At 39.2% G+C, this 57,671-nt stretch carries 49 protein-coding genes, 4 tRNA genes, 2 pseudogenes and 1 other annotated feature (1 of these 56 running past the window's edge); of the genes and pseudogenes, 14 read left to right on the plus strand and 41 right to left on the minus strand.

Annotation, left to right across the window (positions count from 1 at the left end; translation table 11 throughout):
- Positions 1–355: 355 nt before the first annotated feature.
- The 3 genes from clpB to rluD form a co-directional block, all read right to left on the minus strand.
- Positions 356–2,932 carry an ATP-dependent chaperone ClpB gene (clpB, locus tag ACYUCW_RS08410; RefSeq protein WP_004244758.1) on the minus strand — a complete coding sequence of 859 codons (2,577 nt, stop codon included), beginning with the start codon at positions 2,930–2,932 and terminating at the stop codon, positions 356–358.
- A 145-nt stretch (positions 2,933–3,077) separates the two neighbouring features.
- A complete protein-coding gene (gene yfiH, locus ACYUCW_RS08415; RefSeq protein ID WP_017628349.1) occupies positions 3,078–3,809 on the minus strand; it encodes a purine nucleoside phosphorylase YfiH in 732 nt (243 codons plus the stop codon).
- Positions 3,810–4,787, minus strand: coding sequence for a 23S rRNA pseudouridine(1911/1915/1917) synthase RluD (gene rluD, locus ACYUCW_RS08420; RefSeq protein ID WP_004244761.1), 978 nt, complete (start codon positions 4,785–4,787; stop codon positions 3,810–3,812).
- A 130-nt stretch (positions 4,788–4,917) separates the two neighbouring features.
- Between rluD and bamD the strand changes: the two genes are divergently transcribed.
- The 3 genes from bamD (at position 4,918) to pheA (ending at position 7,724) form a co-directional block, all read left to right on the plus strand.
- Entirely contained in the window at positions 4,918–5,652 is a 735-nt protein-coding gene (gene bamD, locus ACYUCW_RS08425) for an outer membrane protein assembly factor BamD (protein WP_012367573.1), read from the plus strand.
- 269 nt (positions 5,653–5,921) lie between these two features.
- On the plus strand, positions 5,922–6,257 hold the full coding sequence (gene raiA, locus ACYUCW_RS08430; RefSeq protein ID WP_163748701.1) for a ribosome-associated translation inhibitor RaiA: 336 nt from the start codon (positions 5,922–5,924) through the stop codon (positions 6,255–6,257).
- Between the two features lie 155 nt (positions 6,258–6,412).
- Positions 6,413–6,531, plus strand: a sequence feature (Phe leader region).
- A gap of 35 nt (positions 6,532–6,566) precedes the next feature.
- Complete coding sequence (pheA, locus tag ACYUCW_RS08435; RefSeq protein WP_161779173.1) at positions 6,567–7,724, plus strand: bifunctional chorismate mutase/prephenate dehydratase; 1,158 nt, start codon at positions 6,567–6,569, stop codon at positions 7,722–7,724.
- A gap of 93 nt (positions 7,725–7,817) precedes the next feature.
- On the opposite strand, the gene ACYUCW_RS08440 is transcribed toward pheA, so the two are convergent.
- Complete coding sequence (locus tag ACYUCW_RS08440) at positions 7,818–9,158, minus strand: anaerobic C4-dicarboxylate transporter (RefSeq protein WP_026090474.1); 1,341 nt, start codon at positions 9,156–9,158, stop codon at positions 7,818–7,820.
- 388 nt (positions 9,159–9,546) lie between these two features.
- On the opposite strand from ACYUCW_RS08440, the gene ACYUCW_RS08445 reads away from it, so the two are divergent.
- Entirely contained in the window at positions 9,547–9,702 is a 156-nt protein-coding gene (locus ACYUCW_RS08445) for a hypothetical protein (RefSeq protein WP_004247407.1), read from the plus strand.
- Between the two features lie 29 nt (positions 9,703–9,731).
- Positions 9,732–9,905, plus strand: coding sequence for a hypothetical protein (locus ACYUCW_RS08450; RefSeq protein WP_004244766.1), 174 nt, complete (start codon positions 9,732–9,734; stop codon positions 9,903–9,905).
- A gap of 104 nt (positions 9,906–10,009) precedes the next feature.
- On the opposite strand, the gene tyrA is transcribed toward ACYUCW_RS08450, so the two are convergent.
- The 7 genes from tyrA to ffh all read right to left on the minus strand — a co-directional run bounded on the left by tyrA (position 10,010) and on the right by ffh (position 16,224).
- Positions 10,010–11,134 carry a bifunctional chorismate mutase/prephenate dehydrogenase gene (gene tyrA, locus ACYUCW_RS08455; protein ID WP_460408381.1) on the minus strand — a complete coding sequence of 375 codons (1,125 nt, stop codon included), beginning with the start codon at positions 11,132–11,134 and terminating at the stop codon, positions 10,010–10,012.
- A gap of 35 nt (positions 11,135–11,169) precedes the next feature.
- Positions 11,170–12,264 carry a 3-deoxy-7-phosphoheptulonate synthase gene (locus ACYUCW_RS08460; RefSeq protein ID WP_004247405.1) on the minus strand — a complete coding sequence of 365 codons (1,095 nt, stop codon included), beginning with the start codon at positions 12,262–12,264 and terminating at the stop codon, positions 11,170–11,172.
- Positions 12,265–12,714: 450 nt separating this feature from the next.
- Complete coding sequence (gene rplS, locus ACYUCW_RS08465; RefSeq protein ID WP_004244769.1) at positions 12,715–13,068, minus strand: 50S ribosomal protein L19; 354 nt, start codon at positions 13,066–13,068, stop codon at positions 12,715–12,717.
- A 52-nt stretch (positions 13,069–13,120) separates the two neighbouring features.
- Entirely contained in the window at positions 13,121–13,873 is a 753-nt protein-coding gene (trmD, locus tag ACYUCW_RS08470) for a tRNA (guanosine(37)-N1)-methyltransferase TrmD (RefSeq protein WP_004244770.1), read from the minus strand.
- Positions 13,874–13,912: 39 nt separating this feature from the next.
- Complete coding sequence (gene rimM / locus ACYUCW_RS08475) at positions 13,913–14,458, minus strand: ribosome maturation factor RimM (RefSeq protein WP_004244771.1); 546 nt, start codon at positions 14,456–14,458, stop codon at positions 13,913–13,915.
- Positions 14,459–14,476: 18 nt separating this feature from the next.
- Positions 14,477–14,725 carry a 30S ribosomal protein S16 gene (rpsP, locus tag ACYUCW_RS08480; protein WP_004244772.1) on the minus strand — a complete coding sequence of 83 codons (249 nt, stop codon included), beginning with the start codon at positions 14,723–14,725 and terminating at the stop codon, positions 14,477–14,479.
- A 137-nt stretch (positions 14,726–14,862) separates the two neighbouring features.
- On the minus strand, positions 14,863–16,224 hold the full coding sequence (gene ffh, locus ACYUCW_RS08485; RefSeq protein WP_017827485.1) for a signal recognition particle protein: 1,362 nt from the start codon (positions 16,222–16,224) through the stop codon (positions 14,863–14,865).
- A gap of 172 nt (positions 16,225–16,396) precedes the next feature.
- On the opposite strand from ffh, the gene ACYUCW_RS08490 reads away from it, so the two are divergent.
- Together ACYUCW_RS08490 and ACYUCW_RS08495 are read left to right on the plus strand one after the other, a co-directional pair.
- Entirely contained in the window at positions 16,397–17,197 is an 801-nt protein-coding gene (locus ACYUCW_RS08490) for a cytochrome C assembly family protein (RefSeq protein WP_004244774.1), read from the plus strand.
- Positions 17,198–17,232: 35 nt separating this feature from the next.
- Positions 17,233–18,507, plus strand: a complete 1,275-nt coding sequence (locus ACYUCW_RS08495) for an HlyC/CorC family transporter (RefSeq protein WP_004247404.1) — start codon at positions 17,233–17,235, stop codon at positions 18,505–18,507.
- A 130-nt stretch (positions 18,508–18,637) separates the two neighbouring features.
- On the opposite strand, the gene luxS is transcribed toward ACYUCW_RS08495, so the two are convergent.
- The 18 genes from luxS to gpt form a co-directional block, all read right to left on the minus strand.
- Positions 18,638–19,153, minus strand: coding sequence for an S-ribosylhomocysteine lyase (gene luxS, locus ACYUCW_RS08500; protein ID WP_004244776.1), 516 nt, complete (start codon positions 19,151–19,153; stop codon positions 18,638–18,640).
- A gap of 165 nt (positions 19,154–19,318) precedes the next feature.
- Complete coding sequence (gene gshA, locus ACYUCW_RS08505) at positions 19,319–20,899, minus strand: glutamate--cysteine ligase (RefSeq protein ID WP_004252262.1); 1,581 nt, start codon at positions 20,897–20,899, stop codon at positions 19,319–19,321.
- Positions 20,900–21,083: 184 nt separating this feature from the next.
- A tRNA-Arg gene (locus ACYUCW_RS08510) sits at positions 21,084–21,160 on the minus strand.
- 43 nt (positions 21,161–21,203) lie between these two features.
- Positions 21,204–21,280, minus strand: a tRNA-Arg gene (locus ACYUCW_RS08515).
- A gap of 89 nt (positions 21,281–21,369) precedes the next feature.
- Positions 21,370–21,446, minus strand: a tRNA-Arg gene (locus ACYUCW_RS08520).
- A gap of 9 nt (positions 21,447–21,455) precedes the next feature.
- A tRNA-Ser gene (locus ACYUCW_RS08525) sits at positions 21,456–21,548 on the minus strand.
- Between the two features lie 465 nt (positions 21,549–22,013).
- Positions 22,014–22,202, minus strand: coding sequence for a carbon storage regulator CsrA (gene csrA / locus ACYUCW_RS08530; protein WP_004244778.1), 189 nt, complete (start codon positions 22,200–22,202; stop codon positions 22,014–22,016).
- A gap of 217 nt (positions 22,203–22,419) precedes the next feature.
- Positions 22,420–25,047 carry an alanine--tRNA ligase gene (alaS, locus tag ACYUCW_RS08535; protein ID WP_460408384.1) on the minus strand — a complete coding sequence of 876 codons (2,628 nt, stop codon included), beginning with the start codon at positions 25,045–25,047 and terminating at the stop codon, positions 22,420–22,422.
- Between the two features lie 900 nt (positions 25,048–25,947).
- Positions 25,948–27,015 (minus strand): recombinase RecA, encoded by a 1,068-nt coding sequence (gene recA, locus ACYUCW_RS08540; RefSeq protein WP_004247401.1) that lies wholly within the window; start codon positions 27,013–27,015, stop codon positions 25,948–25,950.
- A gap of 107 nt (positions 27,016–27,122) precedes the next feature.
- On the minus strand, positions 27,123–27,629 hold the full coding sequence (gene pncC / locus ACYUCW_RS08545; protein ID WP_004244782.1) for a nicotinamide-nucleotide amidase: 507 nt from the start codon (positions 27,627–27,629) through the stop codon (positions 27,123–27,125).
- A gap of 32 nt (positions 27,630–27,661) precedes the next feature.
- On the minus strand, positions 27,662–28,864 hold the full coding sequence (gene lplT, locus ACYUCW_RS08550) for a lysophospholipid transporter LplT (protein WP_049199673.1): 1,203 nt from the start codon (positions 28,862–28,864) through the stop codon (positions 27,662–27,664).
- Entirely contained in the window at positions 28,864–31,023 is a 2,160-nt protein-coding gene (gene aas / locus ACYUCW_RS08555; protein WP_017628345.1) for a bifunctional acyl-ACP--phospholipid O-acyltransferase/long-chain-fatty-acid--ACP ligase, read from the minus strand. The genes lplT and aas overlap by 1 nt, the downstream gene beginning before the upstream one ends.
- A gap of 103 nt (positions 31,024–31,126) precedes the next feature.
- Positions 31,127–31,639, minus strand: a complete 513-nt coding sequence (gene aroL / locus ACYUCW_RS08560) for a shikimate kinase AroL (RefSeq protein WP_460408387.1) — start codon at positions 31,637–31,639, stop codon at positions 31,127–31,129.
- Positions 31,640–31,783: 144 nt separating this feature from the next.
- Complete coding sequence (gene proA, locus ACYUCW_RS08565) at positions 31,784–33,037, minus strand: glutamate-5-semialdehyde dehydrogenase (RefSeq protein ID WP_460408389.1); 1,254 nt, start codon at positions 33,035–33,037, stop codon at positions 31,784–31,786.
- Between the two features lie 11 nt (positions 33,038–33,048).
- Positions 33,049–34,152 carry a glutamate 5-kinase gene (gene proB / locus ACYUCW_RS08570; protein ID WP_004247396.1) on the minus strand — a complete coding sequence of 368 codons (1,104 nt, stop codon included), beginning with the start codon at positions 34,150–34,152 and terminating at the stop codon, positions 33,049–33,051.
- 112 nt (positions 34,153–34,264) lie between these two features.
- The gene (gene crl, locus ACYUCW_RS08575) at positions 34,265–34,666 is read right to left on the minus strand and encodes a sigma factor-binding protein Crl (RefSeq protein WP_004244788.1); all 402 of its coding nucleotides are present in this window, start codon (positions 34,664–34,666) and stop codon (positions 34,265–34,267) included.
- 71 nt (positions 34,667–34,737) lie between these two features.
- Entirely contained in the window at positions 34,738–35,988 is a 1,251-nt protein-coding gene (frsA, locus tag ACYUCW_RS08580) for an esterase FrsA (RefSeq protein WP_004247395.1), read from the minus strand.
- 232 nt (positions 35,989–36,220) lie between these two features.
- Positions 36,221–36,682, minus strand: coding sequence for a xanthine phosphoribosyltransferase (gene gpt / locus ACYUCW_RS08585; protein WP_004244790.1), 462 nt, complete (start codon positions 36,680–36,682; stop codon positions 36,221–36,223).
- Positions 36,683–37,035: 353 nt separating this feature from the next.
- Here gpt and ACYUCW_RS08590 point away from each other — a divergent pair, with 353 nt between their 5' ends.
- Complete coding sequence (locus ACYUCW_RS08590) at positions 37,036–38,493, plus strand: aminoacyl-histidine dipeptidase (RefSeq protein ID WP_004252266.1); 1,458 nt, start codon at positions 37,036–37,038, stop codon at positions 38,491–38,493.
- A gap of 249 nt (positions 38,494–38,742) precedes the next feature.
- Positions 38,743–40,906, plus strand: a pseudogene (locus ACYUCW_RS08595) (TonB-dependent siderophore receptor).
- Positions 40,907–40,982: 76 nt separating this feature from the next.
- Here the strand turns inward: ACYUCW_RS08595 and dinB are convergent.
- Positions 40,983–42,038, minus strand: a complete 1,056-nt coding sequence (dinB, locus tag ACYUCW_RS08600) for a DNA polymerase IV (protein WP_004244794.1) — start codon at positions 42,036–42,038, stop codon at positions 40,983–40,985.
- A 235-nt stretch (positions 42,039–42,273) separates the two neighbouring features.
- On the opposite strand from dinB, the gene ACYUCW_RS08605 reads away from it, so the two are divergent.
- Positions 42,274–43,146, plus strand: coding sequence for a glycerophosphodiester phosphodiesterase family protein (locus ACYUCW_RS08605; RefSeq protein ID WP_004244795.1), 873 nt, complete (start codon positions 42,274–42,276; stop codon positions 43,144–43,146).
- A 93-nt stretch (positions 43,147–43,239) separates the two neighbouring features.
- Positions 43,240–43,452 carry a CsbD family protein gene (locus ACYUCW_RS08610; protein WP_004244796.1) on the plus strand — a complete coding sequence of 71 codons (213 nt, stop codon included), beginning with the start codon at positions 43,240–43,242 and terminating at the stop codon, positions 43,450–43,452.
- 156 nt (positions 43,453–43,608) lie between these two features.
- Here the strand turns inward: ACYUCW_RS08610 and nqrM are convergent, their stop codons facing one another.
- The 8 genes from nqrM to ACYUCW_RS08650 form a co-directional block, all read right to left on the minus strand.
- On the minus strand, positions 43,609–43,836 hold the full coding sequence (gene nqrM / locus ACYUCW_RS08615; RefSeq protein WP_004244797.1) for a (Na+)-NQR maturation NqrM: 228 nt from the start codon (positions 43,834–43,836) through the stop codon (positions 43,609–43,611).
- Between the two features lie 19 nt (positions 43,837–43,855).
- On the minus strand, positions 43,856–44,878 hold the full coding sequence (locus tag ACYUCW_RS08620) for an FAD:protein FMN transferase (RefSeq protein ID WP_004244798.1): 1,023 nt from the start codon (positions 44,876–44,878) through the stop codon (positions 43,856–43,858).
- An 85-nt stretch (positions 44,879–44,963) separates the two neighbouring features.
- The gene (gene nqrF / locus ACYUCW_RS08625) at positions 44,964–46,190 is read right to left on the minus strand and encodes an NADH:ubiquinone reductase (Na(+)-transporting) subunit F (RefSeq protein WP_004244799.1); all 1,227 of its coding nucleotides are present in this window, start codon (positions 46,188–46,190) and stop codon (positions 44,964–44,966) included.
- A 16-nt stretch (positions 46,191–46,206) separates the two neighbouring features.
- The gene (gene nqrE, locus ACYUCW_RS08630; protein WP_004244800.1) at positions 46,207–46,803 is read right to left on the minus strand and encodes an NADH:ubiquinone reductase (Na(+)-transporting) subunit E; all 597 of its coding nucleotides are present in this window, start codon (positions 46,801–46,803) and stop codon (positions 46,207–46,209) included.
- Positions 46,804–46,808: 5 nt separating this feature from the next.
- Positions 46,809–47,438, minus strand: coding sequence for an NADH:ubiquinone reductase (Na(+)-transporting) subunit D (locus tag ACYUCW_RS08635; RefSeq protein WP_004244801.1), 630 nt, complete (start codon positions 47,436–47,438; stop codon positions 46,809–46,811).
- Complete coding sequence (locus ACYUCW_RS08640) at positions 47,431–48,216, minus strand: Na(+)-translocating NADH-quinone reductase subunit C (RefSeq protein ID WP_460408393.1); 786 nt, start codon at positions 48,214–48,216, stop codon at positions 47,431–47,433. Before ACYUCW_RS08640 ends, ACYUCW_RS08635 begins: the two co-directional genes overlap by 8 nt.
- Positions 48,209–49,447, minus strand: coding sequence for an NADH:ubiquinone reductase (Na(+)-transporting) subunit B (locus tag ACYUCW_RS08645; protein WP_004244803.1), 1,239 nt, complete (start codon positions 49,445–49,447; stop codon positions 48,209–48,211). Before ACYUCW_RS08645 ends, ACYUCW_RS08640 begins: the two co-directional genes overlap by 8 nt.
- Before the next feature lie 3 nt (positions 49,448–49,450).
- The gene (locus ACYUCW_RS08650) at positions 49,451–50,791 is read right to left on the minus strand and encodes a Na(+)-translocating NADH-quinone reductase subunit A (protein ID WP_163748404.1); all 1,341 of its coding nucleotides are present in this window, start codon (positions 50,789–50,791) and stop codon (positions 49,451–49,453) included.
- A gap of 415 nt (positions 50,792–51,206) precedes the next feature.
- On the opposite strand from ACYUCW_RS08650, the pseudogene ACYUCW_RS08655 reads away from it, so the two are divergent.
- Positions 51,207–51,958, plus strand: a pseudogene (locus tag ACYUCW_RS08655) (L,D-transpeptidase family protein).
- Here the strand turns inward: ACYUCW_RS08655 and ACYUCW_RS08660 are convergent.
- Positions 51,929–52,696, minus strand: coding sequence for a class II glutamine amidotransferase (locus ACYUCW_RS08660; RefSeq protein ID WP_004247388.1), 768 nt, complete (start codon positions 52,694–52,696; stop codon positions 51,929–51,931). The pseudogene ACYUCW_RS08655 and the gene ACYUCW_RS08660 overlap by 30 nt on opposite strands.
- 58 nt (positions 52,697–52,754) lie before the next feature.
- Positions 52,755–53,333 carry a D-sedoheptulose 7-phosphate isomerase gene (lpcA, locus tag ACYUCW_RS08665; protein ID WP_004244807.1) on the minus strand — a complete coding sequence of 193 codons (579 nt, stop codon included), beginning with the start codon at positions 53,331–53,333 and terminating at the stop codon, positions 52,755–52,757.
- Positions 53,334–53,571: 238 nt separating this feature from the next.
- On the opposite strand from lpcA, the gene fadE reads away from it, so the two are divergent.
- Entirely contained in the window at positions 53,572–56,019 is a 2,448-nt protein-coding gene (fadE, locus tag ACYUCW_RS08670; RefSeq protein ID WP_004244809.1) for an acyl-CoA dehydrogenase FadE, read from the plus strand.
- 133 nt (positions 56,020–56,152) lie between these two features.
- Here the strand turns inward: fadE and lysA are convergent, their stop codons facing one another.
- Positions 56,153–57,397, minus strand: coding sequence for a diaminopimelate decarboxylase (gene lysA, locus ACYUCW_RS08675; protein WP_004247386.1), 1,245 nt, complete (start codon positions 57,395–57,397; stop codon positions 56,153–56,155).
- Positions 57,398–57,506: 109 nt separating this feature from the next.
- Here lysA and ACYUCW_RS08680 point away from each other — a divergent pair, with 109 nt between their 5' ends.
- On the plus strand, positions 57,507–57,671 hold the beginning of the coding sequence (locus tag ACYUCW_RS08680; RefSeq protein WP_004244812.1) for a LysR family transcriptional regulator. Its footprint extends 762 nt past the window's final position; 165 of the gene's 927 nt are visible here — the first part of the coding sequence; its start codon is at positions 57,507–57,509; the stop codon falls past the right edge of the window.

Here is a 57,671-nt window from a genome sequence, read left to right on the forward strand (position 1 = left end):
TTCAGTGTCAAGCGCTAATTTATCAGGCTTTTCACTTTTTATTTTGTTCTCTCAGCCGGTTCGCTTAGCGCCCTGTGCCGTGACAACGAGGACGCATTATAGGGAGTTTTCTGAGGCTGGCAATAGTTTTTTGAAAAAAAATGTTCAACAGCATATTTAATAATCAGAGCATCTATTTTAGCGCTATTTATAAACATTTATTGCTCAAAAAACAGATCAAATAGGTACTCTTCTCTTTGTTCTGTTCATTTACCTTTAAAAACACAAAACTGCAGGCATAAAAAAGAGGCCTATTCAGGCCTCTTTTTCAATTTAATGACATCTTCTATATATCATTACTATATATAAAGATACTTTATGACTGTTTTGCAATGATCTGATTGTCATCTAAGTCCAAGATAATTTCTTTACCCGGAACTAATTTACCCGACAAGATATCTTGCGCTAATGGGTTTTCAACCTCTTGCTGGATAGCACGTTTCAATGGACGAGCACCATAGATTGGGTCGAATCCAACTTCACCCAGTTTTTCTAATGCTGCTCCCGTAATAGTCACGTGATAACCACGCTCTTCTAAACGCTGATACAAACGACGTAATTGAATTTGAGCAATAGCGGCAATATTCTCTTTACCTAATGGATGGAATACCACTACCTCATCAATACGGTTAATAAATTCAGGTCTAAAGTGGTGACCAACAACATCCATAACAATAGTTTTCATTGCCGGATAATCAAGAGTACCGAAGCGCTCTTGAATTAAATCCGAGCCTAAGTTTGATGTCATAATGACTACGGTATTACGGAAATCAACGGTTCTACCTTGTCCATCTGTTAAGCGGCCATCGTCTAATACCTGTAATAAAATATTAAACACATCAGGATGCGCTTTTTCTACCTCATCTAATAAGATGACAGAATAAGGACGGCGACGAACAGCTTCTGTTAGGTAACCACCCTCTTCATAGCCCACATATCCTGGAGGCGCCCCCACTAAACGTGAAACAGAGTGTTTCTCCATAAACTCAGACATATCGATACGCACCATCGCATCATCACTATCAAACAAGAAATCAGCGAGCGCTTTACACAATTCAGTTTTACCAACCCCGGTTGGCCCTAAGAATAAGAACGAACCAATTGGGCGATTTGGATCTGATAATCCAGCACGGCTACGACGAATTGCGTTAGAGACTGCATTTACCGCCTCATCTTGGCCGATAACGCGTCTATGTAATTCCTGTTCCATTCTTAACAGTTTTTCACGCTCCCCTTCTAACATTCTAGACACAGGGATACCTGTCCAACGTGCTAAGATTTCAGCGATTTCAGCATCTGTTACTTTGTTACGTAACAGTTTCATATGCTTATCTTCAGTTTTATTGGCTTCAGCAAGTTGTTTTTCTAAAGTAGGAATTTGACCATATTGGATCTCTGACATTTTTGCCAAATCACCACTACGGCGAGCCTGCTCTAGTGCAATACGCGCTTGCTCTAATTCTGCTTTTATATGCTGAGTACCAGTAAGCTCTGCTTTTTCTGCTTTCCACTCTTCTTCTAAGCTAGAATACTCTTTCTCTTTTTCTGCAAGTTCTTCATTTAACATAGCTAAACGTTTTTTACTTGCATCATCAGATTCTTTTTGCAGTGCTTGCTGTTCAAGTTTTAGCTGAATAATTCTTCTATCCAGTCTATCTAATGCTTCTGGTTTTGAATCCATCTGCATACGCAGACTTGCACCAGCCTCATCGATTAAGTCAATTGCTTTATCTGGCAACATACGATCAGAAATATAACGATGAGACAAAGTAGCTGCTGCTACAATCGCCGGATCCGTAATTTGTACATGGTGATGCAATTCATAACGCTCTTTTAAACCACGCAAAATGGCGATGGTATCTTCTACCGTAGGCTCCGCCACATAAACTTTTTGGAAACGACGCTCTAAAGCCGCATCTTTTTCAATGTATTGGCGATACTCATCTAATGTAGTGGCGCCGACACAGTGTAATTCGCCACGTGCCAAAGCAGGTTTCAACATGTTCCCTGCATCCATCGCACCATCAGCTTTACCGGCACCAACCATAGTATGTAATTCATCAATAAACAGAATGACACTACCTTCCTGTTTAGATAAATCATTTAATACCGCTTTTAAACGCTCTTCAAATTCACCACGATATTTAGCCCCTGCTAATAAAGATCCCATATCAAGTGAAAGCACACGTTTATTTTTTAAACCTTCAGGAACTTCTCCATTAACGATCCGTTGAGCTAAACCTTCAACAATCGCGGTTTTACCTACACCAGGCTCACCAATTAATACTGGGTTATTTTTAGTACGACGTTGTAATACCTGGATTGTTCTTCTTATTTCTTCATCACGTCCAATAACGGGGTCAAGCTTGCCTTGTTCTGCTCGTTCTGTTAAATCAACAGTATATTTTTTCAATGCTTGACGTTGGTCTTCTGCATTTTGATCGTTCACTGTTTCTCCACCACGTATTTTTTCAATGGCTAATTCTAAACTGGCTTTGTTAGCTCCGGCGGCTTTTAGCATGTCAGCAACCTGACCACCACTTTCCATGGCAGCTAAAAGAAAAAGTTCTGATGAAATAAATTCATCACCTTTTTTCTGAGCTAACTTATCGCATAAATTAAGATGTTTAATTAAATCGTTTGAAGGGTGAACTTCTCCACCAGCACCTTCCACTTTTGGTAATCGAGATAATGCATCATTAATTCTTTCATTAAATTGTGAGGCATTAACACCTGTGGATGTTAATAGTGGGCGAATAGAGCCACCTTGTTGATTAAATAACGCACTCAGTAAATGTATGGGTTCTATAAATTGATTATCGTTCCCAAGTGCCAATGACTGGGCGTCTGCGAGAGCTTGCTGGAATTTATTGGTTAATTTATCCAGACGCATAACACCTCCAAGTAAAATTCGATTTAAAATTTATCACTGGAGAATAGATGAGGTCATTTAGACAATATTCAAGCTCAAAATGACAATTTTGAGCAAAAATATTTGCCTATATTTGGGATAAGGAAGAATAAACGTTGGAGAGCGTCTATTTGATCCAGATTAATGAGGCCATACGTCCGGTAGTATGTTCACGTCGATAGGAGAAAAAGCGTGATTTATCGCTAACAGTACAAAAGTCCCCACCATAAATCTGATTTACCCCACTTTCCTGCAGAATTATTCTCGCTAACATATAAATATTAGCTAAGTATTTGCCATTGTGGGGAATAAATGCGCTATCAAAGGCAATATTTTTTTCAACAAAAGCGAGGCGGACCTCTGCCCCTACTTCAAAAGCATTAGGGCCTATTGCTGGCCCTAACCACGCCATAATCTTCTCATTAGAGGCTTTAAATTGAGCGAGTGTCTGTTGTAATACACCTTGGCAAAGCCCGCGCCATCCACCATGGGCAGCGCCAACTTCCGTTCCATCAAGGGTACTAAATAGCACAGGTAAACAATCTGCGGTCATGATAGCGCACACCTTATTAGCACTAGAGGTGTAAAGGGCATCGCCTTCAACGGAATTATTGTCTTGATTATCCAAATTGACCACCTCAATACCATGAACCTGTGTTAACCATAATGGCATTTCAGGTAATTGAGCTTGTTGACAAATGATACGCCTATTTTGTTCTACCAATAGCGCATCATCGCCCACATGCGCTCCTAAATTAAGGCTGTCATAAGGTGGCAAACTGACACCGCCAGTTCTTAATGTGCTACATGCGCCAATATTGTCAGGCTGTGGCCAATCAGGATAAATCAATGAGGTCATTTACCAGTCCATTTCATCTTTAAACTGTTCTGCGTCCACTTTTAGTACGCGAATAAGTTCTACCATATCATCAGGCAACGGTGCATGCCATTCCATTTCAATTCCGGTAATAGGATGATAAAGGCGTAACATTGTGGCATGTAGTGCTTGTCGGTCAAAGCGACGTAACGTCTCACGAAATTCTTCACTAGCCCCTTTCAAAGGACGCGGTCTACCACCATACAGTTGATCACCAATTAATGGATGATGAATATGAGCCATATGGACACGAATTTGGTGAGTTCGACCGGTTTCTAGACGCAAACGTAAGCGGGTATGGGCACGGAAATGTTCCATAACACGATAATGCGTCACCGCAGGTTTTCCCATTGGGTGCACTGCCATATGGGTACGTTTGGTGGGATGTCGAGAAATTGGCTCATTAACCAGCCCTCCTGCTGTCATCCTTCCTGTTGCAACCGCTTCATATTCACGGGTGATTTCGCGACGCTGTAATGCTTCTACCAAGTGAGTTTGAGCGGGAACTGTTTTTGCAACAACCATCAAACCTGTTGTATCTTTATCTAAACGATGAACAATACCAGCACGGGGAACATTAACAATCTCTGGATAACGATAAAGAAGTGCATTTAATACGGTGCCATCAGGATTACCTGCACCGGGATGAACAACAAGATCTCTTGGTTTATTAATCACCAAAATATCATCATCTTCATAGACGATATTTAACGGAATATTCTGAGGCTCCCAACGAACATCCTCTTCGATTAAGGCATCGACTTCAATTTTTTCACCGCCAAGCATTTTTTCTTTTGGCTTATTGATGATTTTATCGTTAACCTGCACTCTATTGTCTAAGATCCACTCTTTTATGCGTGATCTTGAATAATCAGGGAACAATTCGGCCAAAGCCTGATCTAAGCGTTGACCCAGCTGTGAATCTGCGACTGTAGCATTAAGTCGTATTTGTTGAGACATAAATAGTTTCTATATTAAGTTAGTATTTTGACGGCACAGCCGTTTCATTTAAAATGAGTTATAGTATAACCGATTTCAGGGAGCTTCACGGAGAGACTCCCAAACCTATTCAGAGGATAATCAATACGTGATGAGACGCATGAAATACCTAGTGGCAGCGGCCACTGTAAGCCTGTTACTTTCTGGCTGTTCTAGTTCAGACAAAGACGCAACTGCTGATATGTCTCCTTCTGAGCTTTATGCAACAAGCCAAGAAAAATTGCTAGATGGCAATTATGGAGCGGCTATCAAACAACTGGAGTCTCTCGATAATCGCTATCCTTTTGGTCCTTACTCACAACAAGTTCAGCTTGATCTGATTTATGCTTATTATAAATCAGCTGAGTTACCAATGGCGATTTCCGCTATTGACCGCTTTATGCGATTAAACCCAACCCATCCGAATATTGACTATGTTCTATATATGCGTGGGTTAACCGCTCAGGCATTAGATGATAGTGCATTACAAGGATTCTTTGGTATTGATCGCTCAGACCGTGATCCTCAGCATGCAAGAGTGGCTTTCAAAGACTTTAGCCAGTTAGTTCGCTACTATCCTGATAGCCTCTACACAGCAGATGCCACAAAGCGTCTTGTTTTTCTTAAAAACCGTTTAGCGAAATATGAACTCTCTGTTGCGAAATTCTATACCAAACGAGGGGCTTATGTCGCGGTTATTAATCGAGTTGAACAAATGATGCGTGATTATCCAGATACCGAAGCTACACGTGAAGCGCTTGTGTATATGGAAAATGCCTACAAAAAACTAGGCTTAACTCAAGAAGCAGATAAAGTTGCCTCACTGATTGCAGCCAACCCTGCTTAAACATTTTTACTATCAAAAACAGCAGCCTAGCGCTGCTGTTTTTTTATGCTAATTCAAAGGCTAAAAACTTACTTTTCATCAGACCAACCCTCTTAATATGAACGAATAAACACGACTCTACAAGCACTCTTTTTCAGCTATTTATCATTTGTCACGTTTCTATTACTTGTTATATAAACTTCTAACAAAAAGTGATCTTGATCATGTTTTAAATTGTGTATCACGATATTCTGAACCTATCCAAGATGGAGTAATAAAGAGGTAACTATATGATTATAAATATCACTAGCAAACAAATGGACATTACCCCAGCACTACGTGAACACATTGAAAGCCGTTTAACTAAACTTAACAAATGGCAGGTAAATTTAATCAACCCTCATATTATTCTCACTAAGGATCCAAAAGGTTTTAGTATTGATGCAAGTATTCATACTCCGAATGGACAACTTGTAGCAAACGCACAACATGTTGATATGTATGCGGCAATTAATGATCTCTTGGCAAAATTGGAACGTCAATTAAATAAAGTTCAGCATAAAAATGAGTCTCGACGTGCGGCCAATAGCCTAAAAGAAGAAAATTTACTCGTAAATGAAATATAAGTAGTGAAGCTTGATTAAAAATTAGAATAATTCACTGACTCAAAACGCCTCTGCGCATCCTCGTGATGCGCTTTTTATTGTATTTTTCTTGACTCCTCACCCATCATCATGTTTGATAGCTATATGTTAAATAGTTAATCAATCCATATAATGATGACTCACTCTTTTTTGCCATTCTTCTTTTTCTTTTTACTCTATTCTTAAAGAGGCTTTGTTTATTTCAGAAAGAAAAGTAAGAACGACAATAGCCTCCAAAAATGGAGGCTTTTTTATTTAAAATGGTACGATACAAAAGTATAGGGCACTAACATGGAAAAACTCGATTTATTAGCAATCAGAGATAAAATCACTGCGCTAGATTCTGAACTACTTTCACTATTAGCTCAAAGACGCCAATTATCGACTGAAGTTGCTCAATTTAAATTAAATACCCACCGCCCTATTCGAGATAAAAACCGTGAGCGTGAACTGCTTGAGCTATTAATCGAAAAAGGGAAAAACGTTGGATTAGATGGCTTTTATATCAGCCGTATTTTTCAAATGATCATCGAAGATTCGGTGCTCACGCAGCAAGCCATTTTACAGCAACACCTTAATGCGACTGCAAATGAATCTGCAAGAATTGCTTATTTAGGCCCTAAAGGTTCTTATTCTCATATTGCCGCTCGCCAATATGCAGCCCGCCATTTTGATACTTTTGTTGATTGCACTTGCCATAAATTTGAAGATATTTTTACACTGGTAGAAACAGGACAAGCAGATTACGGTTTACTACCTATTGAAAACACCAGTTCTGGTGCAATTAATGATGTTTATGATTTACTACAAACGACCTCGTTGTCGATTGTTGGCGAAATTCGTATTCCGATAAACCATGCTTTATTAACAGCAGTTAAGAGTAGCCTAGAAGAATTACACACTATTTATAGCCATCCACAACCATTCCAACAGTGCAGTCACTATTTAAATCAATACCCTCACTGGAAAATTGAATATTGTGAAAGCACAGCTGCGGCAATGGAAAAAGTTGCATTAGCACAATCTCCCCATGTAGCCGCTATTGGCAGTGAAGCTGGCGGATCGCTTTATAATTTAACACCACTTGCTAGTAATTTAGCTAATCAACAAATTAATGTTACTCGTTTTATTGTGATTGCCCGTAAACCTATTGATGTATCAGAACAAGTACCTGCAAAAACCACCTTTTTAATGGCAACGGGGCAACAAGCAGGGGCATTAGTTGATGCTTTAATTACCTTAAAACAATACAGCATTATTATGACTAAATTAGAGTCTCGCCCAATACATGGTACACCTTGGGAAGAGATGTTTTATATTGATGTACAAGCTAATTTACGGGATATCAATATGCAAAAAGCATTACATGACTTATCAAAAACATCTCGTTCACTCAAAGTATTAGGATGCTATCCTTCAGAAAATATTGTACCCGTTGAAATACAATAGCTTATTACCCTACTTTATAACCAAAAGCCAGATAGCTTATTGTTATCTGGCTTTTCTACTTTTATGACTCTATTCCCAGGATAATTTAGCTAATTATAAAAAACCATACATAGCAGCAAATACCCAGCCAAAAATACAAGAAACAGTAACACCAATTAATCCCGGTAAAATAAAGCTATGATTAATAACAAAACGACCTATACGTGTTGTTCCTGAACGGTCAAATTGGATAGCGGCTAAATCACTGGGGTAAGTAGGAAGAATATAATAGCCATAACACGCCGGTGCTGAAGCAACAATATAGGCAGGATCAATACCAATACCTAAAGCCAAGGGAACTATTGCGGCTAATGCGGCGGCTTGTGAATTAACAAACTTAGAAACAAGTAATAAGACAACGGCATAAGCCCAAGGATACTCACGAACTAATTGTCCTAATGCAGCTTCTATTTCTTTCATATGTGCAGAAAACATGGTTTCTGCCATCCAAGCAATACCATAGACCGCAACAATGGCTATCATACCGGAGCGAAAAACTTCATTTTTAGAAATAAGTGAGGGATTAGTTTTACAAATAATAATAATAGAAGCGCCCGCTAATAACATAAACATTTGAATAACTAATACCATAGATAATGGTTTATTATTAAATACGGGACGTAATTCAGAAAATGCACCTAATACAGCAACAACCGCAATCGCACCTAAGAATATCCACATTGCTACCCAATTTTTCATTGGTAATTTCTTATCTAACAATGTTGCAGTATCACCATAAACGTAATCATGATTCTCTGGTATGGAAATAAAATCTTGGAAGCGCTGATCTTTATCTAACTCTTTACCTCTAAACCAGCTAAAAATCCCAATGGCTAAAATACCAATAAAGGTTGATGGAATGGTAATCGCTAATAAATCTAAAAATTCAAGATGCTTACCATTAAAAGTGACATTACCTAACATTGCTACTAAGGTGACGACCGCAACAGATACGGGACTTGCGATAATTCCCATTTGTGAACCAATGGTACTGGCTGCCATCGGTCTTTCTGGACGAATATTATTTTTAATCGATACATCATAGATAATAGGCAAAATGGTATAAACCACATGTCCAGTACCACATAATATAGTCAGGGTACAGGTAACGAGAGGTGCAACAATAGAAATATACTTCGGATTTTTTCTTAATAATTTTTCAGCTATTTGCAACATAACATCTAAACCACCCGATGCTTGTAACGTTGCAGATGCAGAGACGACAGCAATAATCACTAACATCACATCGACAGGCGGTTTACCCGGAGGTAAATTAAAAATAAAGACTAAAATAACCAGCCCCACTCCGCCTAATAGACCTAATGCAATTCCCCCTTTCCTTGCTCCATAAAATAAACAAACTAATATAATGGCTAGTTGTATTATAAAATCCATCATTAACCCCTTAAAAAACGCATCGGAATAGAAATAAAAAATAATACAATTAAATCGTTAGCACTTTTTGCAAAAAAACAACGTCGACCAATATAATTTACGGCATCTGTTATAGGTATTTTTTTGATCGTTGTTATAGTTTTAATATCCGTTAATTATTTTATGCAAATTTAAGATCTCACCGACAAATAGCTTAAAAAGAAAAGACATTCTTGAACATTTATCATTAACTAATTAAACCCATAGACAACAATTACATAACAAATAAATTAAAAATAATATAATGTTGTCATTATTAGGTGATTACTAAAAATAGAAATTTCACTCATTTTTTCTAAATGTATATTGGTTTTATTCATTGTGAATATTGAATAAGTAAGGAATAGATATGCATACAATTATCATGTTACTGCTAGGTTTGAGCTATTTGAATTTCGTTGATAGTGCTCATAAAGGAAAAGGCTATTACTCCTATTCATTAGATCACCATATAAGTTCAACTCGCTGTACCGTAAGCCCATGCCCCGATCCGAAAGATTATTAAGTTATAACTATCAACGTTAGGAGAAGAAAATGAAGAAATTAATTATTTTTATACTATCAAGTTTATTCGCTTTTTATGCTAGCGCTTATACTTGGGATAATAAAATCAAAGATACCAGCACTGTTAATCAGTATTGTCAACATAATAGCAATACCCAACAATCTACTCGCTGTGTTTGGCCCCCTTGTGATGATGAGTGGTAATATTTATCGCAAGATATAACATATAAAATAAAAAACGAATAACATAACCTGTCATTCGTTTTTCTTACTATAAGTATTAGGTATAGCGTTTATGTATATTTATACTAAATCCGGCTATCATTGGCTTTTTGTAATAACGCACCACTCTCTTTCATAAATTGTGAAGCATAATCACCGAACCAATCACTTATATTATTAAATGAGCCAATAAAATCATCTTTTGTGTTTATATCTAATAAGGCTATAGCTTCACCTAATGAATGATGATATCTACGGATCAAGTTAATGTTTTCTTGTGAAGATAAAATAATATCGGCATATAATTGTGGATCTTGAGCAAAGAGCCTACCAATCATCGCTAGCTCTAAACGATAGATGGGAGAAGATAATCTTAATAAACTGGCTAAATCGACATTCTCTTTCACCAAATGTTGCCCATATGCAAAAGTAGTAAAATGTCGCAATGCTTGGATAAAACTCATATTTTTATCGTGCTCTTGTGCAGTAATAGCCTCTACTCTTGCTCCCCACACCATAAGTTGCTCAAGCAACCACTCAAAATGTGATAAATCTCGCCCTTCACAATAAGCAATTACTTGTTTTGCTAAACTTGGCACATCTGGACCAAACATTGGATGTAGTCCTAAAACAGGACCATTATGTGCTTTTAACATCGCCTCTAAAGGCGCTTGCTTGATTGAGGCTAAATCTACCAATAAACAATTTTCTGGCAAGGGCGGTAATTGCTCAATAACATCAACCGTTAAATGGATTGGGACACTGATTATCACCATACCAGCATCCGCAAAAATAGCCGGAGATTTACTTTGCCACTCATCCGCTTCAAGACTTTCCACTTGATAGCCAGAAAGTGTAAAGAGACGAGAAAAAAGTCTCCCCATTTTTCCGTCCCCCCCCACAATGACAATTTTGCCTAATTGGGGATTAAGTGTTTTAAAGCCTTTATCATTTTCTTTGCTATATGACTCTCTCATTACTCGACGTAAAACATCTTCAATTAAATCAGCAGAAATACCCATTTTTTCTGCTTCATTACGTCGAGAAGCAAGCATTGCGGCTTCTCTATCTGGTGCATAGATAGGTAACCCGTGGCGATTTTTAACTTCTCCCACTTCTGCTACCAATTGCATTCTTTTGGCGAGTAAAGAAAGCAATGTTTTATCCACCTGATCAATTTGCTCTCGCAAATTTTGTAATTCTTCAGCCATCTATGCTTGCCTCTTCTTATTAAAGTGTTATTGGGTTAGCTAACTTTTCTTAGTTGCGCTGCACGCTGTGCTAAAACTGGCGAAATTTGCTGATGCAGATTTCTTAACACCGATTCAGTGGTTTCCCAGCTAATACATGCATCAGTAACAGAAACACCGTACTTCATCTCACTACGAGGCTGCTCTGATGACTGATTGCCTTCATTAATATGGCTTTCTAACATAATTCCTGTTATTGATTGATTACCTTTTTTAATTTGCTCAATCACTGAATCAACCACGACAGATTGACGACGAAAATCTTTATTTGAATTACCATGACTACAATCAATCATCAATGATGGTGTTAATCCCGCTTTTATCATATGAGCTTCACATAACGCGACATCTTCTTCATGGTAATTAGGTTTCTTACCCCCACGCAAAATAACATGTCCATCAGGATTGCCTTGTGTTTGTAATAAACAGACTTGTCCTGATTGATTAATGCCCATAAAACGATGTGGCATAGAAGCCGCTTTCATCGCATTAATAGCCGTATCTAAATTACCATCTGTACCATTTTTAAAACCGACAGGCATTGATAAACCTGATGCCATTTCACGATGGGTCTGAGATTCGGTCGTTCTTGCCCCAATAGCTGACCAACTAAATAAATCACCTAAGTATTGAGGATTGTTAGGATCTAAGGCTTCCGTAGCTAAAGGTAAACCTAACTGAACCAACTCTGTTAATAGTTTACGGGCAATATGTAAGCCTTTTTCCATCTCAAAACTGCCATCCATAAACGGATCACTAATTAAACCTTTCCAACCAACTGTTGTACGAGGTTTTTCAAAATAGACACGCATCACAATATACAGACTATCACTTAACTCAGACGCTAAGACTTTTAGACGTTTTGCGTAATCTAACGCAACATCGACATCATGAATAGAACAAGGGCCACATACCACTAATAAACGCGGATCACGACGTTGAACAATTTCAGAAATAGTTTGACGTGATTGAGTAATGGCATGCAGATCATTACGACTCAACGGGTATTTTTGTTTTAACTCTTCCGGCGTAATTAACACCAGCTCTTCGCTGATGTTGACATTATTGAGTGCGTCTTTTTGCATGATCATAATCTTTACCTTTTTTATGTCTGTCATTGTGATTTTTGTGTGTCTAAACGATAAGATAACATGCAATGTAAAGAAATCAATCCATATTTTCAATAAAAAAGGTATAATCGTAATTATATATTTATATAATAGAGGTGTTATTATATTTATTTTTATAAATCAATAGATTGTAAATATCAAAATAACACAAAAAATGTGACTAAGATAAAATAAAAATAGCAGACTGTAATTTTAATTTTACACCCGCAAGAAATTGGCCTTCACCTAGCAGATGAAACGACTTTATAAGAGATGTTATTTAATGATGAGAAAAATAGGCAAGGAGGTGAGTTATTGTCGAGTGCTTATAAAAAGATAGAAGACATTAGAGGAAATAGAGCAGGTTATAGTCAAAAAAAGGCCAGCTGATGCTGGCCTTTTAACCATAACTTTCGGATGTGCGAAAGCGTATTATTTAGCGTTAAGACGCTCTTTAATACGTGCAGCCTTACCTGAACGCTCACGCAGGTAGTACAGTTTAGCTTTACGAACCGCACCACGACGTTTAACTGTGATGCTATCTACGACTGGGGAGTGAGTTTGGAATACACGCTCAACACCTTCGCCATTAGAAATTTTACGAACAGTAAATGCAGAGTGCAGACCGCGGTTACGAATAGCGATAACCACGCCCTCGAATGCCTGCAGACGTTTTTTAGAACCTTCAACGACCCATACCTTAACTTCTACATTATCGCCTGGACGAAATGAAGGTACATCTTGCTTCATTTGTTCTTGTTCGATTTGTTTAATAATATTGCTCATAATAACTCTCTTACCCTAGGTAAACTGATATTAATGACACTTTGTGTCAGACTTACTCTGCTGTTCTTTGCAAATGTTCCTGCTGGAATTCTGCTAACAGCACTCTTTGCTCGTCAGTCAGAGCTAGGCTTTCCAGAAGCTCAGGTCTTCTTAGCCAGGTCCGGCCCAGCGATTGTTTCATACGCCAGCGATTAATATGAGCGTGATTACCAGACAGTAACACTGCCGGAACCGCCATACCATCTAACACCTCTGGACGAGTATAGTGAGGATGATCCAGTAATCCTTCTGCAAAAGAGTCTTCTTTCGCCGAAGCCGCATGTCCAAGAACACCAGGAACAAAACGTGCTACTGCATCTATCATTATCATGGCAGGGAGTTCCCCACCACTTAATACGTAATCACCAACAGACCACTCTTCATCGATTTCGGTCTGAATGACACGCTCATCTATTCCTTCGTACCGACCGCAAACCAGAATTAATTTCTCATTTGTGGCCAATTCGCAAACACCTTGTTGATCGAGTTTGCGCCCTTGAGGTGATAAATAAATCACCTTTGCACCATCACCTGCCGCAGCTTTTGCTTGATGAATAGCTTCCCTTAACGGTTGTACCATCATCAACATACCGGGACCACCGCCATAGGGGCGATCATCTACTGTATGATGTCTGTCATAAGTGAAATCTCGGGGATCCCAACATTCCACATTCAGCAGACCATGCTTCACTGCCCGACCAGTCACCCCGTACTCGGTTATAGCGCGGAACATTTCAGGAAATAGGCTAATTACCCCAATCCACATTTGCACTGTCCCACTGTTGAGAACCGTTAACCGGAGAATCTAAAAACCAGGATCCCAATCAACGATAATTTTTTTCGCTGAGAGATCGACTTTCTTGATAACCTGCCCATCAAGAAACGGAACTAACCGCTCCCTGACACCGAATGCATCTTTCAGATTTGCTTTGATTACCATGACATCATTTGAGCCCGTTTCCATCATGTCGTTAACGACACCTAAATCGTAGCCCTTGTCAGTTTCTACCTGACAACCCATCAGATCTTTCCAGTAATACTCACCGTCTAGATCAGGAAGTTGTGTAGCACTTACGACAATTTCAAAATTAGTCAAAATATTTGCAGCATCTCTGTCGTCAATACCTTTTAGCTTGACGATAATATCTTGATTGTGGTGTTTCCAAGTTTCTATCTCAATGGATTCCCATTGACCATGTCGTTGAATAAACCACGGTTGATATTCAAAAATGTTTTCGGCATGTTCGGTGGAAGAAAAAACTCTGAGCCAACCACGGATCCCGTAAGGTGAGCCCAACTTACCCATAACAATAGGTTCTACAGGCTCTTTAAAGGTTTTTTGTTCGCTCATTGTTACCACCGCGACAGATTAAGCGCTTTTCTTCGCTGATTTGATCAGGCCAGCAACACGTTCTGAAACAGTTGCGCCTTGAGCAACCCAATGTTCAACACGGTCTACGTCTAAACGTAATTCTTCTGCATTACCGGTTGCCAGTGGGTTATAAAAACCTACACGTTCAATAAAACGACCATCACGCGCATTGCGGCTATCGGTCACGACTACTTGGTAAAACGGACGCTTTTTTGCGCCGCCACGAGCTAAACGAATTGTTACCATAACATCCTCATTAGTTAACAAAACAACCAGACCCCATCGAGGAATGGCGTCCGGTTGTCATATAAAAAGCCCGAAAAGTTTACTCACTTTGGCGAAAAAAGCAATCCAAAGCGACGTTTTTTTCGGACTTTTTGCTTTTAGCGACCTGGAAAGCCTGGTGGCATCATACCTTTCATGCCACGCATCATCTTAGCCAAGCCGCCCTTCTTCATCTTTTTCATCATACGTTGCATATCATCAAACTGCTTTAATAAGCGGTTGACGTCTTGCACTTGTGTTCCCGATCCCATCGCAATACGACGTTTACGAGAACCTTTGATGATTTCAGGTTTTTGGCGCTCTTTTTTCGTCATTGAGCTAATAATAGCTTCCATTTTGACTAAAATTGAGTCGTCCATTTGTGATTTCACCGCATCAGGCACCTGAGACATGCCGGGCATTTTACTTAGCATACTCGCCATGCCCCCCATGTTTTTCATTTGCTTTAACTGATCTAAGAAATCATTTAAATCAAAACCGTCCCCTTTTTTTAGTTTAGTTGCCAGCTTTTCAGCTTGCGCTCGGTCAACTTTACTTTCGATATCTTCAATTAATGAAAGAACATCGCCCATGCCTAAAATACGTGAGGCAATACGATCGGGATGGAAAGGTTCTAATGCTTCTGTTTTTTCACCAACACCGAGGAATTTAATTGGTTTCCCTGTGATATGACGAATAGATAATGCGGCACCACCACGAGCATCACCATCAACTTTAGTTAATACCACCCCTGTTAAAGGGAGTGCTTCATTAAAGGCTTTTGCGGTGTTAGCAGCATCTTGCCCTGTCATTGCATCAACAACGAATAGGGTTTCTACTGGATTGATTGCTTTATGAAGAAGTTGGATCTCCTCCATCATGCCTTCATCAACATGTAAACGACCCGCAGTATCCACCAGCAATACATCATAAAATTGGAGCTGAGCATGTTTTAACGCATTGCTAGCAATGGTGACGGGATTTTCTTGTACCGTTGAAGGGAAAAAGTCAATACCAACCGTTTCGGCTAAGGTTTCCAGTTGTTTAATCGCTGCGGGACGATAGACGTCAGCAGAAACTACTAATACTTTCTTCTTCTTTTTCTCTTTTAAAAATTTACCAAGTTTAGCAACACTTGTCGTTTTACCCGCACCCTGTAAACCAGCCATTAATACCACGGCAGGTGGCTGAGCTGAAAGGTCAAGATCGTTATTGACCTCTCCCATCGCATTTACCAGCTCATTTTGTACAATTTTGACAAACTCCTGACCTGGGGTCAGACTTTTGTTAACTTCATGACCTACTGCACTCTCTTTGACACGTGCAATAAACTCACGAACCACGGGCAAAGCCACATCAGCTTCTAATAAAGCCATACGCACTTCGCGCAGTGTGTCTTTAATGTTTTCTTCGGTCAGTCGGCCTCTGCCGCTGATATTGCGCAATGTGCGCGATAATCTGTCACTTAAATTCTCAAACATTATCTTAGCTCAGTGTTAAAGTTGGGCTTGTCTGTCGTCTATTTCATCGATTATATCACGATGACGCGCAGATCTCTGCATAGAGATTTACGCTTAATGACTTCAATAGTTGGAGCGGAATTCACCTAGCGCTATACTAAGCAATTATGTACCCTATTATGTAAGCGAAACTATGCCCGTTATATCAATCTCTATCGTTGCTGTCTGCGCTTATTTACTCAGTCTGGTGTTTATTCTCCCCAGTTTGCTGAGAAAAGAGCAAAATGGATACCGTGGATTAGCGCTGCTTTTTGCGGTGGTCGCCCTTGTGACCCATGCTATCTCATTAAAATTTTTGATTTTCCGTCCACATAGCGGGCAAAATCTGTCACTCACCAATTTAGGGGCGGTGGTCAGTTTAATGGTCTGCGTTATCATGACCATTGTTGCTTCCCGTGGTAGAGCTTGGTTTTTGCTGCCTATTGTTTATTGCTTTTCCATAGTCAATCTCATTATTGCCGCCTTGATGCCAGGTGAGTTTGTCACCCACCTTGAAAGTAGCACATCGCTCTTTATTCATATTGGGCTTGCTTTATTAAGTTACGCCACTTTGTTAATTGCTGCTTTATATGCCTTACAACTCAGCTGGCTCGACTATCAACTAAAAAATAAGAAACTAAAATTTTCACCACAAATGCCACCATTAATGTCAATTGAACGTAAAATGTTTCATATTACCCAAGTGGGGGTAGTATTACTGACATTAACCTTGTGTACCGGCCTGTTATATATGGATAATATCTTTGGTAAAGAAAATATCCATAAATCAATATTTTCTATTATTGCGTGGTTTGTCTACATCATTTTATTATGGGGACACTTCCGTGAGGGTTGGCGTGGGAAAAAAGTGGTTATTTTTAACCTGATCGGTGCCATTATTTTGACATTAGCTTTTTTTGGTAATCGTTTATTGCAAGAGTTAATGCTTAATTAATCTTTTCATTTTAAGGTAGCAAAAGGAACTCAATTTTGGAGCATGTGTCGACAACAACGCTCATTATCATACTTATCGGTATGATCTTTGCCTCAGCCTATTTTTCAGGCACTGAAACTAGCATGATGACTATCAATCGTTATCGGCTACGCCACGCAGCCAAACAAGGTAATCGCTCTGCCAAAAGAGTAGAAAAACTATTACAGCGTCCCGATAGATTGATTAGCTTAGTATTAATTGGTAATAACCTGATTAATATTGTCGCCTCCGCTCTCGCCACTATTGTAGGAATGCGTTTATATGGTGATGCAGGAGTAGCTATTGCAACAGGTGTATTAACCTTTGTCATTCTTATTTTTGCTGAGGTACTACCAAAATCTATCGCAGCGCTTTATCCAGAACGTTTCGCTTATCCAAGTAGCGTTCTTTTGTCACCTTTACAGAAAATCATGTTGCCCGTTGTGTGGTTTTTTAACCAAATTACCTTAGTGTTTATGCGCATTTTCGGTATTAAATCCCCCGTAATACAGGGTAATGCGGTATCAAAAGAAGAACTACGCACCATTGTGAATGAATCAAAATCGAAACTGTCACAGCGTAACCAAAATATGCTGATTTCTATTTTGGATTTAGAAAAAGTGACCATTGGCGATATTATGGTACCAAGAAATGAAATTTTTGGTATTGATGTCAATGATGAGTGGAAATCCATTGTCAGACAGTTAACTCACTCCCCTCATGGGCGTATTGTCCTTTATCGTGATACCCTCGATGATGTCATTGGTATGCTACGAGTACGCGAAGCTTACCGTCTTATGACAGAGAAGAAAGAATTTACTAAACAAATTTTGATTAAAGCGGCTGATAAAATCTATTTTATCCCAGAAAGTACACCACTTAGCTTACAACTAGTTAATTTCCAACGTAATAATGAAAAAGCCGGTATTGTCGTCGATGAATATGGTGAAATTCAAGGATTAGTCACTGTTGAAGATATCCTAGAAGAGATTGTCGGTGATTTTACTACCTCAATGTCTCCTTCTTTAGCAGAAGAAGTGATCCCACAAAAAGATGGTTCACTATTAGTGGATGGCACAACTAATATCCGAGATATCAATAAAGCCTTTGCTTGCCATTTACCAGAAAATGAAGCACGAACAATTAATGGGGTTATTATTGAAGAGTTGGGTGATTTACCCGTAGTAGGTGCCAAAATAACGATTGATGGTTATGAATTTGAAGTGTTGGAAGTGCAAGACAATGTGATTAAGAAAGCCTTGATCCGCCATCTTACGCCCTCTCGTCACTAGCGATTATTAATAGCGGTTCAATGCAATTGGCGTTGGCCGTTATGATAAATCACCCATCAAATTAAAAGAGACAACAAATCAAGATCAAATAGCTTGAGTTATTGTCTCTTTATCTATAAAGCAACTGTAACTAGATTTGTAACTCTTTGAGTTTGTCTTCTGGTAGTGCTAATTCATCATTATGATTAATGCCAATAGTGTGAGATAAAATGTCTCGTGCAATATCTTGAGCTTCAGCTAACGAGTGCATTTCATAAGTTCCGCATTGGTAGACATTAAGCTCAGGAATATGGTTTTGATCTTTAACCTTCAATACATCTTCCATAGCTGCCTTCCATGCATTAGCAACACGTTGCTCATCAGGCTGACCAATTAAGCTCATATAAAAGCCTGTACGACATCCCATTGGCGAAATATCGATGATCTCAACACCTTCACCATTTAAGTGATTACGCATGAAACCTGCAAATAAGTGCTCTAACGTATGAATTCCTTTCTCAGGCATGGCTTTTTTATTTGGGACAGTAAAGCGTAAGTCAAAAACGGTAATAGTATCACCAGAGGGTGTTTTCATCGTTTTAGCAACGCGTACCGCAGGTGCAGACATACGTGTATGGTCAACAGTAAAGCTATCCAATAACGGCATAAAAAACCTCCTAAGAAAATTTTTAAATATTTTTAAGAGAACATGAAACTTTCTGCGAGCGCCTCGGTCTTAGTAATGAATACGCGCAAAATGTTATCATCCCTATTTCTCTATAGAATTTATTCAGCCACACAAATTTTAGTGTGGCTTTTTTCTATCTGAGTTTTAAGAAGCCACACCATCATTATTTGGCCCAGCATGGAGCTTCAAATATTCATCGAAAGAAATGGTATCACTCTTTTCTAAGTCTGCCTGACGTTTAATAGATGAAATTCTCTCATGTTCAAAAGCATCATCTGTTAACACTTCATAAGCGGTATTGATTAATTGTTGATGATATTCTTCAGCTAAAGATAGACCATAACCGCCAATACCCTGTGCTTTAATTTTTTCTAATAATCTGCCAGAGAAAGTTAATTGCGGATTATCAAACATTTCCTCTAACTTAAGGCAAACTTCTAGATATTTAGTTCCAGAACAGCTATCTAATACCTTAGCTACGCGCTGTAAGTCAGCAAAAAGCGCTTTCCCCACTTGTGCTAATGGCTCTTTTCTTTCACCACAACCCATGCCAATAACTTGACCTGGCTTACGCCCTTCTAGAATAACGTTATTCCAATTTGCACGACAGCAGGCCAATTCTTCTGCATTCATTTCTGGTGCATCCGCTAATACACACCAAATCAAGAATAAATCTAAGAAACGGATTTGTGTTTCATCAACACCGATAGGCGTAAATGGATTGATATCTAATGAGCGAACCTCGATATATTCGATACCACCACGTAATAATGCATCAGAAGGTGATTCATCCCCTTTGACTACGCGTTTAGGACGAATAGGCGCATATAATTCATTTTCAATTTGTAATACGTTAGTATTTAATTGAATATACTTACCGTCTTTCTTTACACCTAATTTAGCAAATTCTTCTGACGGTTTATGAATGGCCTTTTTCAAACCTTTCACATAAGTCTCTAGATGATTAAAAGTAATATCTAAATCACTCTGTGACTTATTGGTATAGCCTAAATCACTTAAGCGCAACGAAGTTGCATAAGGTAAGTATTTTGCGCCTTTAGGGGTATTTTCAAAGGGTAAATTGGTTTTTCGACCTTTTAAGAATGAACCACAAATAGCTGGCGAAGCACCAAAGAAAAAAGGAATTATCCAACCAAAACGGTAGTAATTACGGATCAAACGTAAATAACCGTCTGAAATCGCCTCTTTACCTGTTTCTTCATCGGTGATATTTGCCCACGCTTGCCAAAATTCGATAGGTAACGAAAAATTGTAATGCACACCAGAAATAGTTTGCATTAACGCACCATAACGATTTTTCAGCCCTTCACGATATAACGTCTTAAAACGCCCAACATTAGAGGTACCAAATTGCGCTAATGTTATTTTATCTTCGGCTTCAATAAAGCAAGGCATACTCATCGGCCACATACGCTCATTGGTTAAATGACGTGCCGTATAGCGATGCAAATCACTTAAAAAATGTAAGGTGTGATCAATATTATCGTCAACAGGAGTAATAAACTCTAACAGAGACTCAGCAAAATCTGTCGTGATCCACTTGTGAGTGAGTGACTTACCTAGCTCGACAGGGTGTCCTGTAGCCGCTAAATGACCATCAGGAGTAACTCTTAAGGTTTCTCGCTCTATACCACGGTGGATACCACATAAAACTTTAGGATGGGCTTCCAACCAAGAAAGCGCTTTAGATACGTCCGGGATCAAAGGTGACCTCCCGCGTTGGTTAATGTTAATAAGTAGATAACAGTTACTTTATCGCAAAGTCACCAAATTGTCGCTGATTAGATGATATCGGCGTTATTAGTTGATGCGAAACAAATCGATAATATATAAACAATGCAGGAAAGAGAAAAAGCAAAAAGCCCCGCGATAAGCGAGGCTTTAAAGATGGTGCATCCTGGAGGATTCGAACCTCCGACCGCTCGGTTCGTAGCCGAGTACTCTATCCAGCTGAGCTAAGGATGCAGTCGTACTAATTTAACTAAGATAAGCTAACTTTATAAAAAGATGGTGCATCCTGGAGGATTCGAACCTCCGACCGCTCGGTTCGTAGCCGAGTACTCTATCCAGCTGAGCTAAGGATGCACGTTGTTTAATTTTACTCTTTTAATGCAAATTATTCACTATTTGCACCAAAATAAAAACCCCATACATTTAATCATGGGGTTGGAATATGGTGCATCCTGGAGGATTCGAACCTCCGACCGCTCGGTTCGTAGCCGAGTACTCTATCCAGCTGAGCTAAGGATGCAAATCTAAATGGCGGTGAGAGAGGGATTCGAACCCTCGATGCAGCTTTTGACCGCATACTCCCTTAGCAGGGGAGCGCCTTCAGCCTCTCGGCCATCTCACCATATTTAGAACCACTCGAAGAAGTTCTTTGTGAACATCTCGTCTCTGTGTGGCGCACATATTACTTTCTCAGCCTGAGAAGTCAAACAATTTTTCTCAACTTTTTACGAATATAGGTTCGTTTGAACACTTCACAAACAAACTGATGCGTTTATCAGCAAGAAAGGCTAAAAAAGAACTGAATACCATGATATCGCTGATGAAAAATCATTCAAGCATTTTATCTCATCGACGAATAATTTTATTCCCCCTACTAATAATTATGAATCGAATGATAAGCAGTAAAAAGACTTTCAATTCTGTCAATCAGAATAAGCGGATAGTGTAATAATAAATACAGTTCAAAAAAGCGAGGTGAAGAACGAGAAAGAAAATGGAAAGTTCTATAGAAAAGAAAAGCGCCCAGACCCGGCAAAAGTGTGGACGCTTACGAAGAAAGGGTAACTAGCTAAAAATAAGAGATTGCTTAGTAGTTATCTGTGGGCTGAGTTTTCTCGGCCTGAATTCGTTGATAGATCTCTTCACGATGGACAGATACTTCTTTGGGGGCATTTACGCCAATACGTACCTGATTACCTTTAACCCCTAAAACGGTTACGGTTACATCATCGCCTATCATAAGCGTTTCACCAACTCGACGAGTTAGAATAAGCATTCTTTGCTCCTTGAAAATTTACAAGAGTCGGGTCTCTAGAATTTCCCGGCCATTATCCATCATACATTGTCAATTCGTATAATCATTATTTATCACATATAGCCCATACTTCATAACAAAATATAAATTTTGTGATTGATTATTTAACGGATTGTCAATATTACATAAAGCGTTACCCCTAAAAACTAGGGATAACGCTTTTTCAGGTAGCTATCGCTTAAAGATGCGATTCTACCCACTCGTCAACACTCGCTAAAGCAGCGGGTAACGCTTCAACATCTGTACCACCAGCTTGTGCCATATCAGGGCGACCACCACCTTTACCACCGATTTGCTGAGCGACAAAACTAATTAGCTCACCTGCTTTTATTTTAGCAGTCAAATCCTTAGTCACACCGACAATTAAGCTCACTTTACCATCAGAAATAGTAGAAAGTACAATTATTGCTGAACCTAATTGATTTTTTAAATCATCAACCATTGTTCTTAACATTTTTGGTTCAACATTATTCAGTTCACGAACTAAAAGTTTGATACCTTTCACATTCTTAGCTTGGCTTCCTAACGAGGAGCTTTCTTGAGCTGCTTGCTGATCTTTCAGTTGTTGAAGTTCTTTTTCTAATGAACGGTATTTTTCTTGAACCGTTTTAATTTTCTCAACTAAATTACTACCATCACTTTTAAGTGCATGAGCCACAAGAGAAATCAGATCCGATTGCTCATGAACACTTTCAATCGCTGTAGCCCCCGTAATCGCTTCAATTCGGCGAATACCGGCCGCAGTCCCTGATTCACTCATAATGCGGAATAGACCAATATCACCCGTTCTGGCTGCGTGAGTACCACCACAAAGTTCAGTTGAGAAATCCCCCATGGTTAAAACACGAACACGTTCTTCATATTTCTCACCAAAGAGTGCCATCGCACCTTTTTGCTTCGCATCTTCAAGATCCATTAACTCGGTGACAACCGGCGAGTTAAGGCGGATTTGCGCGTTAACAATGTCTTCAATTTCACGTAACTGTTCTGGTTTTACTGCTTCAAAGTGAGAGAAGTCAAAACGCAGATATTTATCGTTAACTAAAGAGCCTTTCTGGGTAACATGAGTGCCTAATACTTGGCGTAATGCCGCATGCAATAAATGCGTTGCTGAGTGATTTAAGCGAATAGCATCACGACGAGCCACATCAATGACTGCATTGATCTTATGATTAACAATAAAAGATCCAGAAATGACTTTACCAATATGACCAATAGCCTTGCCATATTTTTGCGTGTCGGTAACTTCAAACTGGCTATCTTTGCCAATTAGAAGACCTTTATCACCTACTTGGCCACCAGACTCAGCATAAAAAGCCGTTTTATCTAAGAAGATAATCCCTTCTTCACCTGCTTTAAGCTCAGTGACTGTTTGACCATTATGGAAAATTGCATTAATAGTACCTTGTTGCTCATTATGGTCATAACCTGAGAAATCACTGCGACTATCGACTTTAATCAGTTCGTTATAGTCAGTACCAAAACCGCTAGATTCACGAGCACGTTTACGTTGCTCTTCCATTGCCAATTCAAAGCCTTCTTCATCAACTTTGATATTTCTTTCACGGCAAACATCCGCAGTTAAATCTAATGGGAAACCGTATGTATCATAAAGACGGAAAGCCGTTTCACCCGCTAAAGTATCACCGGTTAATTTTTCTAGCTCTTCATCTAATAATTGTAAACCGCGCTCTAAAGTACGTGCAAACTGCTCTTCTTCCGTTTTAAGTACTTTTTCAACGATTTCTTGTTGATTCTTAAGTTCTTTACCGGCTTCAGCCATTACATCAATAAGCGGTGCAACGAGTTTATAGAAGAAAGTATCTTTCGCACCTAACATATAACCATGGCGTACAGCACGACGGATAATACGACGTAGCACATAGCCACGACCTTCATTAGAAGGAATGACACCATCACAAACAAGGAAAGAACAAGAACGGATATGGTCGGCAATCACACGTAATGATTTATTTGCTAAGTCTGTCGCATTAGTCACTTCAGCAACGGATTTAATTAATGCGCGGAATAAATCAATATCATAGTTAGAATTAACATGCTGTAGTACAGCAGTAATACGCTCTAATCCCATTCCCGTATCAACAGAAGGCTTCGGCAATGGATCCATTGTACCATCTGATTTACGGTTGAACTGCATAAAGACGATATTCCAGATCTCAATATAGCGATCACCGTCTTCTTCAGGTGTTCCTGGCGGTCCCCCCCAAATATGATCACCATGATCGTAAAATATCTCAGTACATGGACCACAAGGCCCCGTATCTCCCATTTGCCAGAAGTTATCTGAAGCAAATGGTGCGCCTTTATTATCACCAATACGAATAATGCGCTCAGCTGGAACACCGACTTCTTTATTCCAGATATCATAAGCTTCATCATCAGTGGCATAAACGGTTACCCAAAGTCTCTCTTTAGGTAAGTTAAACCACTCTTTGCCAGTTAATAATTCCCAGACAAAGTTAATGGCATCATGTTTGAAATAGTCACCAAAACTAAAGTTACCTAACATTTCAAAAAATGTATGGTGACGTGCTGTATAACCCACATTTTCTAAATCATTATGTTTACCACCCGCGCGCACACAACGTTGCGCGGTTGTCGCTCGGGAATAAGGTCGGTTGTCCAATCCAAGAAATACATCTTTAAATTGGTTCATCCCTGCGTTTGTAAACAGCAATGTTGGATCATTATTTGGAACCAAAGAACTGCTTGGTACTATTTGATGTCCTTTAGTATGAAAAAAGTCGAGAAACGCCTGACGGATCTCAGCGGTGCTTTTGCTCATAATTATCCCGAAATCAAGCTGGAAAAACAGAAATTAGAAATCTAGTTAGAGGAGGTTTAGTTTTACCTCTACTTAGCCAACGAATACATAAGTAGGGATAAGATAGAATTTCTTCGCTCAGAAGTAAAACCCCCGATAAACTTATTCGAGTTGACATTGTAAATCGTCTAGTAGTTTTCTGAAAGTAGCAACATACTTCAAGATAGGTCGTTTTAACCAAATCGAGGCGAATTTTGTAAGATATGAGAAGGTAATGACGATAATTTCATAATAAAACTATTAAATAATTTTTTCGTCATTTTTATTTTATTATCAATAGCATTTTGCTCATTTGCTCGCAACAGCTATCCTAAATCTGTATTATCAAAAAAAGCCAATATTCCCATTACATATTTAATTTTTCTGAATAAAAATCCCGCCAGAATCATTTAACTAAATATATTTACTGATAAATTTAAAATAATAAAGTAGCAAAAATCCATTTCTCTCGTAGTCAAAGAGATTGATTATCTATATAGATAGATGCTAACAATTTATTTTAATGCTATTTTTTCAAACATGTAAAAGAAATATGATGTTATAAATAACCAATAGAATACATCACCAAATCTTCACTATATAAACACTTACATAGTGTAAAACCACCCAAAGATAAAAATATCGTTATTGCTGATAAAATAGTAATAAATTGCAAAAAAAAGAAAAACAGTGAAAAATAAACTAATTTTTCACTACCACTGAGTGGTTAATTTTTACATAAAACAAAAAGGAAGCTTTTTTAAGGCTTCCTTTGATATCTGAATAAAATTTATACAAACAAGTTATTCAATGGGATGCTGTCGTGATGATAGCCAATGATTTAAGGTCTATTTTCACACAAACAGCATGACAACCAGCTAATTACTCTTTTGTGTCGTCAGCATCACTGTCTGACTCTTCACCTGCAAAATCCGCAGCACTTGTGAATTCACCAGCATGATTTAACAACATTTCACGCAATTTAGTGTTTAACTCATTGTACATTTCAGGATGTTCTTTTAAGTAATTGGTTGCGTTAGCTTTACCTTGACCAATTTTTTCGCCATTGTAGCTATACCAAGCACCTGCTTTCTCTACTAACTTATGTTTAACACCTAAATCAATCAGTTCGCCATAGGTATTAATACCTTCACCGTACATAATTTGGAATTCAGCTTGTTTAAACGGTGCAGCCACTTTATTTTTAACAACTTTAACGCGAGTCTCACTACCAATGACTTCATCACCATTTTTGACAGAGCCAATGCGACGAATGTCTAAACGAACAGAAGCATAGAATTTAAGCGCATTACCACCGGTCGTGGTTTCTGGGTTACCAAACATAACACCGATTTTCATACGAATTTGGTTAATGAAAATCAGCAGTGTATTAGAGTTTTTAAGGTTACCCGCTAGTTTACGCATAGCTTGGCTCATCATACGTGCGGCTAAACCAACGTGTGAATCACCAATTTCACCTTCAATTTCAGCTTTTGGTGTTAATGCTGCCACGGAGTCCACGACAATAACATCGACCGCACCAGAGCGAGATAATGCATCACAAATTTCCAGTGCTTGTTCACCTGTGTCAGGTTGAGAGCAGAGTAGATTATCGATATCGACACCTAGCTTTTGAGCATAAATTGGGTCTAATGCATGTTCAGCATCAATAAATGCACAAATTTTTCCTTCACGCTGAGCAGAGGCAATAACTTGTAGAGTCAAGGTTGTTTTACCAGAAGATTCAGGGCCATAGATTTCAACAATACGGCCACGTGGCAATCCACCTGCACCTAAAGCAACGTCTAATGATAAAGATCCTGTAGAGATAGTTTCTACGTTCATGGAACGGTCTTCGCCCAGACGCATGATAGAACCTTTACCAAATTGCTTTTCAATTTGACCAAGTGCTGCGGCCAATGCTTTTTGTTTGTTTTCATCAATAGCCATGTTATCTCCCTCTGGGCAGTGAAGCATAAAGATGGGTCACTACCATTAAAACGTATATGATTTTGCTTGTTGAAACTCATTATACTGTATAATCATACAGTATCAAGTTAATTATTAATAATTTCTTTAAGAATTGATTTTAAAGAGAAAATCACAGATTTGGCTCTCACCTCCTCTCGTGATCCACTAAAAATACAGTGTTTAGCAACCACTCGAAGCCCCTCTGGGGTTTTTATTGCAAAGCCAAACCAAACTAAACCAACGGGCTTCTCTTCACTACCGCCGCCGGGACCTGCAATACCACTAACCGATACAGCATAGTCTGCATTTGCTGTTAGCAGTGCCCCTTTTGCCATCTCACAGACAACTTGTTCACTCACGGCACCAAAATCAGACAATGTTTGCTCATCTACACCAATCATGTCATGTTTAGCTTGATTACTGTAAGTCACAAAACCTCGATGATAATAATCCGAGCTACCTGCTATATCAGTAATGACTTTTGCAATCCATCCTCCAGTACATGATTCTGCAGTAGTTAACGTTTTTTTTCGCTCTAGCAGTGCCTGACCGACTTCAATGCTCAGATGGGTCATTTCATCATTATTTATCATGAAGGTTGTTTCACCTCGACTCTCAATTAACGTTATTCAGCTCTCTTTCTGGTGCAATCCCATAACCATAATCCACCAATTGCTAGCGCAAAGATAGCACCAAAGCCAATACCAATTGTAATAACGGAAACACCCATACTGGTGACTAGTGAGAACAAACCTAGCATCAGTAACATTGCGGTATTCTCACCTAAATTTTGTACAGCAATGGCATTCCCCGCTCCCACACTATGCTTTCCTTTATCTTGTAGCAAAGCATTTAATGGTACAACAAAGAAGCCACCAAAAATGCCAATAACAACTAAGATAAAATAGGCTGGAATAATGGTGGTTTGTAATGAGAAGTAAACAACACCTAAGCCAATTAAAACCCCTGCAGGCATACAACGACGGACCGTTTTTAATGTGACAAACTTAGCGGCTAAACCAGCGCCAATCACAATACCAATCGCCACCATCGCATTTAATATTGTTGGTGTTGTATTATCAGTCATTCCCAAAGCTATAGGCACCCATTGCACTAATAGAAAACGCAATGTGACGCCAGCCCCCCAAAACATACTTGTTCCTACCAGAGAAAAACGGCTCTCTTTATCTCGCCATAAAGAGCCACAAGCAGCTAAGAATTGATTGAATATTTTTTTAATATTCCAGCCTCGACCTATTTGAGCAGGTGATAACTTGGGAATGCTAAAGTTAACCAATACAGCCAAAGCATACATTGTCGCACAGACAGCTAATGCTAAGATAATGCTCCAATCGGAAAGAAGCCCACCAATCACAGAGCCTAATAAAATTGCCGCAATAGTTGATGCTTCCATTAAGCCATTTGCTTTGACTAAACGCTCGCCATCGGTTAACTCACCTAAAATACCATATTTAGCAGGCGAATAAATGGCGGCGCCGATCCCCACTAAGGCGTAACCTAAGAATGGATCGGTTCCAATACAAATAAGAAAAGCACCGGCAAATTTTAACGCATTACCAATAAGCATCACCCTACCTTTAGGCTGGCGATCGGCAACTTGTCCAACAAAAGGAGCTAAGAGAATATAAGCCAGCACAAACACCATTTGTAAAATAGGCTGGCTCCATTCTGGATAAAGTGCTGATTTAAATTGAGCGAGTATGGCAAATAACAAAGCATTATCCGCAAATGCAGAAAGAAACTGTGATAATAATACTGCTTTCATGCCCTTACTCAGTAATGGGGGCTGACTTATATTCTCTGACATTAATTATTTTCCTGTTCAGCGAGTTGCTTTAACGAGACAAAATCCGTTTTGCCACTTCCTAAAACAGGAATTTCTTTGAGAAAACGAATATCTTTTGGTACCGCAATTTCTGCCACACCAGTGGATTTAGCTAATGCCGATAACATACTGCGATCAAGTTGCTTATCGGTGGTAAAAAGCACTAATGACTCACCTCGACGTGGATCATTTACCGCCACCACAGCATGGTTGCCTTCCGAGGCTTTAGCCGCTAATTGCTCTACACTTTCAAGAGAAACCATTTCTCCCGCTATTTTTGCAAAACGTTTTACACGCCCTTTAATAGTGCAAAAACCTTCGCTATCAATAGCAACGATATCTCCCGTATCATACCAACCCGCTTCTTCGATACCTTCGGCATTTATTGCTGTAGGCTGCTCTAATTTATAAGGGGATTCAACGCGCAAATAGCCAAGCATGATATTAGGACCACGCAGTTGTAATCTTCCACCATCCGTAATGCCGCTTATGGGAATTAAACGCCCTTCCATGCCTGGTAATAAACGCCCCACGGTATATGGCTTAGCACTCATTGGTACATTAATGGAGACAACAGGAGCACATTCAGTGACCCCATAACCTTCTAAAATACGAATACCAAATTTATCCTGCCATAATACTCGTGTCGATTCGGACAGTTTTTCCGCCCCTGCAACCACATATCTTAGTCGAGCAAAATCATAAGGATGAGCAAATTTGCCATAATTGCCTAAGAAAGTTGAAGTACCAAATAATACTGTACAATTTTGGTCATACACTAATTCAGGTACTACACGATAATGTAGTGGGCTTGGGTAGAGGAATACTCGTGCCCCTAAGCAGATAGGTGCTAATACACTTACCGTTAAACCGAAAGCATGGAATAACGGTAATGCAGCCATAAATTTATCTCTGGGTGAAAAGTCAGCAATAGCGCGAATTTGCTCTACATTCGCCAATAAACTGGAGTGGCTATGAACGACACCTTTCGGAGTGCCTTCAGATCCAGAAGTAAATAAGATAACTGCTGCATCCGTCGATTTTTGCGCTAACATCGCTTTATGAGGAGTGAGTAAGTGCTGTGCAATCCAGCGTTTATCTTCTCTAGTAATGCTATCTTTGAGATCTTCAAGATAAACCCAGTTTGCATCCGGAGTCTGTTCTGGAATATGTAATAAATTTCCTTTCTCTAAAAATTGGCGTGAGGTAAAAATCGTTTTAATGGATGCCGCTTTCATGGCATTTTGTACACCTAAGCTACCCGCAGTATAGTTAAGCATCGCCACAACCCTTTGACGCATTGTCGCCCCAAATAAAGCCGCAACCGTAACGGTAGTATTAGGAAGTAAAAGGCCAATTCGTTCATTAGGTTCGGTATAGCGTTCAATAATACGACTAACACCTAATATTTTTTTCAATAGGCCCTGATAACTATCCTCTTTCATATTAATATCTGAAATAAGAGGACTGAAACGACCAAACTGAGACATTCCTTGTAAAAATGCCTCATAGAGCGTGATATTAGGACGTGCTTGCATAATAGCATCCATCATAATATCACGGAGCTTTTCTCCCGATAAGCGACGGCGCTCTGCTGATTTTTCCGCTGTAGGCATAGGTAAATCAACCGCAGGTAGCACTTTTATTGTGATTTTAGGAAAGAGTTTTGCTTTTATATTTAACGTTTTACGCACTCGAGAAAAGTAGCTAAATTCAGCACCTTCTATTCTAACAGGGATAACTTTTGCCCCTGATTTAGCAGCAATAAACGCAGCACCTTCATAAATCTTCATCAAGCCAATAGTTACCGTAATTCTCCCTTCAGGGAAAATAACAACAGGACGGCCTTTATCGACTTCTTTAACTAATTGGCGAACCGCCATTGGATTAGCGGGATCTAAAGGAACAATATCCGCATAACGACTGAGCCATTTGGTATGTTTGGCATTAGCCACTGAGGTGTAAACAGCAAAGACAGGGTTAATCGGTAAAAATAAACGCAATAATATACCATCAATAAACGATGTATGATTTGGCGTAATAATGCATTTTTCATATTGTGAAAACTGATTAATTAGTCCTTCAATTCTTACTCGAAATAAGAATTTAAATAGTGTTTTAAAAAACGCTATCAACATCATATCCATATCTCATTTTGCTATAATTAGCCTTACTATAAATAGGATATGATGAAAATAAAATAGTTGTCTTTTGTTTTCGTCTTTATATAGGACAACTTCCTAATTATTTAGCGAGTTTTGCGAGAATGACCTCAATAATATCATTAATAGATAATCCAGCATCAACAATAATATCTGCGCATTGCATATATAAAGGCTCACGCTTAATTAAAACATCATGTATTTCTGAAACTAATGTTTTTCCCGTCAAGCTAGGTCTTTGTGCCTCATTAGGATCTTGAGATAAACGCTCAACTAAAGTTTCAAGTGAAGCTTGTAAATAAACAATTACACCTGAATTTTTCATATAAACACGATTTTTTTTTGCCAACACTATCCCTCCCCCCGTTGAAATAACTTGGTTAGGTTGGCTAACTTGAATAAGCGCATCAGATTCAAGTTGGCGAAAGACATCCCAACCTTCCGCTTCAACCATAGAAGAAATAGTTTGTTGATATTTATCTGTTATCCAATTATCTGTATCAATAAATTGATAATCTAAAGATAGAGAAAGCGCTTTACCTACTGTTGTTTTTCCTGCACCTCTAGGTCCTATAAGGTAAATTGTACTTTCCATAAATGCACTCTCTCCGCTGTGTTAACCCGCTAAATGGGTGTAATCTAAAATTTACAATGTGTAAAGTATTAAGTATCATACCTCACAATACAAAAAAATAAAGCCACACTTTATGAAAGTATGGCTTAGCTATTTAAGGGATTATTAGCGACGTAATGTATTGTCGCCGTAACCAATCCATTTATAGGTGGTTAGAACACCTAATCCCATAGGGCCTCGTGCATGTAGCTTTTGTGTACTCACCGCTACTTCAGCACCTAAGCCAAACTGTCCACCATCTGTAAAACGTGTACTAGCATTCACATATACCACAGCAGAATCAACTTGGCGTACAAAGCGATCAGCATGACTGATAGATTGCGTTAAAATAGCATCTGAGTGCGCGGTACCATATTGGCGAATATGAGCAATTGCCGCTGTTAAATCATTAACGACTTCAACATTCAGATCCAGTGATAACCATTCATCACAATAATCTGCTTCCGTCACATCGACGACCGTCGCACGTCCCTTTTTCAATGCAGTTATAGCGCGTTGACTGGCATGCAAAGTAACCTTTTGTGCTGCCATCGCATCACTTAATTGAGGTAAGAAACTCTCCGCAATAGCTTCATGTACCAATAGCGTTTCTAACGAATTACATGCGCTTGGACGCTGTACTTTAGCATTAATAATAACATTTAATGCTTGGTCTAAATCAGCACTTTCGTCAACAAAGGTGTGACAAACACCAATCCCCCCCGTGATCACAGGAATAGTGGATTGTTCACGACATAACTTATGTAATCCTGCACCACCTCGAGGAATAAGCATATCAATATACTCATCCATTTTTAGCATTTTTGCGACTAATTCACGATCTGGCTTATCGATAGCTTGAATAGCAGCCGCAGGAATAGCGCATGTTTCTAGTGCTTGCTGGATCACCGCGACAACGGCTTGGTTAGTATGGTGAGTCTCTTTTCCGCCACGGAGAATAGCCGCATTCCCTGTTTTTAAGCATAAAGATGCTACATCTATAGTCACATTTGGACGAGCTTCGTAAATAACGCCAACAACCCCTAAAGGGACTCGGCGGCGTTCTAAACGTAAGCCACTGTCTAATAAACGACCATCTATCACTTGACCTACAGGATCTTCTAGATGACAAACTTGGCGAACATCATCAGCGATCGCTTTTAAACGTTCTGATGTGAGTAATAAACGATCAAGCATTGCAGCATTAATATTAGACTCTCGTGCCGCCACCATATCTTTTTCATTAGCAGCAAGAATAATGGCTTCTTGCTGTTCTAATAAATCAGCGATGACTAACAGTGCCTGATTTTTTTGTTCGGTTGATAGCTGAGCTAAGTGCCAAGAAGCTTCTCGCGCCGCTTTTCCCATTTGTTCTAACATATTTATACTCCCTAGCTCACAATCATATCATCACGGTGAACCGCAACACTGCCATACTCATAGCCTAAAATTTGACTAATCTCTTGCGAATGGTGCCCCGCAATTAAGCGTAGCGCATCACTATTATAATGCGCGACACCATGAGCAAGATCTTTTCCTTGCAAACTTTGAATGCGAATAACACACCCTCGAGAAAAGTCACCTTTAATTTCTTTAATACCTTTAGGTAAAAGAGAACTACCCTGCTCTTTAATCGCCTTTTCAGCCCCATTATCAACAATGATAACCCCTGCGACTGGAGCACCAAAAATCCATCGTTTACGCGTTTCAAGGGGGCTTTTTAAACCATGAAAGAGTGTTCCGACAGGTTCATTATCAATAACTTTACTGATAACATCAGGCTTAACACCGGCGGCAATAACAACGTCAATACCAGCACGCCCTGCAACAGTGGCCGCTTGTAACTTAGTTGCCATACCTCCAGTACCTAAACCAGAGACACTATCACCGGCCATTTGACGTAATTCATCGTTGATATCAAAAACTTCTGGAATAAGCTTCGCATCCGGATTGCTACGAGGATCGGCCGTATATAGACCTTCGATATCAGTAAGTAACAGGAGTTTATCAGCGCCACCTAAAATGGCAGCTAATGCCGAAAGATTGTCGTTATCCCCTACTTTTATTTCTGCAGTAGCAACGGCATCGTTTTCATTGATAACAGGAATAATCTTGTTATCTAATAATGCATGCAGTGTATCACGCGCATTCAAAAAACGTTCTCTATCTTCTATATCCGCGCGAGTTAATAACATTTGCCCAATATGAATACCATAAATAGCAAATAGCTGTTTCCATACCTGAATTAAAGCACTTTGCCCCACAGCGGCTAACAGTTGTTTAGATGCTATTGTTGCGGGCAAATCGGGGTAGTTTAAATATTCACGCCCTGCCGCTATTGCTCCCGACGTGACAATAATTATCCGGTGCCCTTTTTCGTGTTGTTTTGCACATTGGCGAACCAGCTCTACAATATGAGACTGATCCAGACGTCGTGAACCACCAGTCAGTACACTTGTCCCTAATTTAACAACCAGCGTTTGGCTGCTACTCATAACATTTACCATTTTTTGTTGATTTAAAAGATCATACACTGTTTTATCAGGAGAGAAGCGTTATGCCAACTGACATAACGCAAAATCTATGAAAAGTTGCCCTAACACAAAATTAGGGCTTAAGGGGAAGAGGAAAATTGCTCATTTTTTCATCTGGAACTAGCGTCATCTCTAATTCACTTACCGCCACTTGTAGAAAATCATGAAAACGAATAAGTGTTTCATGTATTGATTCAATCACATCTTTTTTACTTATTACTTGATTAACCCAATCGCCATTTTTATCGAATAGGCCAACTTGGTAATAATAAATTAACTGTTCACCATTACGTTCAAGTTCCATCCACCAGCCCCAAAACTCTCGTTTTTCTGGTGTGACTTTCTTATTTACACAAACAGCTAAACAATCAAAAAAAAACTGGCTTTCTTGGCATTGTTGCTCACGGATATAAGGTCCTATTTGAGCAAAACGCTTTAATAACTTACCTCGAGTAGGGTGCAAAGATGAAGTCATAAATTCAGTCTCCTTATCACCTCTACTGTTATATAATCTATTATAATTAGCAAGTTATTGTTTGAAATTATTTATATTAATTTAGCATAGATCCAATCTGCGCTTTTAGTTAATGCCTGTTCAAGCCCTTTATAAAGTGGTTTTTCTTTTATTTCTACTATATCGCCATCCATAGAAGAGCGAGCAATGAGCTGCGAATCCTCTTTAGGACTAATTTCATCCCCTTTCCAATAAACACTCATCATCGGCACTGGCATACGACGACCAATCAACCCTTGGTTTTTCAGTGAATAACTACTTAACGATAGTCTGAGATTGTTTTCATCTATATTTAATAATCCTAAGCGGCTCGCCAGTACATCGAGATACATAATGGGGATTTTCTTCTGTAATTCCGCTTGAGTAAAAAAGGCATGAATTAATGGCCCTAATGCCACAACACCTTTAATCAATTTTGGATAAAGATAGGCTAAACGCACCGCAATATTGGCACCAAACCGAAATCCCATTACGCCCACTCGAGTGTGATCAATCCATGGAATATCTCCCAACTGCTGTAAAATATCGCCATGCAATTGACAGGTATTTTCGCTGAGTTTCTGCTTAACAGAATAACCAATAGATGGCATATCTACGGTTAACATCGCGATACCTTTTGGTGATAAGTAGCGCCTAAAAAAGTTAACATAATCACTTTGTAAACTATCTAACCCACCACAAAAAATGACTGTTGGATAAGGTCCTTTACACCCTTTAGGTAGATGTAAAAATCCACTGGTAGTTCCTTTACCTGTTAATTTAAACGTCAGTTTTTTTACTTCAAATGAAGAGAATTTCATGGCATTTTCAAAAGCTTTCATCGCCAATACTACCGCTTGATCAGCAAGAAAATCGCCATTAATAAATGGATAAGCAGCAATGCTATAAAGGTTTGCCGCTCGTAACCAACAATCAGCGGCTGCTTCCTCTGAGGTCTCTCGTAACGCTTTTTGTTGCCAAATCATTGCTTGATGAGACCATTCAAATGACCAGTTGCCACGTCGATAACCAACGACTGTATCAATAAATTTATCATCACTGCGTGGCGCATCAAAAATAGCAATGCGACTTAATACTTCTTCGATCTCTATGGGGGAAATACCTCGCCAGATCCACTGTAGACGTTGAATTGTGCGATACCAATTTTGCTGGCTCATCCCATTAAGTACAGAGTACGAATCAATATTAGATTTAGGGTGTGTGTACTGTATTAACGTTGAGGTTTCCGCATGTTTAGCACGAGGTTTAAATAACGTTTCAGAAAGATTTGTATTATTTGCCATATCACTCTTCAAATCAGTGTGTATCGTATAATGAGGCTCAAAATTCTGCTCACATCATAACATGGATTTCACTTCTACAGTGGAATAGCAGATCAACATCAGCACGAAGAGGTAGGAAAAGCGTAAGGTCATCAAAAATAAAGCCGATATAAAAAATCCTCGCATAGGAACTGGGGTCAGTTCAATAAACGAGGATTTTATCAATATATTTGAATTAATTGATTAAGATAAATTATTTTTTATCACAAACAGGGGGAACAAACATAACGCCCATATCCCAAGGTTGTTCAATCCAGGTATTTTGTGGAATATCAACCACAAAATCATCAACTAACGGACGCCCTTCTGGCTTAGCAAAGATAGTGACAAAATGTGCTTTCGGATACATTTCACGGATAACTTTTGCGGTGCCTCCTGTATCAACTAAATCGTCAACAACGATAAAACCTTCACCATCACCTTCTGCTTTTTTTAAGATTTTGAGGTCACGTTGATGGTCATGATCATAGCTAGAAATACAGACAGTATCCACATGGCGGATACCCAATTCACGAGCAAGTAATGCGGCAGGAACTAATCCACCACGACTGACGGCAATAATGCCTGTCCATTGTTCGACTGGTAACAAACGTTGTGCCAATTGACGGGCATGTATTTGCAACATATCCCACGTTACAACATATTTTTCGCTCATAATATTGTGATCCTAGCTACTTGAAATTCGAGAGAAGCTTTTTTGCGAAAAAAAAGGTTGCGCGAGATTATAGTGATTTGAGCGTTCAAAAACCAGAGAAAACATAAAAATGGTCGAGATAATCCTCATTTTTCCTGATATGTGTTTTTTTTGTCTAAAAAATACGCAATAAAAAAGCGAACACCAACACAGAAATCCAAATTATTAGATAGATACGTAAGAGAATGACGCATTCATCAAAAGAAAGTGATATTCTCAATTATATTTGGCGAATAACGCTCAGAATAATAAAGCTAACCCTTAAGAAAGCGGTAGGCTATTCATAACACAGATGCTGTTAGAGGAGATCCATCGTGTCTGAACTATCTACTCTATCCCCACAACCATTATGGGATATTTTTGCAAAAATTTGTTCAATTCCACACCCTTCATACCATGAAGAAGCCTTAGCGTCCCACATTATGGCTTGGGCGACAGAAAAAGGTTTATCTGTAGAGCGCGATGCGGTAGGAAATATTTTAATCCGTAAACCTGCCACCAAAGGTATGGAAGATCGTAAAACAGTCGTTTTACAAGCGCACTTAGATATGGTGCCACAAAAAAATAACGATACCGAACACGACTTTACCAAAGATCCTATCCAACCTTATATTGATGGTGAATGGGTAAAAGCGAAAGGCACCACATTAGGTGCAGATAATGGTGTTGGTATGGCTTCTGCACTTGCTGTATTAGCTGACGATACTGTTAAACATGGCCCCTTAGAAGTATTGTTAACCATGACAGAAGAAACTGGAATGGATGGTGCTTTTGGACTACAGCCTGGTTGGTTACAAGCAGATATTCTGATTAATACAGACTCAGAAGAAGAAGGCGAAATCTATATGGGTTGTGCCGGTGGTATTGATGTTAAAACCACGGTAGACCTCACTTATGAAGCTATTCCTGCAAACCATATCGTCAAAAAACTGGTACTAAAAGGCCTAAATGGCGGCCACTCTGGTGGTGATATTCATTTAGGTTTAGGTAATGCAAACAAATTATTAGCGCGTTTCCTTGCTGAACATGCGGATGAATTAGCACTAAAATTAATTGATTTCCATGGTGGTACACTGCGTAATGCTATCCCTCGTGAAGCGCATATTATTTTTGCTATTCCTGCGGATAAAGCGACTCAATTAAATAGCATTACCACAGAATTTGAAGCGCTATTAAAAAGTGAATTAGCCATTGCTGAAAAAAATCTAGCTATCGAATTAACAGATACTAGCACCGAAAAACCAGTATTTACTGCTGATTGTCAATCTCGCACTATCAATTTACTTAATGCCATGCCAAATGGTGTTATCCGCATGAGTGATGATGTGGAAGGTGTGGTTGAAACCTCATTAAACGTCGGTGTAGTGAGTATTGTTGACGATAAAGTAGAAATCCTATGTTTAATTCGCTCTCTGATTGATAGTGGTAAAACTTATGTTGTTAGCATGCTGACAGCATTAGCCAAACTTGCTCAAGCAGATATCGAAACCAAAGGTGGTTATCCTGGCTGGAAACCTGATGCGGATTCACCGGTTATGCACTTAGTACGTGACACTTATCAACAACTATTTGATAAAGTGCCAAATATTATGGTGATCCATGCAGGTCTTGAGTGCGGTCTATTCAAAAAACCTTATCCAGATATGGATATGGTTTCTATTGGGCCAACTATTCGCGGTGCACACTCACCGGATGAGCGAGTACACATTAAGAGTGTAGGCCAATACTGGCAATTACTGACTGCCATTTTAAAAGCGATCCCAGCTAAATAATTTTACTTAAAAACAGTTATCAAACCCGCTTAATAAGCGGGTTTTTTGTTATTTTATCTCCCTATAACTTATTCCCAACCCACCTTATAAAAGCCAATTCTTATACTATTTTGTAATAAAAAATTAATACTAATAAAAATAATTTATAGAATAATAATAATTATCATTAGTATTAATATTTACATAATGGTATTTTCACCATTACCGCATTTTAGGTAAAGAAAAATTAAAAATTTAAAGGGATCAACAGTGTCTAAAAAAATTATTGCTACCAACCTATTACTTGCTCTCCCCTTAAGTCTGTTATCGTTACAAATTCATGCCGCAATGACACAAAATTCACCTGATAAAATCATTGTTACCGCATCCCCCTCACAAGATCCGCAAGGACCAATTTCAGGTTTAGTGGCAACAAAAACACTATCAACAAATAAAATACTTAGTGATATAGATAAGACACCACAATCAATCAGTGTCATTACACGCGACCAGATGGATGCGCAAGATGTCAGTTCAGTCTCTCAAGCATTGCGGTATACACCTGGCGTATTCACTGAATATCGCGGCAGTTCAAACCGAAATGATGAAATATTTATTCGTGGATATAGCTATGCCCCCCCGTTTTCTTGATGGACTTAGTTATGGTATGGGAGCCTCATCTTCTACAGGAGCTATTGACCCTTGGCTATTAGAGAGAGTTGAGCTGATCCGTGGCCCGTCTTCTGTTCTATATGGTCAATTAAATCCAGGTGGTCTTGTGGCAATGACCAGCAAAAGACCCACTTCAATAACCATTAATCATATTCAAGCACGTGTAGGAAATGATAAATTAGCAGAGACAGCTTTTGATTTTGCAGGCTCATTAAGTGATGATAATCGTATTCTCTATCGCCTTAATGGATTAGCAAAAACACAACATACTCAAATTAAAGACTATAAAGAAGAACGATTTACCCTTGCCCCTGCCATCACTTTTTTGCCAAATGAGCAGACACGTTTAACGTTATTAAGTTTTATTCAACAAGAGCCCGAAGCGGGATACCGTAATTTTTTGCCAGCTTATGGTACGGTCAAAAAAACACCCGAAGGCACCATTCCATTTGATTTCAATGTAAATAATGCTGATTATCACCAATCATGGCGTCAACAATATGGCGTTGGTTATGAATTTGAACATGAATTTAATGATAGATTAAAATTGATCCAAAATGCCCGTTATAGCCATATCAAACAAAAATATAAATATCTTGTTTTTGGTTCATTAAGAAAAGATAACCCTTATATTCTGGAACGCCGAGCTCAACAGGAAAAACGAGAAACAGATACATTTGGTATTGATACTCGACTACAAGCTGATTTTGATACTGAAAAATTAGCGCATACAGTAATTATAGGTATGGATTATCAATGGAGTAAAAATAAAGACAATTTATTGCAAGCGATGGGCCCAGAATATGATCTGGATTGGCGAAATCCTAATTATCATTATCCTATTGATATCAGTTTACAAAAACCGGTGACAAATCAATTACAAAAACACGACCAGTTAGGGATCTATTTGCAAGATCAGATCCAATGGAAAAACTGGATCTTATTAGGGGGATTACGCCAAGATTGGGCGCAAGTTCGTACCTATGATCACATCAAAAGCAGCAAAGACCAACAAGACGACCAGAAGCTAACCGGTCGAGTGGGTCTACTCTATGCCTTTGATAATGGTATTTCACCTTATATTAGTTATAGCACCTCTTTTGAACCTAATTTACAGACACGAAGAGCTCCGGGTAGTGCACCATTTGAGCCAAGTGAAGGACGTCAATTAGAAGCAGGAATAAAATACCTCACCCCAAATGAACAGACATTAGCAACACTCTCCATTTACCAATTACAACAACGTAATGTGACTAACTATAACGCCGAAAAAGCCTATTTTGAGCCAGTGGGAGAAATTAGAAGCCGTGGTATTGAAGCGCAAATTAATAGCCAATTAACTGAAAATATATCATTTATTAGTAGCTATGCTTATACCGATACTGAAGTGAGAAAAACCATCACCGCAGGTACACAAGGAAAAGAATTACCACGGGTTCCTAAACATATGGCATCATTTTGGGGGCAGTATGATGAAACATCAGGGCTATTTAATGGTGCTAAAGCGGGCTTTGGTGTGAGATATATCGGTGTATCTCAAGGTGACACTAAAAATACGATTAGTGTACCTGCAGTCACTTTGTATGATGCCATGGTAGGTTATTCTTTAGGCGAGTTATCCTCCTCTTTAAAAGGGGCTGAAGTTCAACTAAATATGAATAATATTGCCAACAAACACTATGTTGCCTCTTGTGCGGGTGAAACTGCCTGTTTTTATGGCATTGGCAGAACCATGACAGCAACGATAAATTACCGCTGGTGATCATCTATTAATTAAAAAGTATATTTAAATACATTAACCATAGTGCGCCTTGATGCTCGCTATGGTTTTTTAATACTTATAATGCTAAAAGAAGTTGTCGTTCCATTTGTGGATCTTGCAACGTGACATGAAAACCGACTAATCTTACTCCCCTGCCATTTCGACGTTCATGCCATGCCTGATAAGCAATATCAATTAAATCCGTTTTTTCTAAAATAGGATGAGAATGCTCTTGGGTGGTTAACTGGAAATCATCAAATTTTAATTTAACCCCTTGTCTCGCAATTCTAAGATCAGGTTTCACTCGGCTTAATCGTTTTTCTAATTCATCATATAATCCATCAAGCAATGCTAAACACTCATCCCATGAATCAATATCTTCAGCCAGTGTGCGCTCAACACCAACAGATTTTCTTAAACGTTCAGGATTGATTAATCGCTCATCAATACCATGGCTACGCTCCCATAAGCTTTGCCCAAATTTACCTAGATTTCTCACTAAGGAAATAACATCCGTACCACGAACATCAGCACAGGTTTCTAATCCCATCTCTTGTAATCGAGCAAAGGTGACTTTTCCTACTCCCGGAATTTTATTTAATGGTAATTTTAAAATAAAGTCATCCATCTGTTCAGGGGTGATCACATATTGTCCATTCGGTTTATTTAAATCAGATGCTATTTTGGCGAGAAACTTAATCGGCGCAATACCGGCGGAAGCCGTGAGGTTAAGTTCAGCAAAAATTTGCTGGCGGATCTGTTGCGCTATCAATGTGGCAGAGCCGTGACAGTGTTTGCTATCAGAGACATCAAGATAAGCTTCATCTAATGAAAGCGGCTCTATTAAATCTGTATAACGGGCAAATATTTGACGAATTTTAGCTGAAGTCTCTTTATATAATGCCATGCGACCGGGCAATACTTTTAAATGAGGGCATAATTTTAATGCCGTAGCCGTTGACATGGCACTACGGACACCAAAACGGCGAGCAGGATAATTAGCAGTACAGATAACACCTCGACGAGAAGCATTACCACCGACTGCAATAGGGATCTCTTTTAATGTAGGGTTATCTCTCATTTCAATCGCAGCATAGAAACAATCCATATCGACATGAATAATTTTCCGCATACAATCACCTCACGCTATTTACTGTTTAAATATACAGTAAATAACCATTAACTACAATTTTTATTCCCTGATCTATACCTATTTTAAGTGATATTAGTGATTATTATTTTAATTAAGTACGTTTGTTTATAGAAATGTCACACAGTAATGATAGATTACTTTTAACTTATTCTGCTCTTTTTATTTTTATCGTAATTATTTGAAAATCAAATATAAAACAAGGAAATAGAGTTATATGATCAAAATATTTATTGCAATTTCATTCCTCTTTTACTCAGTATTTGTTATGGCTTCTCCTAAAATTATTGCACACAGAGGTGGCACAGCGGATGCACCTGAAAATACCGAAATTGCTATCAAAACAGCACTAAGCAATCAAGCTGATGCAATTTGGATAACCGTTCAACTGTCTAAAGATAATGTCCCTGTTCTTTATCGTCCAAGTGATCTAAAAAGCCTCACTAATGGGCAAGGGGCAATTTCAACCTTTACTGCCAAAGAATTGGCGCAATGGGATGCAGGATATAAATATGGGGAAGCACAACAATTTCCATATCGCAATAAAGGAGTTACTATCCCGACATTGGAGTATATTCTGACTCAATTTCCTAAAACACAATTCTATATTGACTTAAAATCACCTGATGCCGATCCCGTTATACAAGGCAAAGCATTAGCTTCGGTATTAAGCAAACATAATGCGTTAGAGAGAACGCGTGTTTATTCTACCAATAGTGCTTTTTTAGATGCGTTACCTGATAACGTACAACGCTTTGAAAGTCGTGATGTTACCCGCGATATCTTAGCCAATATTACTATGGGGCATATCTGTTTACTGCCAGAAAATCTTGATATCACACGTTGGTATGGCCTTGAACTGCACAGAAAAGTTGAGGTGGTTGAAAAATATACCTTAGGTGAAGCTCGTTCAGCGGCTGTATTAAGTTGGGACAAAGATGCGATGTCTTGTTTTCGTGCGGGGGGTAATGCGCATATCGTTTTATTCGGTATCAATACTGAGAAAGATTATTTGCAAGCAGTAGAATTAGGTGCTGATGCAGTTATGGTTGATTCTCCAGCTAAAATAAAAGCATTCAGAAAAGAGTAAACATCGTTGCGACATTGGCGCTTTTTTACCTTAATACATTTCTCTTCTACACTTAATAGTGTCAATAAACAGAAATAAGTTAGGTGGAATAAGATGTTAAATAATAAAGCTTCTGGTGACTGGAATTTATTTAAAGGAAAAGTGAAAGAAAAATGGGGAAAACTCACCCATGATGAACTGGATATTATTGAAGGAACCAGAGAGCAACTGATAGGGAAACTCCAAGAGCATTATGGTTATTCTTATGATGAAGCGAAAAAAGAAGTATTAGAGTGGGAAGGCAGTAACCCTTATCCTTGGAAGTAGCAGCGACTTAATCACGCTATTAAAAAGCTTAATATCCTTATCTGAAAGCGATTTTTCTAAACAAAAAAGAGTGGCGTATAAAATATACGTCACTCTTTTATTTTAGCTATTACTTGATAAATCTATCGTTAGCAAAAAAATGCATCGATAACCAAACTATAAGATGCGGTTTTTCTGCAATAGCTCTTGGCGAGCAGCTTCTTTCGCCATTCTTTTTTTACGAGCATCACAAGGTTCAGGACAATCACACTCTTTCTCAATACCAATAGAGCCTAAACCACCACAACTGCCCTGAATACTTTTACGTTTAACAATATATCCTAAAGCCATTCCAAAGAATGCCAGTAAGAACAAGATGAAGGCAAAAAGAAATATTTTTAACATAACCTTCTCTCCTTAAATTCTACTTTTTCAAGAATGGGGCGAATGCCTTACTATAACGCTCTTCAAACCCATTTTCAGTTTTAACTATCATAAAAACAGGAATATTTAATTTATTTGCTACCTCTAAGCCCTTTTCAGGCCCCAGAACATTTAACCCTGTTGATAAACCATCAGCACTCATACAAGTAGGTACAATTACGGTAATAGAAGCAAGGTTATGTTTGATTGGACGACCTGTTGTAGGATCAATCGTATGAGAAAAACGGACGCCATCTTCTTCAAAATAGTTACGATAATCCCCCGATGTCGCAATCGAATTATCACCCGGTTCAATAATTAATTGTACACTCTGTGTGGTGCCATCATTAGCAGGTTTTTCAATCGCAATGCGCCAAGGTTTATCATTACCATTAACACCTTGTGTTCTCACCTCACCACCAATATCAACCATATAGTTGGTAATATTTTGAGAAATCAAATATTCGGCAACAGCATCAACACCGTAACCTTTAGCAATAGAAGAGAGATCAACATAAAGCTCAGGTATTTTTTTAATTAATGTATTACCTTCCACTGCAAGGTAATCAATTCCCGTCCATTTTTTACGTTTAGCTAGTTCATCGGCTGAAGGTTGATGAGTAAAACGTCCTTCAGGGCCAAATCCCCATAAATTGACTAAAGGCCCAACAGTAACATCTAAAGCCCCATCCGTAATTTTATTAATACGAATCGCTTCACTAACGACTTTAGCAGTAGCGGGTGAAACTGGGAATGGCGTATTAATTTCACGACTTTGATTGAAACGACTTAATTCAGATTGAGGACGATACGTTGACATTTGATCGTTCACTTCTTCAAGAATACGATCGATTTCTGTTTGTAAGACGCTTTGTGAAGGTGAATCACTACTAGGAACATATTTAATTGAATAGTAAGTTCCCATCGTTTCGCCTTCTAACACCTGCTGTTTTTCACCACAGGCTGATAAGAAAACCAGTGCACATAGCATCAAGATCCCATGCATCATCTTTCTTTTTAACATATATCTCTCTTCTGATCATGAGCGCCCACATTAGTGGGCGCTTGTCATTTCATACTGTTATGCTTTATCTACTTTATGAGAAAAATCAACCACCAAAGTCATCCAGCATAATATTTTCATCTTCTACGCCTAAATCTTTAAGCATTTTGATCACCGCAGCATTCATCACTGGTGGTCCACACATATAGAATTCACAATCTTCTGGTGCTGGATGATCTTTAAGGTAGTTTTCATAGAGCACATTGTGAATAAAGCCGGTGTAACCCGTCCAATTATCTTCCGGTAATGCATCTGACAGCGCAACATGCCAAGTAAAGTTTTCATTCTCTTTAGCCAGCATATCAAAATCTTCTGTATAGAACATTTCACGCACAGAACGAGCACCATACCAGAAGCTAATTTTACGTTTAGAATGTAAGCGTTTTAGCTGATCAAAAATATGTGAACGCATCGGTGCCATACCAGCACCACCACCAATGAAGATCATTTCCGCATCAGTTTCTTTCGCGAAGAATTCACCAAATGGTCCTGAAATTGTCACTTTATCACCCGGTTTTAATGACCAGATATAAGATGACATAATTCCCGGTGGCACATCAGGATTACGTGGTGGTGGTGTCGCAATACGCACGTTTAACATGATAATGCCATGCTCTTCAGGGTAGTTCGCCATGGAGTATGCACGCACTGTGGTCTCTTTAACTTCAGAAACATAGCGGAATAAATTAAATTTATCCCAATCTTCACGATACTCTTCAGGAACATCAAAATCTTCATAGCGCACTGTGTGAGGAGGACATTCAATCTGAATAAAGCCCCCAGCACGGAAAGGTACCACTTCACCTTCAGGAATTTTTAATACCAACTCTTTAATAAACGTGGCTTTGTTATCATTTGAGATAACTTCACATTCCCATTTTTTAATCCCAAAGATCTCTTCGGGTAGCTCTAATTTCAGATTATTTTTAACATTAACCTGACAAGCTAAACGGCAACCTTCTTTAGCTTCACGCTTATTAATATGAGAAAGCTCAGTAGGAAGAATATCTCCACCACCTTCAAGTACTTTTACGCGGCATTGACCACAAGAGCCACCACCACCACATGCAGATGAGATAAAAATACCTTCGTTTGATAATACGTTGAGTAATTTATCACCGGCTGGCGCATGGAAACTTTTTTCAGGATCTCCATTCACCTCAACTTCAATATCCCCTGTATTGACTAACTTTGATTTTGCAAACAAAATCAATGCAGTTAGCACCAATACAATCAGGGTAAACATCGCAACACCTAGAATAATTATATCCATGAGTTCTTCTCACCCTTTATAGCTGAACACCAGAGAAGGACATGAAACCTAATGCCATCAACCCTGTGGTGACAAAAGTAACTCCTAATCCCTTCATACCTGACGGTACATCCGCGTATTTCATTTTTTCGCGAATAGAAGCCAGTAATACGATAGCTAACATCCAGCCAATTCCAGAGCCGAAACCATATACAATAGATTCACTAAAGTTATAGTCACGTTGTGCCATAAAGGACACACCACCAAAAATAGCGCAGTTAACAGTGATCAGTGGCAAGAAGATCCCCAATGCGTTATATAGCGAAGGGAAGTAGCGATCTAAAATCATCTCGAGGATCTGTACCAGAGCCGCAATCACACCAATGAAAGTGATAAAGTTTAAGAAACTTAAATCAACACCTTCCATTAATGCATTTGCGCGTAGTACATAGTTGTAAACCAAGTTATTCAAAGGTACAGAAAGCCCCAGAACAACGGTTACCGCAATACCTAATCCAAATGCTGTTTTTACATTTTTAGATACCGCAAGGAAAGTACACATCCCTAAGAAGAACGCCAGTGCCATATTTTCAATAAAAACAGCACGAACAAATAAGCTTATATAATGTTCCATGGCAATTAGTCCTCTTCAACCTGTGCAGGTTTTAATGTACGTAATCCCCAAATTAGCAAGCCAATAATAAAGAAAGCACTTGGCGCTAATAGGAATAAGCCATTAGGTTGATACCAACCGCCGTTTTGGATAGATTCCATCACCGTAATGCCAAATAATTTACCTGAACCAAATAGCTCACGTAAAAATCCAACAAGGATCAAGATAACCCCATATCCTAGGCCATTACCGATACCATCCATAAAGCTTTCGATAGGTGGTGACTTCATCGCATAGGCTTCAGCGCGTCCCATCACGATACAGTTAGTAATGATAAGACCAACGAAAACAGAAAGCTGTTTAGATATTTCATAAGCGTACGCTTGTAAAACTTGGTCTACCACAATTACTAATGAAGCAATGATCGCCATTTGCACAATAATACGTACACTGCTGGGGATATAGTTGCGGATCAGTGAAATAAAGAAGTTTGAGAATGCCGTCACTAATGTTACCGCAATGGTCATTACTAATGCCGTCTCAAGCTTGGTTGTTACTGCTAATGCAGAACAGACCCCTAATACCTGTAAGGCAATCGGGTTATTATCTAACAACGGCCCGAGTAAAACGCGTTTGATCTCTTTTGTATCAGCCATTGATCTCTCCTTCACGAACTTTTTTCAGGAATGGGCCGAAACCTTTATCACCTAACCAAAAATCGAACATATGTTGAACGCCGTTAGAGGTTAAGGTTGCACCTGAAAGGCCATCAATACCATAAGGACTATCTGATGCCCCGCCACGTACGATTTTAATAGCAGGCACACCTTCTTCATTCAGTAAGCGTTTACCTTTCCACTGTGCCTTCCATTGCGGATTATCAACTTCTCCACCTAGCCCCGGCGTTTCACCATGAGAATAATAGGTAATCCCCTTCGCTGTTACACCATCAATATCTACCGCAACAAAGGCATACATGACCGACCATAGGCCTGAACCATAGACAGGCAGTACCACTTCTTGGGTTTTACCTTGATCATCAAGAACAAAGTAAACTTCTGCGGTATTGGCACGACGACGAATTTTTGCAATATCTTCTTCAGGTGATAGTGCGATAGAGGTTTCATCGCTACGTAGTTCGCTATTTAAATCAAAGTCGCCTTTACTGTCTGTCAATTCGCCAGTTTTGAAGTTTACAATCCTAGCTTTAATGCGTGTATCGTAAACTTTGAGTACTTCACTGGCGCTCATCTTAGGCACCAATAAACCAGCAACATCTAGAATATTACGTTGTTTATCCAGTAGCTTTTGCTCTTCTTGCTTAGATTTAAGTCCAACCGCAGAGCCAGCCACTACCACGGAACAAACAAGACATAGAATAAATACAACGAGGAACGTTCTTCCGACGCTATCTTTGTTTTTTTCTTTAGCCACGAGCTTTTCTCCGCTTAATATTCGCCTGAACAACCACATAGTCAAACAGCGGTGCAAATAAGTTGGCGAATAAGATTGCTAGCATCATTCCTTCTGGGTAAGCCGGATTGACGACACGGATTAGCACAGCCATTACGCCAATTAAAATACCGTAAGCCCATTTGCCTTTATCAGTGAATGAAGCTGATACCGGATCGGTTGCCATAAACATCATACCAAATGCAAAGCCACCTAATACGAGGTGCCAGTGCCAAGGCATTGAGAATAATGGGTTAGAGTCAGAACCAATCAAGTTAAACAGATATGACATTGCAATCATACCCACCATCACACCGGCAACAATGCGCCATGATGCGATACGAGCAAATAAAATGATTGCGCCGCCAATTAGGATCATCAGTGTTGAGACTTCACCAATAGAACCAGGGATATTTCCAAGGAATGCATCCATCCAAGAAATAGGCTGCTGAGTGACATTATTTAACAATGCACTTTGACCAGAAACAGACCATTGAGAGAGAGGGGTTGCACCAGAGAAACCATCAGCGGCAGTCCAAACAAGATCACCTGAAATTTGTGCCGGATAAGCAAAAAAGAGGAAAGCACGCCCTGCTAATGCGGGGTTTAAGAAGTTACGTCCTGTTCCACCAAAAATCTCTTTTGCAATTACGACACCAAAGGTGATACCTAAAGCAGCCTGCCATAATGGTAATGTGGGTGGCACAATTAACGCAAACAGAATAGAAGTAACAAAGAAACCTTCGTTAATTTCATGTCCGCGAATAAGGGAAAATAATACTTCCCAGAAACCACCTACCGCAAATACAACAAGATAGATAGGTAAAAAGTAAGTTGCCCCAAGGAGCATTTTACTTCCCCACCCAGCATCTGGTGTCAATGATGCACCTAAATACTGTGCAAGTGCATAGTGCCAATCAGAAGCAATCACTTGCTGTAACTCAGCACCACTATACAACTGATTAAGAGCAGGGATCGCTTGTTGACCAACGTTATACATTCCCCAGAACATCGCTGGGAAAACAGATAACCAAACAAGGATCATCATACGTTTTAGATCGATGGTATCGCGTACATGCGAACCATTACGTGTCACCGTACCCGGCGTATAAAAAACCGTTGTGACCGCTTCATAGAGTACATACCACTTGGCGTATTTACCACCGGGCTCAAAATGGTGCTCTACTTTTTCAAATAAATTTTTCAACCCCATGAGTTACCCTTCCTGCTCAATTTTGGTCAATACTTGGCGCAGTGCTGGGCCATACTCATATTTGCTTGGACAAACATAAGTACATAATCCCAAATCTTCTTCGTCCAATTCCAAACAACCTAATGCTTGAGCACTGTCAGTATCACCGACAATCAAATCACGTAACAAATGTGTTGCCATAATGTCTAATGGCATAACACGCTCATAGTTACCAATTGGCACCATTGAACGTTCACCACCATTCATTGTGGTTGTAAATGCAAAACGTTTGTTCTTTAAGAAGTGACCAATTGTGGTACGTGTAATGGAGAATTTATTAGTACCTGGATAACCCCAACCAAATAACTCTTTTTCACGACCTTCGCGTAATACAGAGACTTGGTTATGAAAACGGCCTAAATAGTGATGCGCTTCGTCCGATTTCCAACCCCATAAAATAGAGCCAGAAATAATACGATTATCACCATCGACTAATTGATCTTTCGTTAATTCATAAAGATCAGCACCTAAACAGGTACGTAATAATCGAGGGGCTTTAACTTGAGGTCCCGCTAATGCAACAACACGCTCGGTATATAAAGAGCCTGTAGTAAAGAGATACCCTATCGCAATAACATCTTGGTAGTTAAGATGCCATACCATTTTTTTCGCGCTGACTGGCTCTAAGAAATGGATATGAGTACCCACTAATCCCGCAGGATGAGGGCCAACAAATTGGTTATAGCTAATTTGTCCATCATTGAGTTTAGCCGGTGCTTTTTCACCATGACAAACATGCACCTTACCCTCTGTTAATTTACTTAAAACAATCAGACCATCGTTAAAAGCCTGCTCGTTTTGTTCAATGATCACAGTAGGATCTGCCGCTAATGGATTAGTATCCATCGCAGTGACAAAAATTGCCACCGGCGTGGTTCCTAATTTAGGGGAACGACTGTATGGACGTGTTCTTAACGCTGTCCATAAACCTGAATTTACTAGGTTTGTTTCTACCTGTTCACGGGTCAATTCTGAAAGTGATGAGCTATCATAACTGTCGAAAGTGACTTTTTCATCGCCGTCAACTTCAATAACAACGGATTGAAGTACACGGCGCTCACCGCGGTTAATGGCAACAACTTTACCACACGCAGGGCTTGTGAATATTACACCGGGGTTCTTTTTATCTTCAAAAAGAACCTGCCCTTTTTTAACATGCTCACCTTCCGAAACCATCATAGAAGGACGCATTCCGACATATTCTTCACCTAGCAAAGCTACGTGTCGAATCGCGGGTCCGTCTTCTATCACTTGGGCAGGCGCTCCTGCAATTGGGAGGTCGAGTCCTTTTTTAATTTTAATCATAAGATTTGCACAAGTTTATCAGTTAAACCCTAAGCTACAAATTCACCCCGAAAATGTAGCGACTCTGTAATAAAAACACCTTAAGGTAGTTTGATACCCTAAGTTATTTATCTCCGATAATTGTTACTATTTTCTCTTATTCTGCCGATCTGAATTTTATCATCTCAGTTTCAGCCTGTCTGACTATTCGAGTGATTTAGCTCAAGCAAATGGGAATATTATTTTGACTGAAACGTTAACAATTCGCATAAACCGAATTAAAATATCACATTTCTCGACCAACGATTAAGTTTTATACAGAATATTTTGTAATAGAAAAGAAACCATAGTAGATTTAAATTTACAAATTGATTGCTTCATTGCAATCTACAATCTAGTTTATCAACAAATTTTAAGCCTTTTTTTTGATAAAACCATGACCAGTCACGCAAAACAATTAATCATATTTTTAACAATAATATTAACCTCATTATTTGTTAATGCTGAAAATAGTTCAAAATTTCTTATCAAACCTGTTAAAAAAAGTACAGGGGAGCCCATCTATATTCAAATATTTAAAGAAGAAAACTTACTAGAACTGTATATAGAAAAACAGGATGGACAATTAGAGAAAATACGTACTTATCCCATTTGTAGCTATTCGGGAGGATTAGGTCCGAAGAAATATCAAGGTGATTTAAAAAGTCCCGAAGGCTTTTATCAAGTTAATCAAACTCAGCTTAACCCAAATAGTCGGTTTTATCGAGCAATTAACCTAGGATTTCCTAATCAATACGATCAAGAGCAAGGTTATACCGGTGATTTTTTGATGATCCACGGTGCTTGTAAATCAGTGGGTTGCTATGCAATGACCGATACTGTGATGGATGAAATCTACCAATATGCCGAACTTGCGCTGAAAAATGGCCAACAGAGCATTAATATTCATATTTTCCCTTTTAAAATGACGGACGAAAATATGAAAAAATTCCAATACTCTGCCAATATGGATTTTTGGCAACAGTTAGCACCAGCTTACCAATATGTGGAAGAATACAAAAGATCCCAGCAATTAGTGTAAAAAACGGTCGCTATTTGGTGAATAATCGTGAGGCTATTTCCACATTAAATTTAGCTAAAAGTATCGATAGTAAATGGTTACAAAATTCGCAACCCACGATCAAATAAAACAAACTCACCAACAGGGATTTTTTGCCAAGATTCATTACCTGTTAAGGGTAATGTCGATATTACCGACACAATATCATCCGCTTTAGTGTGTTGCTGAAAATCAATTTCAATATCTTGATCCAGCAATTTGGCCTTACCAAAAGGAGCTTTACGGGTTATCCAGTGTAAATTAGTTGAACAATATGCCATAACAAACCGGCCATCGGATAACAACATATTAAACACACCTTTTTGTCGCAATTGATCAGCTAAAATACCAATGAAACGAAAGACCGCCGGCCAATTAGATGGTGTTCTCTGGTAACGCTTTTCAAGCTGATTTAATATCCAGCAAAAGGCTTTTTCACTATCAGTCTGTCCTACCGCTCTAAAACGCCCTGTATCCAGTGATTGATAACCTTTAAGTTGTCCATTATGAGCATAAGTCCAATTTTTACCCCACAGTTCACGGGTAAAAGGATGCGTATTTTCTAAACTGACATTACCTCGATTAGCTTGGCGAATATGCGCAATGACAGCATGTGATTTAATGGGGTATTCTTGTACAAAACGAGCGACGGGTGAAACGGCACTAGCTTGTGGATCTTTAAATGTACGACATCCTAATCCTTCATAAAAGGTGATACCCCAGCCGTCTTTATGAGGGCCAGTTTTACCACCACGAGGAATGAGGCCACTTAAACTAAAATTGATATCAGTGGGTACATTTGCACTCATGCCCAACAATTCACACATCGCCCGCTCCTACTTACTCACGCTTTAATTATTCATATAAGGCAATATTACTATATCGTTATTTTTCCATTTCTTTTTCAATCAGCTGGATCAGAATATGAATAACTTTGATATGGATTTCTTGAATACGGTCGGCATAACCAAAATGAGGGACACGAATTTCAATATCTGCGCTCCCCGCCATTTTTCCGCCATCTTTACCTGTTAGAGTAATAACTTTCATACCTTTTTCACGAGCGGCACTAATGGCTTTAATAATATTGCCTGAATTACCGGAAGTTGAGATCCCCAGTAATACGTCACCCTCTTTACCTACCGCTTCCACATAACGTGAAAAAACATATTCATAACCAAAGTCGTTACTCACACAAGAAATATGGCTCACATCAGAAATTGCGATAGCAGGATAACCGGGTCTATTTTCACGATAGCGCCCCGTTAATTCTTCTGCAAAATGCATGGCATCACAGTGTGACCCCCCATTACCACAGGATAAAACTTTGCCGCCTGCTTTAAATGAGTCTGCTAATAATACAGCTGCTTTTTGAATGGCTTCAATATTCGCATCATCTTGTAAAAAACGAGAGAGTGTATCTGCCGCTTCAGTTAATTCGCCACGAATAAGATCTTGGTACATAGGATTTTTACTCCAGAAAAGGGATCAAAAAATATCTATTTCTCAGTGTAACGGATCCAATGATACGAAAGAAGCACCTCTTTACCTACAAATGCTAACTTCTCTCATTTACGAATAATTTATGAGCTACATTGTAATTAGAATGTAAAAATATTGCTAAAACTTGGTGACTGCATTAGATCTAAATAACACACAACAGGTCTGACCTCTGATGTCTTGCAAATACAGGAGTTTTATTATGACCCTACTCAGTATTGTGCTTTTCTTAGTTCTCATCGGTATACTTAGTTACCGAAAATACAGCCTTGTAGTAAGCAGTATCTTACTTATTGCTTATACTTTCGTGATGGGTTTAGCCAATATCTGGAGCTACTGGCTATTACTGCCCGTTGCATTGATATTATTACCATTCACTCTTCCTTCTATTCGCAAAGCATATATCTCAGCCCCTGCACTAAAGGCTTTCCAAAAAGTGATGCCATCTATGTCTAAGACAGAGCAAGAGGCCATTGATGCGGGAACAACATGGTGGGAAGGTGAATTATTCCGTGGAGCACCAGATTGGAAACAACTTCACAATTATCCTAAACCACAGCTTACCGCTGAAGAACAAGCTTTTCTGGATGGTCCAGTTGAAGAAGTTTGTCGCATGACCAATGATTTCCAAATCACACATGAGCTAGCTGATTTACCTCCTGAGATTTGGCAATATTTAAAAGACCATCGCTTCTTTGCGATGATTATCAAAAAAGAGTATGGCGGATTAGAGTTTTCTGCCTATGCACAATCTCGTGTACTGCAAAAGCTCGCGGGTGTTTCTGGTATTCTCGCCATCACTGTAGGTGTACCTAATTCATTAGGTCCAGGTGAGTTATTGCAACATTATGGTACTGATGAGCAGAAAAAACGTTACTTACCCGGTTTAGCCAAAGGTGATGAAATTCCATGCTTTGCATTAACCAGCCCTGAAGCAGGCTCTGATGCTGGCGCTATCCCTGATAGTGGTGTGGTTTGTATGGGGGAATGGCAAGGTGAGCAAGTCCTTGGTATTCGTCTCACATGGAATAAACGCTATATTACTTTAGCACCTATAGCCACAGTATTAGGACTCGCTTTTAAACTTCGCGATCCAGACCATCTACTGAGTGATAATGAAAATCCCGGTATTACTTGTGCTTTAATTCCAACCGACGTAAAAGGGGTAGAAATTGGTCATCGCCATTTCCCACTCAATGTTCCTTTTATGAATGGTCCCACTCGTGGTAAAGATGTTTTCGTTCCTATCGATTTTATTATCGGTGGTCCAAAAATGGCAGGCCAAGGTTGGAGAATGCTGGTGGAATGTCTTTCAGTCGGTCGTGGTATCACACTGCCATCTAACTCCACTGGAGGCTTAAAAAGTGCAGCAATGGCAACAGGTGCTTACTCTCGAATTCGTCGTCAATTTAAGCTTCCTATCGGGAAGATGGAAGGAATTGAAGAGCCATTAGCGCGCCTTGCTGGTAATGCTTATCTCTTGGACGCAGCTTCAACCTTAATTACCACAGGTATTATGTTAGGAGAAAAGCCTGCCGTACTTTCTGCAATCGTAAAATATCATTGTACCCATAGAGCGCAACGCGGGATTATTGATGCAATGGATATTGTTGGTGGGAAAGGGATTTGTCTTGGCCCTTCCAACTTTGTGGCTCGCTCTTATCAAGGCTCCCCCATCGCCATTACGGTGGAAGGCGCTAATATTCTCACTCGTAGCATGATCATTTATGGACAAGGGGCTATTCGTTGCCACCCTTATGTTTTAGATGAAATTGCAGCGGCTAGAGATAACAACTTACACGACTTTGATCATGCCTTATTTGGTCACTTAGGCCATGTTGCCAGTAATACATTACGTAGCCTTTGGTTAGGTATCACTAATGGTCGCTTAAGTACCGCGCCAACAAAAGATGAAACTCGTCGTTATTACCAACAAATTAACCGGCTCAGTGCCAACATGGCGTTACTTTCTGATGTTGCCATGGGGGTTTTAGGTGGTAGTTTAAAACGTCGTGAACGTATTTCTGCAAGGCTTGGCGATATTTTAAGTCATATTTTCCTCGCCTCTGCGGTGCTAAAACGTTATGAGGATGAAGGTCGTAATACCGCTGATTTACCACTGGTACACTGGAGTATTAAAGAGTGTTTATACCAAGCAGAAAATGCCATTGATGAGCTATTACGCAATTTCCCAAATCGTTTTATTGCAGGAGCCCTGCGCGCCATTATTTTCCCTCTGGGTAAAGTGCAGAAACTGCCTTCAGATAAGTTAGATAGTAAAGTGGCTCAAATTATCCAACAACCTTCTGAAACCCGTGATCGTATTGGTAAAGGGCAATTCCTCACACCCAGTGAGCACAATCCTCATGGTTTAATGGAAGAAGCTCTGCTCGATATTTTAGCTGCAGAGCCACTGTTTGAACGTATCTGTCGACTCTATGAAAAGAAATTTAGCTTCACTCAATTAGATAAATTAGCGGATAAGGCTTTAGCTGATAAACGAGTGACTCCCGAAGAAGCAGATATCTTACGCAAAGCGGAGCAAAGCCGTTTACGTAGTATTAATGTGGATGAATTTGACTTTGATGCCTTGGCGGTGCCGGCAAAAAAGTCGTCAACTGACACAATAAAAACAGATAAAGCAGCCTAATTATGCCGTTATGATCGTCAATAAATAGTCTGCCATTTAACGACTGAAACACGGATACAACACCTCATTATTTTAATTTAATAATGAGGTGTTTTTTATTGGGAGGTGATCACACTGGGAGGAATAGTAAAAGTTACAGGTTAATTTCTAGCGCTAATAGCTCTTCAATGGTTTGACGACGTCTAATTAATTGAGGTATGCCCTGTGAAATTAACACTTCAGGAATAAGGGGACGACTATTATAGTTAGATGACATTGATGCACCATAAGCCCCCGTATCATGAATAACTAAGTAATCACCAACTTCTGCCGGAGGTAATAAACGAGGAGCAACCATTCCTCCTTCTTGCTGGGTAAACACATCACCAGATTCACAAAGAGGCCCCGCAACTATGGTTTCTTGTTGAAACTCGCTAGATTTTAATTGGCCGTATTTATCTAATAATGTGATTTGATGGTAACTACCATACATAGCTGGGCGCATTAAATCACTAAACCCTGCATCCACCAGCACATAATGACGATTTCCCATCGACTTAACCGCCCTTACTTGTGACACTAACACGCCAGACTCAGCCACTAAAAAGCGTCCTGGTTCAATTTCCAGTTCAATATCATGCCCAAGGTGTTGCGCTATACGTTGACGCGCACTATCCCATAAAGAGAAATAGTGGTTTAAATCGACTCTTTTATCTCCTTGCTGATAAGGTGTTGACAATCCCCCACCGGCCGAGATGGCTTTTATATCAACATTAGAGGTGAGTACTTGCTCAACCATTGCATCACAGACACTCGCTAAATGCTGATAATCAACCCCTGAGCCAATATGCATATGGAAACCAACCAAACTCAAATTGTATTGATTAATCACCGCTAATGCTTCTGGCACATCTTCATACCAAATACCATGTTTGCTATTTTCCCCACCTGTATTGGTCTTTTGGCTATGTCCATGACCAAACCCAGGATTTATTCTTATCCACACCGCGTGCCCTTGATGACGTTCTCCAAGTTGGCGAAGCATATCAATAGAACCTGCATTAACCGGAATATCTAATTCAACGACACGCTCAATCGTCTTTTCATCGAGTAAATCGGCGGTAAAGACAATTTCACTACGCTCTCGACCACCTTGGAAACCTGCAACCAACGCCCGCTCAATTTCACCTAGTGAGACAGAATCAACTTTAACGCCCTGCTGTTTCATTAACCGTAAAATATGAATGTTAGAGCAGGCTTTTTGTGCAAAACGAACCACATCAAAGGCTTTTAATTGCTCAATATGTTCAGAAATAGTCTCACCTTGATAGATCCATAATGGCGTGCCATAAGTTTGTGCTAATTGAGATAGGATCGCATTGTTGGATATTGTCATCATTTTTTACTCAGCAATGTAGGGTGAATAAAAATATTATTAAGCAATTAAAGCGGGAATAAAAATATCAAATTAGCTATAGTCTATTCATCTGTGATATAGGATAAAATTTATGAAAACTCCATTTAGTTGGCGACATATTGAAATTTTTCATGCAGTGATGACCACACAAAACCTAACCGAAGCGGCAGATTTACTGAAAACGTCTCAACCCACAGTCAGTCGCGAACTATCACGTCTTGAACAGCTATTGTCATTTAAGCTATTTGATAGAATT

The organism is Proteus sp. MB838, assembly GCF_054767435.1.

Bases quoted from the DNA above. Each gene is read 5' to 3' on its own strand.
- aroL (WP_460408387.1), bottom strand. From the start codon at position 31,639: ATGGAAAGTACAATTTACCTTATAGGACCTAGAGGTGCAGGAAAAACA.
- pncC (WP_004244782.1), bottom strand. From the start codon at position 27,629: ATGATAAATAATGATGAAATGACCCATCTGAGCATTGAAGTCGGTCAG.
- ACYUCW_RS08610 (WP_004244796.1), top strand. From the start codon at position 43,240: ATGTTAAATAATAAAGCTTCTGGTGACTGGAATTTATTTAAAGGAAAA.
- gpt (WP_004244790.1), bottom strand. From the start codon at position 36,682: ATGAGCGAAAAATATGTTGTAACGTGGGATATGTTGCAAATACATGCC.
- luxS (WP_004244776.1), bottom strand. From the start codon at position 19,153: ATGCCGTTATTGGATAGCTTTACTGTTGACCATACACGTATGTCTGCA.
- csrA (WP_004244778.1), bottom strand. From the start codon at position 22,202: ATGCTTATTCTAACTCGTCGAGTTGGTGAAACGCTTATGATAGGCGAT.
- nqrF (WP_004244799.1), bottom strand. From the start codon at position 46,190: ATGGATATAATTATTCTAGGTGTTGCGATGTTTACCCTGATTGTATTG.
- ffh (WP_017827485.1), bottom strand. From the start codon at position 16,224: ATGTTTGAGAATTTAAGTGACAGATTATCGCGCACATTGCGCAATATC.
- ACYUCW_RS08620 (WP_004244798.1), bottom strand. From the start codon at position 44,878: ATGTTAAAAAGAAAGATGATGCATGGGATCTTGATGCTATGTGCACTG.
- pheA (WP_161779173.1), top strand. From the start codon at position 6,567: ATGGAAAAACTCGATTTATTAGCAATCAGAGATAAAATCACTGCGCTA.
- nqrM (WP_004244797.1), bottom strand. From the start codon at position 43,836: ATGTTAAAAATATTTCTTTTTGCCTTCATCTTGTTCTTACTGGCATTC.
- ACYUCW_RS08650 (WP_163748404.1), bottom strand. From the start codon at position 50,791: ATGATTAAAATTAAAAAAGGACTCGACCTCCCAATTGCAGGAGCGCCT.
- proA (WP_460408389.1), bottom strand. From the start codon at position 33,037: ATGTTAGAACAAATGGGAAAAGCGGCGCGAGAAGCTTCTTGGCACTTA.
- ACYUCW_RS08660 (WP_004247388.1), bottom strand. From the start codon at position 52,696: ATGTGTGAATTGTTGGGCATGAGTGCAAATGTACCCACTGATATCAAT.
- yfiH (WP_017628349.1), bottom strand. From the start codon at position 3,809: ATGACCTCATTGATTTATCCTGATTGGCCACAGCCTGACAATATTGGC.
- aas (WP_017628345.1), bottom strand. From the start codon at position 31,023: ATGATGTTGATAGCGTTTTTTAAAACACTATTTAAATTCTTATTTCGA.
- crl (WP_004244788.1), bottom strand. From the start codon at position 34,666: ATGACTTCATCTTTGCACCCTACTCGAGGTAAGTTATTAAAGCGTTTT.
- ACYUCW_RS08605 (WP_004244795.1), top strand. From the start codon at position 42,274: ATGATCAAAATATTTATTGCAATTTCATTCCTCTTTTACTCAGTATTT.
- ACYUCW_RS08445 (WP_004247407.1), top strand. From the start codon at position 9,547: ATGCATACAATTATCATGTTACTGCTAGGTTTGAGCTATTTGAATTTC.
- raiA (WP_163748701.1), top strand. From the start codon at position 5,922: ATGATTATAAATATCACTAGCAAACAAATGGACATTACCCCAGCACTA.
- lysA (WP_004247386.1), bottom strand. From the start codon at position 57,397: ATGATGACAATATCCAACAATGCGATCCTATCTCAATTAGCACAAACT.
- ACYUCW_RS08635 (WP_004244801.1), bottom strand. From the start codon at position 47,438: ATGGCTGATACAAAAGAGATCAAACGCGTTTTACTCGGGCCGTTGTTA.
- recA (WP_004247401.1), bottom strand. From the start codon at position 27,015: ATGGCTATTGATGAAAACAAACAAAAAGCATTGGCCGCAGCACTTGGT.
- clpB (WP_004244758.1), bottom strand. From the start codon at position 2,932: ATGCGTCTGGATAAATTAACCAATAAATTCCAGCAAGCTCTCGCAGAC.
- ACYUCW_RS08460 (WP_004247405.1), bottom strand. From the start codon at position 12,264: ATGATCATGCAAAAAGACGCACTCAATAATGTCAACATCAGCGAAGAG.
- proB (WP_004247396.1), bottom strand. From the start codon at position 34,152: ATGAGTAGCAGCCAAACGCTGGTTGTTAAATTAGGGACAAGTGTACTG.
- rluD (WP_004244761.1), bottom strand. From the start codon at position 4,787: ATGTCTCAACAAATACGACTTAATGCTACAGTCGCAGATTCACAGCTG.
- trmD (WP_004244770.1), bottom strand. From the start codon at position 13,873: ATGTGGATTGGGGTAATTAGCCTATTTCCTGAAATGTTCCGCGCTATA.
- lplT (WP_049199673.1), bottom strand. From the start codon at position 28,864: ATGTCAGAGAATATAAGTCAGCCCCCATTACTGAGTAAGGGCATGAAA.
- ACYUCW_RS08440 (WP_026090474.1), bottom strand. From the start codon at position 9,158: ATGGATTTTATAATACAACTAGCCATTATATTAGTTTGTTTATTTTAT.
- rpsP (WP_004244772.1), bottom strand. From the start codon at position 14,725: ATGGTAACAATTCGTTTAGCTCGTGGCGGCGCAAAAAAGCGTCCGTTT.
- dinB (WP_004244794.1), bottom strand. From the start codon at position 42,038: ATGCGGAAAATTATTCATGTCGATATGGATTGTTTCTATGCTGCGATT.
- tyrA (WP_460408381.1), bottom strand. From the start codon at position 11,134: ATGGCTGAAGAATTACAAAATTTGCGAGAGCAAATTGATCAGGTGGAT.
- fadE (WP_004244809.1), top strand. From the start codon at position 53,572: ATGACCCTACTCAGTATTGTGCTTTTCTTAGTTCTCATCGGTATACTT.
- ACYUCW_RS08490 (WP_004244774.1), top strand. From the start codon at position 16,397: ATGCCCGTTATATCAATCTCTATCGTTGCTGTCTGCGCTTATTTACTC.
- frsA (WP_004247395.1), bottom strand. From the start codon at position 35,988: ATGGCAAATAATACAAATCTTTCTGAAACGTTATTTAAACCTCGTGCT.
- rimM (WP_004244771.1), bottom strand. From the start codon at position 14,458: ATGAGCGAACAAAAAACCTTTAAAGAGCCTGTAGAACCTATTGTTATG.
- ACYUCW_RS08450 (WP_004244766.1), top strand. From the start codon at position 9,732: ATGAAGAAATTAATTATTTTTATACTATCAAGTTTATTCGCTTTTTAT.
- lpcA (WP_004244807.1), bottom strand. From the start codon at position 53,333: ATGTACCAAGATCTTATTCGTGGCGAATTAACTGAAGCGGCAGATACA.
- alaS (WP_460408384.1), bottom strand. From the start codon at position 25,047: ATGAGCAAAAGCACCGCTGAGATCCGTCAGGCGTTTCTCGACTTTTTT.
- rplS (WP_004244769.1), bottom strand. From the start codon at position 13,068: ATGAGCAATATTATTAAACAAATCGAACAAGAACAAATGAAGCAAGAT.
- nqrE (WP_004244800.1), bottom strand. From the start codon at position 46,803: ATGGAACATTATATAAGCTTATTTGTTCGTGCTGTTTTTATTGAAAAT.
- ACYUCW_RS08645 (WP_004244803.1), bottom strand. From the start codon at position 49,447: ATGGGGTTGAAAAATTTATTTGAAAAAGTAGAGCACCATTTTGAGCCC.
- bamD (WP_012367573.1), top strand. From the start codon at position 4,918: ATGAGACGCATGAAATACCTAGTGGCAGCGGCCACTGTAAGCCTGTTA.